Raw genomic sequence first — 57,671 nt, forward strand, 5'->3', positions numbered from 1 at the left:
AGTTGCAGGCTAAACGTGAGGCCGAGTTACAGGCTAAACGTGAGGCCGAGTTACAGGCCAAACGCGAAGCTGAGTTGCAGGCCAAACGCGAAGCTGAGTTGCAGGCCAAACGCGAGGCTGAGTTGCAGGCCAAACGGTCTATTCGTGAAGAACAACAGCCCGCAAGAGAGCTCCAGCAATCTGAACGCATTGCACGCCCTCAATCTCTTTGGGGGTCGTTACAGGAATTCACTGTTAACGCCGCCCATTTGGGTCGCAATCGAATCATTACCGCCGAGCGTGAAGACCCAGCGCATGCCGCCTTTGATGTCTTGCGGACCCGCCTATTGCAGGCCCTTGCTGACAACGGGTGGAAGCGTGTCGCAATCACGTCGCCCACCAAAGACTGCGGCAAGACTTTTACAGCCGCCAATCTTGCAATAAGTCTGTCTCGGCAGGAAAATTGCCGAACCCTTCTGTTAGATTGCGATATGCGCCGACCTAGTCTTCACCGTGTTCTTGGCGTCGAAAAGCCCGGTGCCATGGGTGAAATGCTGCGCGGCAATATTCCCCCGGAGCAGCATCTCATGCGGCTAGGTAAAAACGCGATCCACGCCGGTCGCAACATCGCATTTGGGCTCAATAGTGTGATCGAACCCTATGCTTCGGAACTGTTGCAAGACCCGCGCACAGCGGAAAGCCTGAGCAAACTAGAGGAAGAGTTGAACCCAGATGTGATGCTCTTTGATTTGCCACCTGCGCTCTATTACGACGATGTTATCGCCTTCCGCCCAATGTTTGACGGCGTTTTGCTGGTGGTTGGCGGCGGCACAACCACTGAAAAAGAAATCAAAGAAGTAGAGCGCCGATTGGGCGATTCAACACCGCTGCTCGGCATGGTTCTGAACAAGGCCGAACATACAGAAACGAGCCGCTACCAATACTGACTAGCGTCAAAAATCGAATATAGGACCCTAGCCCGCGAGATTTATCCGCGGGCTGTTCTTTGTGTGAAACGATCCAAAAGTGGCGTCATTGCGGGAATTTTGCCTCCAACGAGTGCAAATAGCCCCCAAACCGCCGCCAAGCCAGCCGCAAGCCACCCAAACAACCGCAGCCCGCGACCCGTTCGACTTTGGCGCGCTGCAACATGCGGGATCGACACGACCGGCTGTATGCCCAAGGCCCGTTCCATCTGAGCAGCACTGCGAATGGCTGGGTTCAAAAGCTCAACCACAAAGGCAATGGCCACCCCCATAATCAACGATGCGACCCCACCCATAACGGCCGTTTTCTTGCGCGAACGAGACACTGGGAATTCCGGCTCTAGTGCGGTTTCCAACACTTCAAAGCGATCAGTTTGCTGACGATCTTCCAGCATTTGGCCAAGCTCAGCCTCTGCTTTGCGGCGCGTGATGACGGAGTATTGCTCTTGCAGTTGTGTCATTTGGCGTTCGAGATTGTTCAGTTTACGTTCAACTTCCGGTGCCGCCGCGAGTTGGGCCTGAAATTGCGTAATACGTTCAACGATCAGCAGTTTTTCTTCTTGCAGCAGGTTAATTTGCTGCTCTGTGACGCCTTCCCGCTGGCGTGCCGAGTTTGTTCTCAGTGTCAGGATCTCGCGCTCAAGTTCCAGAACGGTTTCGCGCAACGTTAACAATTGACTGCGCAAATCCACCACCCCGGCAGGCAGCGCTTCGGCATTTTCGCTTTTGAATTCAGCAATTTCCGCTTCGAGCTTTTCGATCTCGGATTTCACGCGGGCTTCTTCTGTCGCGAAGAATTCCAGCGTATCACGTGCCCGTCCGACACTGCGATCGCGGGATTGATCAATCACGGAATACATCAATTCGTTTGCCAAGGCCGCCGCCTTGACCGGATCATCAAGCCTGACAGTTATGAGCAACCCTGACGGCACGTTCGCGCCAGGTGCGTAGGGCTGAGCGCTGTTCACGATTTGCTCAATTCTTGCGGCCTGACGCATCAGATGAATACGTTCATTCATGGTTATCGACAGATCATTGATGAAAAGCTTATGCTTTTCCATGATCCTAACAAGGTTGTCGCGAGACATGAGCCGCTGTTCGATCAACCGAACGCGATGCCCTGAATCCTCCGCCTGAGCAGTCGCCCCGGCCAATTGGTCTGGTACGCGGGCGTCTTCGATTTGCACAACGGCCGTGGCTTCATACACCTTCACTTGGCTGAGCGCGAAATAGAGCGACAACATGCAACCGACAAAGGTGATGGACAAAATGATCGAGGCACGACGACGTAACGCCGAAAGGATCTCGTCGAACGATTGGAACTGATTCATCTACGTACTCCCGCAAAGTTGCCCCCAATGCGTTCGCAACAGAGCATGCACAAACCGGCGCGCAGCCCTATCCACGACACATTGTAGCAAAACTGCCTAAATTTCGCCACGTCTATCCCGAGCCAGTTCGGAAACAAACCGTATCCCGATCCGGGATCGCGGCCTTTTTTTCGCCACATTTGCAATTGGATAACCCGATTTCCGCTGACAACAGACACCTGCGTTCATTGCCTTGGAATTGCACAAAGTGACAAAATCATTCCGTCGCAAATCCATTGCTGAAAACTCAAATCTCCACGATGGATTAGCGGTACAGATTGCGCCTCAGAATCCGCCGTAAAACTCGCACGGCCCGTCTTTAGATCTACGGCAAGCGCTTTAAATCCAAAGGAAATTCCAGCCTTTGCAAAATGCGCTTTGTACACGGCTTCCTTGGCGGAAAACACACGCTTTGGCAAAAACGCTTGATCCTCAACCGGCACCCCCGCGAGATCATCTTCGCTGCAAACCTCAGCGACAAGATCGGGGTCCATTGCAACGTCGGGTTCTAGATCCAGCCCCAAACCGGCATACCGCCCGGCCTCCGAGACAATTGCCATACAGATTTCGTCAGCATGTGTGATGCTGCCGGTTATGCCCTCAGGCCAAATTGGCGCGCGGTTATCCGCCATTGGAATGGCGGCGGGATGAATTCCCAATGACCACATCGCCTTGCGGGCTGCTGCGCGACCGCCGGTAAATTCAGCCCGACGGTTTGGAACAGCCTTAGCGATTGCTTTGGCTTCGTCTGGAAACAGCAGGGATGGATCATCAATGGGATCGGACATGGCCCAAGCAAGCCCAAGCGGCAAATCCGTTTGAGCGAGCATGGTCCGGATGCTTTCTGCCTCCGGGCTCATCATTGTTAGGCCCTCCGCCGTGACCGCATTTCGCGCCGCCGCGCCATAGCATCAGACCGCGATTGCGCACGATCATTGTTTTCTGGGGCGGTTTTTTCCGGGGTCGACTTGGCAATACCACCGTCCATTTTAGAGGCCACGCAAGCGACCAGATCGGACAAAACCGGGAAGCGGAAAATATCAGTGATCGACAAGCCCTTTGCGCCAAATTCATCGCGAATGGCGCGGTGCGCTTGCACCGCGAGAAGCGAATGGCCACCAAGATCAAAGAAACTGTCACGCCCGGTAAACCCTTCGACCCCAAGAATGTTGGTCCAGATCAGCGAAATCCCCTGCTCTACCGCGGCCAAATCGCTTGCCGAAGCATTCGTGGCCGAAGCATTCGTGACGGCAACCGGCTGCGGTGCAACGTCCTTTTTCACAACCGGCGCGGCTTTTGCCTGTGGTTTCGGCAGCGCCTTGCGGTCAACTTTTTTGTTGGGGGTCAGCGGGAATGCGTCCAGCTGAACAAACCGACCGGGAACCATGAAACTCGGAAGACTGCTGCCCATGGCGGTGCGCAAACCCGTCTCATCCTGCGTGGCACCGGTGTAATACCCGACCAGTCGAATGTCGCCCGGCACATCTTCACGGGCAACAACAACCGCTTGGGTCACACCGGCTTGGGCCTCGAGCAGGCTTTCGATTTCGCCAAGTTCAATTCGGAAACCACGTAGTTTTACCTGATGATCGACACGGCCAACAAAGTCGATGCGGCCATCATCGCGGCGGCGCACCAGATCACCTGTGCTATACATGCGACCATCGTGGAACGGATTTTCGACAAACTTTTCAGCGGTCAGTTCGGGACGGTTCCAATAGCCGCGTGTCACCCCGTCGCCACCGATCCAAAGCTCCCCTTCTTGACCGATTCCAACAGGTTCGCGATTGTCGTTCAGAACATAAAGCTGTTGGTTCACCAAAGGCTTACCGATGTTGACGGTCTTGTCATCGGCCTGGGCCGCTTCGACCGAAGACCAGATGGTCGTTTCCGTCGGGCCGTACATGTTGGTGATGTTCGCGGTTGTTATGTCACCAAATTCCCGGACCAACGCGCCGGGCAATGGCTCTCCGCCAAGGAACAAATGTTGCACCCGACCAAGCGCAAAACGAGCCTCGTCATTCATGGCAAACATCCGCGCCATCGACGGCGTGCATTGCAGATGCGTGACATCATGACGAACAATCTGTGCGGCGATGGAATAGTCATCTTCGGCCAGCTCAGGCGCTTTTTGAGCGGCTTTCACAACCTGCGCCAAGGGACGGAGCCCTTCCAGAACGACCTCGCGATCAATACCGTAATCAACCAGACAGGCGATTTCAGTCACCCCAATGCGTTTGAGTTGCTCGGCACGGGCCAGCGCGTCTTCAACGGTTCCAAACAATCCGCTGTCGTTGAAATACCGTTCAAAGGCAAAGTCCAAAATTGCGTCAAGATCGTCTGGCTCCAGCACATCAAGCTGCAGATCAAAGGCATTGTTCACACCTTCTGGCCGTTTGAAAGCCGGGAAAGCCCAAGCGTATTGTTTGATCAAACCGGCCGCAGAGGTCAGGTAATCACGCATCGGTTGGCGCGCGGTTTCGCGGGCTTCTTCGCGTGTTTCGGCGATATAGGTGTGCAACATCAATGAGATGTTGAAATCCTTGGGGTCATGACCGGCCTTGCGAAGCTCTTCGTGGTAAATCTTGATCTTGCCCGCAACTTCGTCGATCGACTGGCCCAGCAGGTGGGTCAGGACGTTGCACCCCAAACGCCCGGCCTCGCGCCATGTGTCAGGATTGCCGGCGATGGTCACCCAGACTGGCAGCTCTTTGGAAACCGGGCGTGGCTGGGTCACCACCTCATGCAATGATCCATCTGCACGCGGGAATGGCACAGGCTCACCGCGCCACAATTTGCGGATTTGATCAATGTTCTCGACCATCGCTTTTTTGTTGTTGGGCGGGGCGTTTTCTGGGCGCAGCACAAAATCATCCGGCTGCCAACCGCTGGCAATAGCCAGCCCAGCGCGGCCGTTGGTCAGGTTGTCGATCACCGACCATTCTTCAGCGATGCGGGCCGGATGGTGCAAAGGCGCGACCACCGATCCAGACCGGACACCAATATTGTGGGTCACGGCAGCAACGGCAGCTCCAGTTACAGATGGGTTCGGGTAAGGGCCGCCAAAGGCGTGAAAGTGACGTTCGGGCGTCCAAACGGCGCTGAACCCATTCTCATCTGCGAATTTCGCGCCTTCGAGCAGCATTTTGTATTTATCGCGGCCAACGCCATCGTCGTTGCCCCAATAATAGATCGAAAACTCCATTGCCGCGTCCGACATTGGCATCGGCCCTTTTGAGATCAGGCCGCGATCTTCGTCCGAGGTCAGAACAACCTTGAAACCACGTGCGGTGGTCCAGAACAACTCAAGCACAGAGATATCAAAGCTAAGCGATGTGACGGCCAACCAAGTGCCACCAACTGGAATAAGCGCGTCCATGCCGGCGTAGAAATTGATAACATTGCGATGTTCGATCATCACGCCCTTAGGCTTGCCAGTCGAACCGCTTGTATAAATCAAATACGCCAGATCGCTGGCATTGCTGGTGTCAGGCAAATTGTCGGCAGACGCGGCGGCAAGGCGCGGCTCTGCGTCCAACACCAAAATCTGAGCGCTATGTTTGGGAAGGTTTGGCTCAACCGCGGCTTGGGTGACGATCACCTTCGCATCGCTGTCTTCGACAAAATGTTGAAGGCGATCAGCCGGATAGCTCGGATCCATGGGAAGATACGCGCCCCCCGCCTTCAGGATCGCTAAGGCCCCTACCATAAGATCAACCGAACGCTGACAACACAGCCCAACGACTTTGCCAGAGCTCACACCCATATCGCGCAGCACATTGGCGGCGCGATTGGCGCGTGCATTCAGGTCGGCATAGGTCAGGCTTTGGCCTTCAAAGACCAAGGCCGTTGCACCGGGCGTCTTGGCAACCTGCGCTTCAAACGCGCGATGCATGGTCAGGTCGCGGTCGTAATCAACACCGGTGTTGTTCCATTGGTTCAGAACCGTTTGACGCTCAGCCTCTGGCAGAGCTTGTTGCAATTCCAAACGGGCAATCAAAAGCTCAACCATGGCGGCGGAAATTTTGCCACTGTCATAGCTGAGTTGCCCCAGTTCTGTATTGATTGTGATGGCCGTACCTTCGATATGCCCCACCGAAGACAAGCCGATGTGGGGCACGTTCGGCCAATCCAATTCGGGTGCCCGGGCAAAAAGGTCGGTGGCGACCCCGGCGTTGACCATCATGTTTTGTGCGATAGTTGATGCATCGGCGCGAAGGGGCACCCATGGCGCAACCACCCCGGAGGTCGCTTGGGCTTGTACCGTGGCATTGGTGTAGGCCAAGTCGATTTGGTCACGATCCGCCAGCATTTGAACCCACGCAATGACCTGCGCCACTCCGTCGGACAGGGTTAGAGACCGGGTTTCAATTTCGGCACTTTCAGCGGCAATACCGCCAAGTTCCAGAGGATGAAAATCGGCAAAAGCCCTGCGCCACGCGCCGTCACGACCAGCAACCTGCGAGATCGCAGTATCAACCGCTGAAAAATCCGTCGGCAGGGGCAAGACGTCGCCTTCGAGCGCGACAACAACCGGCGCAACGGGTGTTCCGCAAATACGGGTGATGTCTTCAAGCTCTAGCGCACCTGTTCCACAGGCCACCGTCAAATGATCGGAGGTTTCAAGCAAAACGGTACCGGGAGCGGCAGAGCCGTCGACCACCCGCGCGCTTTGAGCCAGCCAGATCTGGCCCTTGGCCCGGAATTTCGGCGCAGCAAGCGGGTTCCAATACCCGCCGTGATCCAGGGCGCGCACCAGGCGGGCCAGTTCTTCGGCAGGGCGCGAAAAGTCGAGCAATCCATACCCCGAAGGACGATCGGCCAAGGCGTGATAGCTTCTCTGGGACAGGTCTTGTTTGGTGCGTTTCAACGCCCCGGTTTCGAGTTGATCCAAAACGTCGCCAAAGCTGGCAATCGCCGCTTCATAGGCCTTGGTATTCAGGGTCAACGCCGTGTCCGTCGCCGCAATGTCAAAGCTTCGCGCCGCCAAAACGTCACCTTCATCGACGCCGCCTTCGATCATGTGCCACGAAATGCCATGCTGAGTTTCGCCGGCGATCATCGCCCAGACAGGCGCATTCAACCCTGCGTGACGTGGCAAGGGTCCGTCGTGAAAATTGATCGCCCCTTTGGATGGGATGGCCAAAACATCAGCAGGAATAATATCGAGATTGGCGATCGACAGAAGATAGTCAGCCTGAACATCCCCCATGCGCGCCCCAAGGTCTTTGCCCGGTGCCTCAACCCGCAGACCCAAACCCGTTGCCCATTCAGCGATACCCGCATTGCGGGTCACCACCGCTGCAACCGTGTTCCCTCGATCAAGCGCCGCCTGGGCGCATTGCACCAAGAGCGATTCATTGCCGATCACAATGCAGGAGAACTGGGTCATATTATTCACTCCGTTTAACTCTCAACAGCGGCTTGCCCGGCGACCGGGGTTGCTGCCATGCGCTTGCCCGGCAGCGGCCGGGTCATCGCTTGCAAATCATGTAGAATAAGATCGCGCAAAAATTGTGGCGGATCGGCGCGATCCTTGTTTTGGATGGCCCGACGCAGGCGCCAAAATAGCCCGCCTATGCCATGCATGACAGTCGCCAAAACCGCATAGGCGCGACCATGGTTGGTACTGAAATAGTGCCAACGGCTATCAAGCCAAAACGTGGGTATTCTGGTCCAAACCTTCATTCCGGTCGAAACAGATCCAATATGGGCAACGTGGCTTTCACGCACGTAATGCGTTTCATACCCGGCACGGGCCGCACGCAGACAGAGATCTGTCTCCTCGAAATATAGGAAAAACGTCTCATCAAAGAGGCCGATTTCGTCGAGCACGCTTTGACGCATCATGAGTGACGCACCAGCAAGCCAATCGACGCGCTGCGTTGTTTCTGGAATGCCGAGCGGCACAGATTTGTCTTTCAAGAGCCGCGAAATAGGCCCGAACCGCATGGCGCCTTCAAGCTCCGACCAGACCGACGGGAACCGGAACGCGGTGATATGCGGCACAGCATCTTCGCCATGGATATAGCTTCCGGCGAAACCCGCTTTGGGGGTCATTTCGAGATGGTTAAGCAGGTTGTGGAGCGCGTCCGGCGCCGGGAAAGCATCGGAATTGAGCAGATAGACGTAATCGGGTTTGGACCCGTCGGACCATCCGGCACGTATGCCAACGTTGTTGCCCGCACCAAAGCCACCATTGTGGCCGCTTTGGATGACGCGGATCGGAGCCCCCTGCGCCCAATCTGCCGTCGCAAGCCCCGCTTGCATAGCTTCAAAAGAACCATCGCAACTGTCGTTATCAACCAAGACCAGCTCGGCATTCAGCCCTTGCATTGCCTGCAAGGCCGCGCGAACCGACCGCAAGGTCATCTCAGGTGTTTTATAATTCAGCGAAACAACAAGAAGCTTGGACATTCTGTTACTCCGCCGCCTGTGTCGGGAAATCAAACACTTCACCGTTGCCAGCCGCCTGCGCTTCTGCCTGTTCAATGGCGGCGCGCATGTGCTCGGCCAGCACGCGAACATTGGGTTCAAGCACCATGCTGTCGTGGTCCCCGGGGACTTCCTGAACATCGACATGCGGTACAAACAAGCCCCAGTCATTGTCATGCGTCAAATACGTACGTTCCGAATTGACCATGGCACCGTCTGAGACCTGCCATTTTCCGTGCAGCGGTGGGCGGAAGAGGACAAGCCGGCCATCCCACGGTTTTAGCGTGTAGGTCGCGATTGACCGATAAAAGGCAGCTTCGATTTCCGCATTATGGAAGGCCCCGGAATGATCCGTTTCCGCGGTTTCGCGGCGCTTCTCAATTTCCCACGCGATCCGGTTTTTGGCCCAGATAAACGGGTAAAGCGGACCTTTTTCGCGGGCTTGGTGCCACTGGATGATCATGCGATCTTTGCGGCTCAAAGGCCTACGCTGCGGGAGCGGCGTGTCGAGCATCACCACAATCGAGACGTGCTCACCCATCGCCTCAAGCTGATGCGCAACCTCGTAGGCGGTGATGCCACCGCCCGAGAAACCACCAAGCATATACGGCCCATGCGGCTGAACCTGACGGATTTCGGCAATGTAATCGCGCGCGGCGTCCGAAATTGTTTCATGGGGATCTTCTCCGCCCATGAGGCCTTTGGCCTGAATGCCATAGAACGGACGATCCGCGCCCAACAGATGGGCAAGGTGGCGCAGGTTGAGCACATTGCCAAACATGCCAGCGATCAGGAAGAACGGCTGTCGCGCCCCGCCGTCCCCATCATGCATCGGAACAATATGGCGGAACCGGCGTTCTGGTGCTTTGGGGGCGTCCGATGTGCCGCTTGCGTCCGGCATTCCAACTTGATCGGCAATCAAGGCCGCGCATTTGCGGATCGTCGGAGCCTCGAACAATACAGAGATCGGGAAATCTACTCGGAAGGCTTTCTTAACTTTGGCGAACAGGCGCACCGCAATCAGGCTATGCCCGCCCAGGTCAAAGAAACTGTCTTCGACACCCACGTTTTGAACCCCCAGCAGTTCTTCCCAGAACTCGGCCAATTGGCGTTCAATTTCGTTTTCAGGAGCAACATAATCTCCCTCAAGCTGCGGGCGATCGAACTTTTGCGTCTCTCCGGCTTCCGCGGAGGAGGCCGCAGTTTGCCGAGTCAAAGCGTCGATATCCATGGAAGACACGACAACTTGCGGCGCATTCAGCGCCAGCGCCCTGTAAAAGGCATCCACACCTTCCGCAGGTAAAATCCCCTGCGACAGGTTATGGGCCAAACGCTCTTCGGCGGCGGACAGGGCATGGCCTGTTTCAGGCCCTTCGTCGAACTCAACTTCAGCGGCGGTCAAACGCGGCGCTGCCTTGAGAACATCGAGACTGTCGAGTTTGCGGATGGTAAACCCGGTCATCTCAACCACAACATTGCCGTCGACATCGCACAAGGTGACATCGAAACTGGCGGTTTCGGCCTCGGCCCTGTTTTCTGCTGCATTGCGCACCCACGAGACAATCCGATCCGGCAGCGCTTCGTGGACGCGGACACGGGCATAGCGCACAGGCACCCAGAGATGCGTGGGCTGATACCCTTCGATCAATTCCATCGCCCAACCTGTGGCAATGTCCATCAGGGCCGGATGCAACAAGCAACCGTCATTCAAAGCCAGTTCCGGCAAGGACAATTCGGCAATGCCTTCACCGCGGCCAATGGCGCGATTATCGAGCACTTTCCAACGCGGGCCAAAGGCAAGATGAACCTCTTGTGCGGCTGATAGCTTTTGATCGGGCACGCCAGATGGTGCGCCACACCGGGCATGAATCGCATTCAAGTCAACCGGCTCCGGTCGGGCCATGGGCAGCAACGCCAGAGATCCTTGGGCCGTAAGCGCATGTCCTTTACGTCCGCCAAGGGTGGCGTCCGCCAGCACGTCAAATCCGTACCCGTCATCTGTCCGGTTCAGGCGAATGCGTACATCACGGGCACCGCCATCGGCCACTCGGAGCGGGCGCAAGAAATCAAGGTCGCGAAGCTCAAACGCGCCGCTTTGATGATGCGCCTCAAGCACATGAGCGGCGAGGGTCAGATACCCCGTCCCCGGCAATAACGCATCGCCCGCTTTGGTGCGGTGTTCGTCAATAAACCAATCGTCGCTGCTATAGTTTGCATGAAACACACGGTTGCCGTGGTCATCAAAAGTCATCTCATCCAGCAAAGGCAAGGTCACCGGTTCGACAGGTGCTTGTGGAAGGTCGCCAGCACGTGCCGCAACAGCCTCGGCCGCCATACCAACTTCGTTCCAGATACCCCAATTGATGGCGACAACTTTGGTTTTGCCACTGCGCGCGCGGGCAAACGCATTAAGGAATTCATTCGCGGCGACATAGTCGATCTGGCCTGCCGGCGCAGTCACGGTGGAGGATGAACTAAACAACGCCATCCATTCGACAGCACCGTCGGGAAAGACTTGGCCCAACACTTCTGTACCGTGGATTTTCGGAGTGAACACATCTTCGACGGACGCAGGGGTTTTGGTCAACAAAGGTGCGTCATCAATCACACCAGCGCCGTGGATAATGCCTGTGATTGGGCCGAATGCATCCTCAACGGACTGGCGCACCGCCTGCATTTGATCACGATTGCAGACATCAGCGGCCTGAACCATGACGGTTGCCCCCGCCCGTTCAAGGTTTTGAACGGCACGAATACGCCGCGCAATCGCATCATTTGGTGCGTGACGAGTCAGGTAATCATCCCAATTTTGCCGTTCGGGCAATGATTTGCGTGCCAAAAGCACCAAATTGGCCCCATGGGCTGCAAAGTCTTGGGCAAGGCTTAGGCCGATCCCGCCAAATCCACCGGTAATAAGATAGGTTCCGTTTCGGACGGCTTGTGGGACAGGTTCCAAAATCACAGGTTTCATTGTAGATTCAAACCGACGGTCTGCCCGCAAGGCCGCCGCGGTGGCCGCAGGTTCGGCCATCATCTCTTCGAGAACACGGCCTGTCAGAGATTGCATCACCTGCGCATGGCCGGACATCGCCTTGGCCCGACCAAAAAACGAGGCCTTGGGCGCTTGGGGCAACTCAAGATCGCAGGTGCTAACCGTTACGCCCGGCAATTCGCGTGGGATAACGCGGGCAGGCCCGGCAATGGTTGCCTTGGCCGGGTAGGGCAGCGCTTCGTCGCGCAACTTGGCAGCACCATTTGTGAACACGGTGATATGGGGCTTTGCCGTCCCTTCATCAGCCAGAGCTTGGGCCAGAAACATCAGCGAATAGAAACCTTGCTCCTGGATACGGTGGAAGAAGGAGGAGCCGGGACGATGGCTTTCATCTTGGGTCACCAGCCAAAAATGCGCGATCCGTGTCGGAACCAACCCGCGCGCGGACATGTCCTGAAGCAGCAGATCATAACCTTCGCGGCCCCGTTCGGGCGACAGAAGATAGCGATCATCCGAAAGCCGCGCAAAGCTATCGCCAACGCGCACGTCAATCACATCATGACCCGCAGCACGCAGCTGCGACGCTGCCCCTGCGGAAAGGCCGGCGTCATCCGCAAAGATCAGCCAGGTTTGCGGCTCGGCATCGCTCAGGTCAGCCACATCCAGCTCGACCTGCGCAGAGCGCGGACGCCAGACCGGTTTCCAGCCCCAATCCGCGACGTCTTCGTTGCGCATCAGGAATTGCGGCGAGCTCTCTGTCGTTAGCTTGCCGGGTTCAATGAAATAGGAACTTCGCTGGAAAGCATAGGTTGGGAGCGGCACCCGAATGCGGCGCGCTTCGCCCCAGATTTGTTCCCAATCTATGTCAGCCCCCAACGCCCAAAGGCGGCCCATCACTTCAAACATGTGTTTGTCGTCTGGGATAATATCTTCGGGGTGGCGCAGCGAAGAAACAACCTGATTGGCAGAAACATCGCCATGCTGGCGCGCCAAAGCGCTCAGCGCTTTGCCCGGCCCAACTTCGAGAAAAATCCGATTGTCGGCTGCAAGCGTACCGACGCAGTCGGCAAAATGCACGGTGCCGCGCAGGTGTTCGACCCAGTAGTTCGGGTCGGTCGCTTGTTCGTCCGTCATCAATGTGCCGGTGCGGTTGGAGGTCAGCGGAATTTGCGGCGCGTTGAGCTGAATCCTGTTCAGGTAAGCGCGAAAGTCTTCGAGGATCGGTTCAAGCATGCGGCTGTGGGCCGCGATATCGATCTGAATTCTTTGGGCGTCAATGTCGCGCGATGCCAACTCAGCTTCGAGAGCATCCAAAGCCGCCTGTGGGCCAGAAGCCACCGACAATTCGGGCGCATTCACGGCCCCAAGATCAAGCTCAGCCCCCAACAGTGGGCGCAAATCCTGCGCGGCCATTGCCACCGACAACATGCCGCCAGCAGGCACCGTGTCAAACAGTTTGCCGCGCAGGTGAACAAGGCCAATGCAATCTTCAAAGCTCATGACACCGGCAACGCAAGCGGCGGTGTTTTCACCCATGGAATGACCGGCCAGAGCCGTCGGCTGAAGACCCCAGCTTGTCCAAAGCTGGGCCAAAGCATACTCGACGATCATAATCAGCGGCAGTTGCAAAGAGGGCGTTCGCAGCGCGTCATCGGCCTGAGCGCGATCTGCCTCAGCCGGGAGCCAAAGCGACCGCATGTCAGCGTCTGTCAGAGTGGCCAAATGGTCAAGCCCGCGATCCATCCATTCGGCAAAGACCGGTTCCGTTTCATAGAGATCACGGCCCATGCCCGCATACTGCGCGCCACCACCGGGGAACATAAAGGCGATCTCAGGGCTTTCCAGCGCGGTGTGCGAATGCACCCGGCGCGGGTTGTTTTCATCCAACAATTTGGCAGCTTCGGCGTGGGTTTCTGCCACAACCACGCGACGCTTTTCAAAAGCGCGGCGGCCGTTTTGCAACGTCCACGCAACATCGGCCAAATCCTGTTCGGGGTAGCCACGCAAATGATCCGCGAGACGCGTGGAATTGCCATCAAGCGCAGCCTTTGACTTGGCCGAAAGACTCAGGATTTGGAACGGAAAATCGCTTTCTTCGGACCCCATGCGGTCAGGTGCTTCTTCCAAAATGACATGCGCGTTTGTTCCCCCGACACCAAGCGAGTTCACACCGGCGCGACGCGGGTGACCTTGGTTTTGCCAATCACTCAGGGTGTCGTTAACGCGAAACGGAGAGTTTTCGAAATCAATCGCAGGATTTGGGGCCTCAAATCCCAAAGAAGGCGGCATTTGTTTGTGATGCAAGGCCATGGTCGCTTTGATCATGCTTGCGACACCTGCGGCCGTATCGAGATGACCAATATTTGTTTTTACCGATCCGATCCGACAATGCCCAAGCTTATCAGAGGTTTCCGAAAAGGCCTGGGTGAGCGCGGCAACTTCAATCGGATCACCCAAATATGTGCCGGTGCCGTGGCATTCGACATAATCAACGGTGTCGGCGGTCACGTCGGCAATGGCATGTGCTTCGGCCACGGCTTTGGCCTGACCATCCACAGATGGGGCCAAATAACCCGCCTTTTGCGCACCATCGTTGTTTACGGCTGTGCCTTTGATGACACCCCAAATATGATCGCCATCCGCCACCGCATCGGCCATCCGACGCAACACAACCACACCCGAGCCAGACCCAAACACTGTCCCTTGGGCGCGATGATCAAAAGCGTGACATTCGCCATCCGGGCTCAGGATTTCATTTTCCTTGTAAAGATAGCCGCGCCCTTGCGGCAACTCAATCGTCACGCCTCCGGCAAGCGCCATATCGCATTCGCCATTCAGCAATGCCTGGGCCGCGTAATGGGTCGCAACCAAGGAGGTCGAGCACGCCGTTTGGACCCCAATCGACGGGCCGTGCAAATCGAGAATATGGCTTAGGCGCGTGGTCAGAAAATCCTTGTCGTTGCCCGTGTGACGCAACAGGAACATGCCAGTATTTTCGACCAGGTCGGGGTTCGAACAAATGTTGAAATAGAAATAGCTGCCCATACCGCAGCCTGCAAACACACCAACTTGGCCGGGGAAGTTTTCCGGCACATGACCGGCGTTCTCCAACGCCTCCCACGAGGTTTCCAGAAACTGACGGTGTTGCGGATCCATGATCGCGGCTTCTTTGGGGGAAAACCCAAAGAATTCAGCGTCGAACATGTCGAAATCGTCAAGCGGTGCCGCAAAGGGCACATAGTCGCGATGGCGGATAAGGCCGGGATCTTCACCAGCGGCTTTGAGCTCGTCTTCGCTCAAACGGCGGATCGAGGACACACCATCGCGCAGATTGCGCCAATAGCTGGCAATATCATCCGCCCCCGGAAGGTGCGCGGCCATGCCGACAATGGCGATGTCGTTTTCACCAAAGTTTTGTGTGTCGCTCATCATGAATCCAATACCCCGCCACTGCGTCCCCGCCAATTTACGCGCCCTTTGCGCAGGAAATGGGGCAAATTTGAGGTTTTCGAGCCGTCGGCTGCCGCAATTAATGACGCCCGGCCCCTGCATCTTTTACGCTCGGGCGGATTGGCACATCATTTGTAGCAAGATTGTTGCCAAATTGGAAACGGGAGTGGTTAGAGGCTTTTCCCCGCAAATGACAAAATCGCGGCCCAGTTTATCCAAAGAGCCATTGCCGCAAGCCCAAGACCAACGGCCGCGAACCCCAGATCATGCAGTGGATCCCACGCCCCCATGCGCCGCGCCAGCCAAACAACAACAGGATAAGCCAACACAAATGCTGCGCCATAACCAATCAGAGCGCCAAGCAAACCAGACGCCTCTAAACCGATCAAAAGGCAGGCAATCATCAGGACAGCCCGCGCCGCCGCCAGAACAAAGAACCGCTTGGAATCACCTGCGGCAAGGGCCGCCTGATCATATGTCATGACGATCAGCATTGGCATTTGGGCAATGGCCAAAATGACGGCGATTGCCCCCGCGTCCAAATAGCGATGATCATACAGAAGATCGACAATCCAGACGCCCATCACCGCAAAGATGCCGACAAATCCCATTAGCAACAGCGACACAGCCACGCGCATCTTGCGAAGTTTGAGGAAATTTTCCCGGCTCTCGGTTGGGGGTGTTTCGCGATAAATGGGGATCAGGATTTTCTGGGTCACCATACCGCCAAGCATCATTGGAAAAGACGCCCAAAAGAAGCCGATATTGTAGATACCAAACATATCCAGCGGCACAAATTTCCCGATTAATATCTTGTCCGCTTGGCTAAAGAAGAAGCCACAAACGGTGGCCAGGAACACCCATTTTCCGAAACCGATCAATTCGCGGGCTGCTGATTTTTCCCAATGAAACTTGTTACTTGGCCCCGGTAGATAACGCCAATTGATCACCACTTCGACCAATGCGCCCACCACGCCCGCAATCACCAGTGCCCAGACAGAATGGGTCCATAAGGCGAGACCGATACCGACGGTGACTCCGACGATTTGGGTGACCATGTCCAAAAGCGTGACGCGACCTAGATTCAGGTGTCTGTTGGCCGTCACCATTTTGGTCGGCCGAAAGCCGGTGATCAGCAATGTTAGCGCCGAAACAGGTAGCATCTGTAAGAGCAGATCCTGACCGTAGACCCATGTCATCGGCCAAGCGCAGGCGCAGGCGACCAGCCATAAACCGAAACCGCGGACAACCTGAATGCTCCACGCGGTGTCCAGAAAATCACGGTCATCACCACGTTTGCTTTGCATAATGGCAGGTGTCACCCCGACATCTGAAAACTGCCCCAGCCCCATAAGGAACACCATGACAAGCGCCATAAGACCAAAGGCTTCGGGGAACAAAAGCCGGGTCAGGATCAGGTTCGACGCCAGTCGAATCATCTGGCTCATGCCAAATCCACCGATCGTCAAAACCGACGACCGCAGAACCCGCGCCCCGAGCGAAGAGCCTTGGAATTTTGCCATCACGCTCATCGGCTTCGGCTCCAACCATCGACGCGATTGCGGGTCAGTTTGCTGATCAGCGCAACGCCAGAATAAACCGCAAATCCGATAGGATCACGCAGGGCGATGCCCAATTTTCGGCTCGTCGGAAAGCTTGGCTTGTCGTCATTTTCGATAAGTTCCGGGAATTGTTCTGCGATCTGGTCCACCCCGGCATCCTGACGTCTGCGGACTTTGACCAAATTCGCGAAGCCTTCGGCAATTGGCCAATTATAAGAGGCCGGAACGCCAATCCGCTCGTCCGGTCGAAAACTGAGACGGACAAATGTGTCGTCAGAAATGATATCGGGATAGGTGTCCCACCGCTCGCGTCCGGCTTGGTTAACTGCGAAAACCCCGCATCCCGGAACGCATTCCGTCATGAAAGGCACTTGCCGCCAGATGCGTGCATAAGTGCGGCTCATCCAGCCCTGAGCGGTGATATTCACAGTCCCGGATGCATAGCGGGCCGACGCGCTATCCAAAGCATTGGACAATTGCCACAGAACGCCGCGACTGATGGTGACATCGGCATCAAGATAGACCCGAGTTGCCCCCAGAGCGGCGGCGTCACCGGCATTCAACGCACCGAGTTTACCACCTGTCGCCAAATCCAAAACATCGAGCCGCCAACCCCGCGCCACGAATTGGTCATCCATGGCCTGTGCGCGGGCCACCGTGTCATCGTGGCACCCGTTGGCAACGACGACAACCTGCACGCCAGCCCCCTCCCAATCCGACTCCAGAATCGCCGACAGGCAGCCACCAATCAGTGCCGCCTCGTTACTTGCAGGAAGGATAACAGAGAGCCGGACAGCCCCCGTCATGTTGTCTTTCATCATAACCCGTACCCGAGGAGCCACACCTTGCGAAAATACAGGCCCCTTTGCTTTACCTCATGGCAGTTAACTATGGCCAAAGAATGGAAACGGCTAGATTATTTCCAAGAGCTGCCTTTGGGAGGGCGGCGTGCTGCTCAACTTTTCAAGGCTAGATCAAAGTGACGCAAGGCTTGCGGATCGGATATATTGTTCCCCAGTTTCCGGGGCAAACGCACATTTTCTTTTGGCGCGAAATTCTGGCGCTTGAGGCGATGGGGCACGAAGTACATGTGTTTTCAACACGTAAGCCCCCCAAGGGGCTGATTGCGCATGACTGGTCGGACAAGGCCATGGCGCGCACAACCTATTTGGGAAGCGTTAACCCGGTCAGTGCCGGGGTCGCAGCAACGCGGCTATTGGGGCAAGGTCTTTTGGGGTGGATGCTCCGCGAAGGTGGGCGTTTTTCCAAGGACGCGTTGCTGACTTTTTCTGCGGCACAACAGCTTACAAAACATGCCAAAGCCCTGAAACTAGACCATATTCACGCACATTCCTGTGCGCGTGCCTCGCTTATTGCATGTTTTGCACATCATCTGGGGGCACCACGCTATTCGCATACATTGCATGGTCCGCTGTCAGACTATGGCCCAGGGCAGCGGTTAAAATGGGAACATGCGAGCTTTGCAACCGTGATCACACAGAAGCTTGTGAACGAGATCAGCAAAGAACTCGCAGGGCACCTGCCGGAACGGATCGTCATCCGCCCCATGGGTGTTGATATCGACGCCCTCAGCCGCACGAAACCCTACGCACCACCAGAACATGGCCGTCCGATCCGCGTGTTTTCCTGTGGGCGGTTGAACATTGTTAAAGGTCACCAGGATCTCATGTCCGCCACCCGGCAATTGATCGACCAAGGCGTCGATATTCGGGTTGAAATTGCCGGAGAAGACGATGACGGCGGGCACGGCTATCGGGCTGAGCTTGAGGCGCATTTAAAGAAGCTGCACCTTCAGGATCACGTCAAATTGCTTGGCGCGATCGACGCAGACCAAGTTAAGGCCAAGCTTGAAGAGTCGCATCTGTTTGTTCTTGCGTCGTGGCACGAACCACTGGGCGTTGCCTATATGGAGGCGATGTCTATGGGGGTTCCGACCATTGGCACCGATGCGGGCGGCGTGCGCGAGCTGATCGAAGACAGCGTGAACGGTTATCTCGTCGAACCCAAAGCTCCGAGCCAATTGGCGCGTGTTATCCGTACTTTGGCCGGTGATCCGGCTGCACTGCAACGCCTTTCGGACGCGGGGCGTGCCCATGTGGTTGAGAATTTTCGGGCGTCTTTGGGCGCTGATACGCTTGTGGCTGAAATCAACACCGCAATGGGGCGTTAGAGCCCGGCCACCTGCAGACTTTGGCCAGCGGCCCCTTCAAACAATAACTCTTCAACTCCAGACATGCGGATCGTCACAGTTTCGCGGTGGGCCAAGAACTGGGTGCCTGTTTGTTCAAATCGGTAGTCTGCTGGCTTGCCCGGAAGCAACGCTTTGTCTGTTCCGGGGCCGCCATGCATCACGTCACTGCCCCCCCCGCTGACCAATGTGTCATTGCCTGATCCTGCAATCAGCACATCCTCGTGGGCGGTGCCTTGCAAACGTTGGTTTCCGGTTCCAGCAATCCGCGTGATGCCATTGCCAAAGGCGGCAATGTCTCGTTGTTCCCATTCTCCCGGTGCAGCGGCGTTGAAGGCCATCAACATATCCCAACGGGGATTTTTGTCATCCAGGTGTCGAAGCGCCCCCCAACTGCCCCACTTTGTAGCCGGAGCCACATCGACAAAGGCGTTAAACATCGTGCCGCCCGCCCGAACCCAACCGCCGAGCAAAAGCTCATATAAATTGGCCATTTCAGGGGTATAATTGAATTCGGTCATAAAGGCCGTCAGCCTATCGTCATTGACTTGCGCCCCGTGCGCCGTGACATGGGTGCCGCCTTCGTACATCACCAACCGCAGGCCAGCCTTGCGCGCGACCGCCGCCTGATACGGGAAAATCTCTTCGGTCAGTTCACGCAATGACCCGTCTTCGAGCGCCAGAGTGACCGGGGCAATCGCCGCTTCAAATCGGGCCCTCTTGACGTATTCGCGCAAGGAGACCCGCCGCAGCCCTTGCGACTCGCCGGCTTTGATCGCGACCTCTTCGGACTGATCAAGCCACGCATTCATCGTCTTCGCCATCTCTGGCGACCCAAGTTCATAGCCAAAATAACCGGTCACCGCATAGGCATCAAAACTGTCCTGCGGAAATGCGCCAAGCTGAAGAAACGCCAAAGGAGCACGCAAAATATCCTCTTCCAGTCCAGGCCAACCCGTATGAGTGGTAACCACACGCACCAGCTGATCCTCGGCCGTGTCTCCATATACCTCTGACCAGATATTCATGATCTGCGCCGCCCGCATTCCATAAAACTGCATCCAGCCCGTATCGCTTTCACCCCACAATCCAGTGGCCTGATCACGCGCCCAAGCGGCCTGCGGGAAAATGTGGTTCCAAACCTCGTTAGAATACTCAACATGTACCTTAAGCCGAGGGTCGAGCCCCCTTTGAACCGTCTGCGCAAACTGGCGTACATAGTCGTCATTCGCCATATGCGGCAGCGTAAACCAAGGGTCGGCACCGATATGGTTGGCCAGACGGATCATGACCTCAAGCGGCACGCCCCATTGGGTCCAACTGGCATCAGAAAACCTCGGGCGATCATCCCATCCAATAACCGGCGACCCGTTGGTCAACATCCAATCCATAAACCGGATCGACCGCATGTCTTGAATTTTCTCGATCCAAGCCGGGTTGAACAGCGCGCCAGCCTCATACATGTCCACATGTTCTTCACGCAGGATCACGATGTTTCGGATCGGGTCGCTTGCATCAATTTCGGTGATTTGCAGGCCAACCAAACCTTCGCCGGGACTATAGGTAAACGCAATTTGCCCGTCCGAGTATTTGGCGCGTTTCGCCCGGCCGGTCAGCCGCAGTTGACCCTGTCCCTCATAGCTGACCAGGTAACGGCCAGAGAGTGATTTGGCCTCTTCGGGCTGCTCCGTCAGCAGGACAGCCTCCAGAGCTGACACCCCATCAGGTAGCGAAGTCGGCCAGCCGTTTTCGTCCAGAAATCCACCAGCACGCAATTCTTCTGTGCTGACCGCACCCCATTGGCTGCCTTTGTGGCCAACCCAACCACGTGCGCTCTTCATAAGGTCGAGAAACGGATGCTGGGTCGACCAATCAGAAATACCATTTAACCCAAGACCAAGAACCGGCACCCCAGTGGGCCGCGCTCCGCTGGGCGGCAAGGTAACGGCAAGGCGTCGTGGCAATTCAACCGTTATCGTTTCGGGTTGTTCAGCATCGGACTGCGGGGCGCTTGGAACCGGCGTTTGTTCAGAGGCCTGCACTTTTGGAATGTCCTGCCAAATGGCCTCTGCTACGGCTGCAAACTCGTCAACCAGATCTGGATGCAATGTGGTCGGGGGGCGAAACTCTGCTGGTGGCATGTCATTATAGAGTGACGCATAAGTCACCATAGCGGCCAATAAGTACAACGAGGGCGTCCCATGCGGCGCATCATCAGAATACAGCGCCTGCGCGGGCAATCCTTCCAATACCCCCCCATCTGCCAAGAGTTTGGACAAAATAGATGCGACTGGGATCAACTGAACATTCTGCGCCGGACGGGTAACTGCTAATGTGCCGATCAGCCCTTCATACCACGCGTGATAATCACCCTGATTGAAGGTGTGGTATCGTCTCAGTCCGCGCGCATTCGGTGGGAAAGAGCCTGTAATGCTCCCCATCTCGGCCCAACCTTCGTAAACAAACAACCGAGCGTTTGGGCTTTCAGCATGGACCCAATCAAACACTTTGATCATCGCCCCAAGGGGGCTTTCGTTTGACGGGTTGTCCCCCTCATAAGGTGCGTCAGGCTTTTGATATTGCACAAAGTTCGCTGGCGTAACGACAACGGCATCGAAATCCACATTGCCAAAATCCCCGCGTCCGGCCCCTTTGACACCGCTAAAGCTCCAGTTTGGCGCAGGCGGGAGGCCTTCGGAAAAATTGCGCAGAAATCCCCACTGCCCTTCCACGGCAAACTCTTTGCCCGCGGCCTTGGCCATTTCATTGAGCCAATGCGGAACGTTGGTGTGGTCATCTTCTTCGCTCAGATGATGCACCAATGAGTTGCCGAAAAAGTAGACCGAGCTGGCATCCCGCTCCTGAGCAAGGGCCGCCCCGCCAGCCAAGATTGCAATGCTGACCCATGCCGCAAGTCGTTTTATCATCTGCCCACCCGTATCGCACATATTGCCACCGCTTTTATCCTATTATGCCGTAGGTCAGGGCAAGCTCAAACAAACCGTTTGCCGTTATTTGCGCAAGCGGGTGGACATTACCAAGGCACCTGTTCGCCTGCCCAATCATAGAATTGGCCGGTTTGGTTCGGTTGCAGATTGTCAATCACCTTCAAAAGGTTGCCTGCTGCGGTTTCCGGTGCCACCGAAGGATGCCGACCAAGGTATTTTTGCGTGAAAGGCGTTGCCACGGTGCCGGGGTGCAAGGCGACACAGATATTGTGTTTGTGGCTGCGTAACAGTTCGATTGCTGCGCAGCGGATGATCTGATTGAGCGCGGCCTTGGAGGCCCGATAGCTTGTCCAACCGCCCAAACGATTGTCCCCAATCGAGCCAACCCGCGCAGATAGGGCCGCGATCACGCTGCGCCGGTCCTTTGGCAACAATCGGGCCGCATGGCGCAACACAAGGGCCGGACCAATGGCATTCAGTGCAAACTGATCTGCCATTGCCTGAGCGCTCAAGGCACGGATTGATTTTTCGGGTGGGGCCCCGGCGATTTCCAACGCCCCCGTTGCAATCAGAACGAAATCGTAAGGCCCGCTCAACGCGCTCAACTGTGCCTCCACGCAACCCTCATCTGTGACATCGAACCCGGTTTGGCTCCGTGACAGGGCGTCAAGCTTAAACCCGCGCGCCACAAGCGCTTGGGAGAGCGCGCAACCGATCCCACCACTTGCTCCTATGATCAATGCCCGCTGCATGCCATCTCCTTTGATCAAGGACATAGCGCAACAAAGCGTTTGGGCAAAAAACCTGCAAAATCCACTTTTCATTCACGCCAAGCGCGGTATAGTCCCGGCCATGTCAATGACCACACATATCGCCAAAATCGCGCGCCTTCCGGTGCCGTTTGCGCGTCGCCCGCTTTCCGGGCGCGATGGTTTGTGCATTGACCTACTCCTAACTCGCCTCTGAGCGCGGCCATTGCGGCGCGCGTGCTCAGAGGAGATGCGATCGCGCCGATAATCCCGCATATCAGTTAGGAAAACTCCATGAACAAAGTGAATCTGGCGCAAAAGCTCGCCATGTTTGACAGCCACTGGGACCCGCATGTGGTCGCCAGCTACAACAACAACGATGTGATGGTTGTGAAGTTTCAGGGTGAATACCCGTTTCACAAACATGACACGACCGATGATTTCTTTTTGGTGCTCGAAGGCGAAGTCACCATGGATTATCAAGACCATGACCCGGTGACATTTGGCGCTGGTGAGTTGGTTGTCGTGCCCGCCGGGGTGATCCACCGCCCGCGCGCCGAAAAAGAAGTCAAAGTGCTTTTGATTGAACCCAAAGGCGAACCAAATTCCGGGGATAGCGACCGCGCGCCTGCCCTCAAACCGCATATCTGATCAGGACCAAAGACCATGACAAAAGACAGAGTCGTCATTTTTGACACCACCTTGCGCGACGGCGAACAGAGCCCCGGCGCAACCATGACCCATGACGAAAAGCTCGAAATTGCTGAGCTGTTGGATGATATGGGCGTCGATATTATCGAAGCGGGTTTTCCGATCGCCTCCGAAGGCGATTTCCGCGCAGTGTCCGAGATCGCCCAGCGCTCCAAAAACTCGGTGATCTGTGGCTTGGCGCGCGCGCAACTGCCTGACATTGATCGCTGTTTTGAGGCGGTGAAACTGGCTGCTAAGCCGCGCATTCATACCTTTATCGGCACCTCGCCCTTGCACCGGGCCATTCCGAACCTGACCATGGATGAGATGGCGGATCGTATTCACGAAACCGTCACCCATGCCCGCAACCTGACCGACAATGTGCAATGGTCGCCAATGGATGCGACACGCACCGAATGGGATTACCTGTGTCGTGTTGTTGAAATCGCCATCAAGGCCGGGGCCAGCACGATCAATATCCCTGACACGGTAGGCTATACGGCCCCACGCGAAAGCGCCGATCTGATCAAGCGTTTGATCGAAACGGTTCCGGGTGCCGATGAGGTTGTCTTTGCCACCCATTGTCACAACGATCTTGGAATGGCGACGGCAAATGCGCTGGCCGCGGTCGAAGGCGGTGCCCGTCAGATTGAATGCACCATCAACGGCCTTGGAGAACGCGCCGGTAACACCGCGCTCGAAGAGGTGGTTATGGCGCTCAAGATCCGCGGTGACATCATGCCGTTTGAGACCAATATCGACACCAAGAAAATCATGCATATCTCGCGCCGTGTTGCGACTGTCGCGGGCTTTCCGGTTCAGTTCAACAAGGCGATTGTTGGCAAAAATGCCTTTGCCCACGAGAGTGGCATCCATCAGGATGGCATGCTGAAAAACGCCGAAACCTTTGAAATCATGCGCCCCGAAGATGTGGGCCTGGCGGGGACGTCCTTGCCATTGGGCAAACACTCGGGCCGCGCTGCTTTGCGCGCCAAGCTCAAAGAGCTCGGAATTGAGGTCGGTGACAACCAGCTCAAGGATATCTTTGTGCGCTTCAAAGATCTCGCGGATCGTAAGAAAGAGGTGTTTGACGATGACATCCTCGCGCTTGTGTCCACAGCCGAAGACGATGAGACACAGCTCAAGCTGGTCAATATGCGGGTGGTTTGCGGCACCGGTGGCAAGGCCGAGGCCGAGCTTGAGATGGAGATCGACGGCCAAGATGTGACCGCGACCTGCAAAGGGGACGGCCCGGTTGATGCCACCTTCCGCGCGGTGCGCGAATTGCACCCCAACACCGCACGCCTGCAGCTGTATCAGGTTCATGCCGTCACCGAGGGCACCGACGCGCAGGCGACGGTTTCCGTTCGTCTCGAAGAAGATGGTAACATCGCCACCGGCCAATCCGCCGATACCGATACGGTTGTCGCATCGGCCAAGGCCTATATCCAAGCGTTGAACCGCCTTTTGGTACGCCGCTCCAAGGTTGGCCCCGGCGCTGATACCAAGGAAATCAGCTACAAGGACGTCTAAATCCACTGAACAACCGGAGACCGTTTGATGCGGTCTCCGGATTTCCAAATGCCGTTACGAACAGTATTTGACCGAAGCTTTTTGCATTCTTTTCAACTGCTTTTTCACGCGGGCGCGACCGGGCAGTTTCTCTAAAGCGGCCATATTGTTCGTTCCATTGTACCAAGCGTCAAACAGGAGCGCCTTGATGTCTTCATCCAAGGTTTGATCAGCGACTTGGTACATACAATGGCATTGTTGCTGGGTTTTTCCGCCTGCACGTCCCTCTGAGACCATCTTTTTACATGTTTGTTGTGCGCTGGGCGCGGCCTGCACAAACGTGGCTGTAACACAGGCAATCAGGCCAATACTTATCAATAATTTCAAAATCCTACCCTTAAATCAGACTACCCGTATGATCTATAGTTGTAACATGTCCAAAGTCAAAACCCGTTTGATCTTGGCTTTCCCCCTTGCCGCTTGGGCCTCAATCATGATGATCAAACTCAAACGCATCGTACAGGCCGGACCATGACCCAATTCACCATTGCCTCTTTCAACGTCAAAAACCTGATTGGTGCAGACAAAGAATACTACAAATTCCAAACCTACACGCCCGAGGAATACGCGTGGAAACAGGATTGGTTGGCCGATCAATTGCTCACAATGAATGCCGACATTGTTGGGTTTCAAGAGATTTTCGAAGAGGAAGCGCTGCAATCCGTGATCGACGAAGCCTCGGTTCGGGCTGACGACTTAAACGCCGCCTCTGTGCCCGATCGCTCCAAACGCTATCACCGCAAGGCGATTTTCAGGAAGTTGGAGGTTGCCCCCTATCGCGATGCGCAACTGGCCTTTGCCCCCAATTCCGCAGATACGGGCGAACCGGGCCAGCGTCGTCCCGGCCTCGCGATCTTGTCACGGTTTGGGTTTTCGGAACCGCCGGAGGTGATCCAAGACTTGCCCGAACCGCTCGACATCCCGTTTTCGGCCTTGCGCGGTGTCGAAGACGACGCGGGTCATTTCCGGTTGCGCCGCGTGTCGCGCCCGATCCTCAAGGCCCGCATTCCGGTCGGAGACCAGATCATCACTGTCTTTAACTGTCATCTGAAATCGAAACTTGGCGAATTTGATGGCCCAGGCCCGGCGGACCTGACCCAATACGACCCGATGGGCCGCGCGCTTGGCGCATTGCGAGCTGGGTTGCGCCGTATGGCCGAAGCATGGGTGCTGCGTCGCGAAATCCTCAAAGAAATAGACCAAGGCCGGCCGGTGATGGTTTTGGGGGATTTTAACGATGGAGAACATGCTGTTAGCTCGGAAATTATTTCAGGCGAAACCCCATTCAAAAACTATGCATGGATGCTCCGCCACGACGCCAAAAATTCCGCGGATCGTTATAGTGACGCTGAAAACACCCAGATCACCGAAGACATCACCGCCCGGCATTTGCATTCCGCCGAGCGCTTATTTGTCCGCAAATCGGCCCGCGATATGGTGTATACCACCGCTTTTGGGGGCGTTTTTGAAAGCATCGACCAGATTTATATGTCCCGGCACTTTCATCCCGAATTTGCCGACCGGATCGGCGAAATGAGCTATTTCAGCGCCTTTAACGATCACCTAACTGACGGGAGCCATCCAGAGGCACCCTATAACAAACTTGCCTCAGATCATGGACAGATTATGGCCCATATGACACTCATGGGGGGCGCTGATTAGGGTCACGCAGCGTCGTATATCCACCGCCCGTTCTTCAGGCGCTAGCCTAGTCGGGCGGCGAAAGCGGAGGACAAGTAAAGTGCCAATCCAAATTCAGATATATCCCGAGCAACGATTGCTTCGGACTGTTTACACCGGAGTCGTGACCGTGCCTCAGGTCTCAAAGGCTTATCAGACGTTTTTGGCGACCCCGGGCGCGGAGAAGGTCAAATATGCGCTCAATGATCTACGTCCGTTAGATCAGCTTAATGCTTTTTATGACGCCGCTGCCGTCATGGCCGATCTTGTTGCTGCAGACGGTGATGACATGGCCGATCCATGGGATATCGCGATTGTGACCAACAACTTAGGCCATTATCCACTGTTGCTTGAATATGCAGCACGCATTCGCGAAACCAGCACTGTTCGCTGCCAAGTCTTACAGGACATTCCAGCCGCAATTGAATGGTTTGGGTTGGAGCAGGATGCATTTGGCCCCCTGCTGTCAGATTTCATTTTAGCGCCGCAAGACCGCTAACAGCTCAGGACTTTTTGACGAACTTGGTCAAAATGACAATCCGCTGTCCTTCGACACGGCCTGCAATGTGTTCCGCATTATCCATCTCAAGCGAGATTTTCCGCACAGCAGTGCCTTGTTTGGCGGTGAACCCGGCCCCTTTGACCGGTAGCGCCTTGATCAGCGTGACCGTGTCACCATTTTGCAAAACGGTGCCGTTGACGTCGCGATGCACAACGGCGTTTTCATCTGGCAAACCGGCCTTAGCGATCTCAAGCAGGTCAGGCTCGAGATAGGCAATGTCCAACACATCACGCGCCCATGCGGCATCAAGCTGTGACAAAAGCCGATAGGCAAGCACCTGCTCTGCGGGGTCTGTGCTCCAAATCGCTTCATTCAGACATTGCCAATGCGGCACATCTTGGGGGCCATCGCTCGCACCCTTTGTGCATGTCGTGCACAAATCAACGTCGGCGTCACATCCGGCAACCTTAAACGGCGTCGTTTCCGCCGTTTTACAAAGCGCGCAATCACCCATGGTCTTTTCCTTAAACTGCTATCAAAGCATGGATGGCAGTACTTGATCAGGCGGGCGATGACCATCGGCAAAGGTCTTAATGTTGATGATGACCTTTTCCCCCATATCAACACGCCCCTCTTGGGTGGCTGATCCCATATGCGGCAGCATCACGACATTGGGCATATTGCGCAGCTCAGGGTTTCCTTTGATGCCATGCTCATACACATCCAAGCCTGCCCCGGCGATTTCCCCAGCTTTGAGCATCCGTGTCAGGGCATTTTCGTCGATAACCTCACCGCGCGACGTGTTCACAATCACAGCGCTGGGTTTCAGCAGTTTCAAACGGCGGGCATTCAGCAAATGGTAGGTGCTGGGGGTCGAAGGGCAATTGACGCTGATGACATCCATACGCGCCGCCATCTGATCAAGACTATCCCAATAGGTCGCCTGCAAACTGTCTTCGACTTCGGGGCGCAGCCGATGACGATTGTGGTAATGGATTTGCATGCCAAACGCGGCGGCACGGCGGGCAACGGCCTGACCAATTCGGCCCATACCCAAAATTCCCAACCGGCGGCCGCCCAGGCGTCCACCAAGAAACGCCGTTGGAGCCCAACCTTGCCAGTCACCGGCTTGCATCACTGCAAGACCCTCCTGGATTCGACGGGTGACGCCCAACATCAAAGCCAGAACCATATCCGCAGTATCTTCGGTCACAACACCGGGCGTGTTGGATACCAAAATGCCACGCTGCCGGGCTGTTGCCACATCAATGCGGTCAAACCCGGCACCGAAGTTGGCAATCAACTTCAGCTGATCACCGGCCTGACCGATCAGTCCGGCATCAATGTCGTCGGTCACAGTCGGGACGAGAACATCAGCTTGTTGAACTGCTTGGACAAGCTCCTCGCGCGTCATTGGCGTATCACTGTCCCGAAGCGTTACGTCGAAAAGCTCTTTCAAACGTGTTTCCACGACCTCTGGCAAGCGTCGCGTCACGACAACACTCAAACGTTTTGATGGCATGCAGGCTCTCCCCCAACTTCCATGATTGCCCCTTGTTCCGCTAAACTGCACTCGGATCGGACGAGGCACAAGAACCTCGCCGAAATAAACCGAGCAGGAATCGAATATGTTTTGGAAGACCATGGCCATTGGCCTTGTTTTCATGCTGTTTGGCAACCTTGTCACAGCCGGGCAAGACAAAGGCCCAGTGACCAATCTCCCCTTGCCAAGATTCGTGTCGATGAAAGCGAGCGAAGGCAATGTACGGCGCGGACCGTCGCTTACCCATCGGATAGATTGGGTTTACAAGCGCCGCGATATGCCGCTCGAGATCACGGCCGAGCATGGGCACTGGCGCCGTGTTCGAGACCGGGACGGCGCGGGCGGTTGGGTGCATTATTCGCTCTTGTCGGGGGTGCGCACAGTGATTGTCGAAAAAGATTTTCTGCAATTACATCAGCGGGCTGATTCCGCCAGCCCAGTGAACGCACAGCTTGAACTCGGCGTGATAGCTCGCTTGGGTGAATGCGGGGCAACATGGTGCCGACTGACAACGGGCGGTTACAAAGGATGGGCCCCTAAATCCGCGCTTTGGGGCGTTGCCCCAGATGAGATCCGGGAATAAGGCCCTTGGCCTCACATTATGTCAGGCGCTCCGAGTGGCCCCCCATCGCGGGCCACTCGACAAGAGATCAGGCCACTTCGTGCAACAATATCGCCGCTTCAGAACTTGAGAGATTGCGACGGGCATAGGATCCGTAGACATGCGGGTTTTTAACGGCTTGTGGCACACGCTCCAGCAATCGAAACCGATCACTTTCGTGAATTGTCGACAAGGCCGTGTTCGCAGGGTGGAAGCTTTCGGTTTCAATACCGTTGGCAAAGAGCACTTCGTGGCGCGGCAACAGCATGTGGATATAGGTCACTTCGCGCAAAACTGTGTCGCGCATCACGCTTTTGCCATTGACCAGATCTCTGGCCGCGACGAGCACTTCGGGCGTGTTGAACAATGCCCGCGCGACAACACCTTTGACCAACATCCGATGTTCGGGTGACACGATGATCTCTTCGTCTGGTTCACCAATGCCAAAAGCGCCGGGAAGAATGCGGATCGGTCGCAATTTCGGCATCGCAAAGAGCCGCGCTCCGGTCATTCGGCGGCTGCCTATCCATTGAATTTGCTGCGCGCCATTGTCCTTGGTGGACACCATATCGCCTTCTTGCAACTGCTCAATCGGAACAGGCCCGTTTGGGGTCGAAATACGGGTGCCAGGGGTGAAACAAATCACACCACTTGCTTGCTCGCCCGGCATCTGGTTGCGCGTTGCTTCGAGATTATGATGCACAACCCAAAGTTCGCGGCCCTTGGGCGGCAGTTCATCCAAGAACATCAAGAGCGGACGGGCACCATCACCCACTTCAATCAGCGTCACCATGTAACTTTGACTGCCGTCGGTAACAACAAAACTGCTGTCCCTAAGAGGATGTTCGACGTCAACGTCGTCAAGCCGAGGCTGATGAGTCACAGCCGCGCCGACAAGACGTCTGACCATGCGTGCTGCACGTTTGCGAATGTCGGCTTCGCCGTCTGCCTGATCTAGCCGCAAGATTGATGTAGGACCATCAACCCGAACAGCTTCACCTTGCCAAGACCAAGTGGCCCCGACGGTTAGTGATGACGGTGGTGCGGCCTGAAGACCGTCTATTTCCGTCTGCGACCAAGAGATGACGAACGTGCCGCGAAAGCCCGTTCCCATACTTGTCTGCCTGCCTCATATTTTCTTTTACCGACAGGTTAACGAATGGTCGCAAGGCTGGGAAGCCATTGATTGCCCGCAAGAATGCTCAAACAATCGCAACTCTTGTATATGTGTTTCCCCGGCAACACCCAGTGATTCAACTTGGCGTCAAAACTTCAGTTTCAGTCGCACAGACCCAACCAACTGCCCCTCATCTTGATCGTCAAATTCTTCCGAAAGGTAAGTCACGCCGAAAAACGTCGCATTGCGTTCCCCCTGCCAATGCATTCCCGCCCGCAGGCGCGTGCGGGTTTTTTCAACCTCATAGCCACGATCTTCGGGCAGAAAGACACTATTCTCCACCCAAGCAAAATCGCCTCCGACAACGTAGGACAGACCCGACTGAAACTCGTAAATGGTGCGATATCTCTGCCCGGTTACAGGGTCACGGATGAGCAATTCTCCTTGACCAACCTGCCCAATCGTAAAGTCAGCACCGACACGCCCAAGCGTTTCTGCCCCCCAGCGCAGCTCCGAAAAAGGGCGAAGGACTCCGCGGCCCAGCGTAAATTGGCGCCCGGCTTCACCGACAAATGTGGGATGAAACCCATCTTCAATTTGGTCATCCAAGACCGAAGGCCTGGCAGGCTTTTGTCGCAAGACATCATGGATGGCGGTGTGTAAATCGCCCAACCCGGTTTGAGGACCGGTGACGACCAAATCACCGCCCATGGAAATTTCTGTTCCCCCGCGCTCAAAGTGCGTGTGCAAACCAAGCGACAATGCCCCTACAAAAGGCCGGTCACCATCACTGGGGTTTCGAAAGTCTTCGGGGGTGACGACCTGACCGCCGAGACGGAATTCCAAGAGGTCAAATGGGCGGCTGGGCAAGTTGCCGTTCCAACCAAAACCAATCACACGGCTTGATGCAACCGAGCCAGACTGCCAGCGATCCTTAAAATCGCCCAAAAGGTCATTGTTGACCAGTCGTCCATGCCCCAGCATTTCCCGGTTTTGAGCCGAAACAGGAAGGACAAAAACCAATAAAGCGGCCAGCGCCACGATCATAAAGCGGATCATAAAACCCTCAGAGTACATGCCCCCCCGAGCATCTCACGCGTAGCATGGCCTCTGATTTGGTCACAGTGGGGACAGAGACTTTGCCCCCAGCTGTTGCGTCATCCCCTCAGTCTTGGGCATAGCCTTCGCGGCCAATGCTTTCATAGCCGGTGAAACCGGCGCGCTTGGCGTCTTTGACGTTATAGACATTTCGCAAATCGGCCATTTTGGGGTCGGTCATTTTGTTTGCGATTTTCTTGAGATCCAAAGCCCGGAACTCATTCCACTCTGTCAAAATGACCAGCAAATCAGCATTTTGCGCCGCTTTGTACGGGTCTTCAATCCAATTCACGCCCGGCAACAGCGCCTCGCCTTCATGTTGGCCTTGCGGATCACAGGCCCGGACCTTGGCCCCGCCCCCCACCAAAGCCGGAACGATGGTCAAAGCAGGCGCGTCGCGCATATCATCGGTGTTGGGTTTGAAAGTCACCCCCAAGACCGCAACGGTTTTGCCATTGAACGATCCTCCGCACAGATCGAGCAGCTTGTCGATCATCCGGCGCTTGACCTCTTCATTGACCTTGATCACAGCTTCGGTGATCTGCATCGGTGACGCATGTTCCTGACCAATACGGGCCAAAGCTTTGGTATCTTTCGGGAAACAGGAGCCACCATAGCCAGGCCCCGCATGCAAGAACTTGTTACCGATGCGGCCATCCATGCCCATGCCCTTGGACACCTGCTTTACGTCTGCACCAACTTTTTCGCACAAGGCTGCGATTTCGTTGATGAAGGTGATCTTGGTCGCCAAAAAGGCATTCGCCGCATATTTTATCATTTCGGCGCTTTCGAGGTCGGTCGTCACGATCGGGAACTCACGTAAATAAAGCGGGCGATAAATCCCCGCCATCACCTCAGCAGCGCGGTCATTCTGAACACCGACCACAACACGGTCAGGTTTCATGAAGTCGTCAATTGCCGCCCCTTCCCGTAAAAATTCCGGGTTAGAGGCCACATCAAAATCCAACTCTGGGTTGGCTTTGGCGATTGTTTGCTTGACCTGACGATTGGTGCCGACCGGCACGGTGGACTTGGTCACAACCACGACGTAATCGCTTGCGGCACGTGCAATTTCTTCTGCCGCGGCCATCACATAGGTCAAGTCCGCATGCCCATCGCCGCGACGCGTTGGCGTCCCCACGGCGATAAAAACCGCTTCAGCACCGTCAATTGCTTCCTTCAGATCAAGTGTAAAACTCAGGCGGCCCGCCTCAACATTTTTCGCCAAGAGAGAGTCGAGGCCTGGCTCGTAAATCGGGACTTCTCCGCGCTCAAGCATCTCAATTTTCTTAGGATCTTTATCAACGCAAACAACTTCATGTCCAAAATCCGAAAAACAGACACCTGAAACGAGGCCAACATAGCCAGTACCGATCATTGCAATTTTCATGAGAGCTGTCCTTTGCCCTAAAAACTTTTGGGCCACATGGCGCGCAAAGACACATTTTGTCAACGCAACAGCGACAACGCCCAAGCGGCCCTTTGACCACGTATTTGGGGTCTTTCATCTGTCTGACGCCCCTAAAATGCGGGGCAAGATGCGGCGTTGTCGTTTGATTGCTGTGATGGCGGATGACTAAAACCTTCGGTCGCCTTTTCCAATCGACCTAAAAGGCGACTCTTTTGTCCTTTAACAATTTGTCCGCAGTGATCCCAGCTAAGTTCGATGCTGAGAGACGCGCAGTCTTAGCCAGTTGGGGAGGCAAAAACTGGCCTTCCCACATTGCCATCTTTAGGTATCTGATTTGATCCGCACATATGCCTCGAAACTCGGTAACACGGTGAACATGGCATTTTTCGAAAACAACACTTTTTGCCTTGTAATCTCCGTGTTTGCTTCGCTATACGCGTCGGTGGAGACGTGGCCGAGTGGTCGAAGGCGCTCCCCTGCTAAGGGAGTAGGCGGGAAACCGTCTCGAGGGTTCGAATCCCTTCGTCTCCGCCAGAGACACCCTCAAGTCGTTGTTATTAGTTCGAATTTCACGACTTGAGCGTATTTCTTCATGATCTATCAGCCGCTCAGGAGCTGATTAGACCCTGTTTTTCCTTACGAACCGTCTAAGCTTCGTTAAAGAATCCTTGTTCTAAGTACGACGCCATAGCCGGGCTGCGCAGCGGGCGGCCTCCTTTGATTGGAAGCCGCCCTTCGACCGCTGGGTCAGGCGGTCTTGGACATCCGACACGATAAACCTCGGCCGCGTTGGTGTGCCCTCACGGATCGCTGGTGCCGGCTCATCAGATAGCTCTGCAAGACAAACGCCGTCGCGTTTTAGCTGCTAGGCGATGTCCAAAAATTCCGAAAAAACGGTCAAGTCATCAGTCCCGGAGACAAAGTCAAATACATCCGACTTGTCCGCCTCAGGCCCGGTATCTTGGGCGTGATAGCTCTCTTTCGACTGATCTGATTTGATCCAAAACGCGCTACTCTCGGCCATGTCAGTTTCGGGAATTTCGTTGAAAATGAAACTGTCTTCGTTTTCAGCAAAAAATGCGCCCTCTGCCTTGTCGTTACTCAGAAGAATTTCTTCTCCATCGCCCAGCTCAATTGGGTCATCATAAACCGTGATTGTTGTCGAACCGTCCTTCTTGTTGCTTGAAACGCTGACATCGGCGCGGGTGATGTTTTCAAGGACAAGATCAACGTCTGCCTTGCCATCACCGTCTGTGTCGATCTGCAGAGTGAGCTCTTTCTTTTTCACGTCAATCGACGCATCGACGCTGCTGGAATCGAGCAAGATACCGTCAATTTTAATGTCTTCGCCGTATTCGTAACTGCTGATGATATCACCGGTATTGAGCGTATCATCCTTGGGGTTATTGTTGTTCGTATAATTATAGTAAAAGGTGTCCACGAACTTCGTTCCGTTCAAAATGTCGAAACCTGTTTGGGCAACGATTGGAACTGTAAGGGGCGGGATGTACTTGTCTGGCATCTTTGATCTCCGTTGTGTCGATGTTGATGCTGGAAGTCACGATCACAGCCGCCCGAAAGTTTCACCGGTTACGCAAAAAATCCAAAAAAATTACATCCAACGCATTTATCGCGGCGTGCTGGCGATCTCTGTGTGACGAAAAGTTTTGAAATTCAGAGATCTAAAGGCGGATGACAGGGGCAGTTGCATGCACTTGCCCCGTCGGGGCCCCCGTCGGAGAACCTCCGGGAGGTTCGTCTGAAATTGCCAATGTACCGTTCGGTAGGGCCGCAACCAATTCTGGCGACACTTGGATACGTGTTGCGCCATCCGGCCTCAAAACGCCAAGCGACCGTGGGGCAGACGCATCCGCTGCGATCACCCACAACTCAAAGACACGTTCGGCAGGTGGCCCACCAAGCGTTTGCTCAACGAGCATTTCTGTTGCGTCGGCATTAAACGTCGCCGTCAAGACAACCGTGCCATCGTCGCCGGCAAGAGTGGCTTGGTACACAGGAACAAACGGGGTGTCGCCTATGAAGCCCCCGTTGAAGAATGCGATCACAAAGACAGCGCTTGCCGCAAAAAGCGCTCCGAACAGACCGTTCCAAAGTCGCGCTTTTGTCTTTGGTACGGGGTCAACCGCGCGCATTACGGCAACTTTTGCTGACTTGGGCGGTGTGATCTCCTCCACATCCAGCAAGAGGGTGGCAAAATCTGCTTCCCAAGAATGAACCAATTGCCGCAACTTTGGGTCGCTTTGCAAGCGCGCATCAAAGACCTTCCTGTCCGCCGCATCCATAAGATTGAGTGCGTACTCAGCTGCCAAAGCCGCGTCGTCTGATATGTCGTCTCGTTCGGTCATTGGCTTAGACAGGCTTTCAGGTCCAACAAGCTGCGGCGCAGCCAGGTTCGCATCGTGTTCAGCGGCACATCAAATCGCGCGGCAAGGTCTTTGTACGTCTCCCCATCAAGATACGCCCGTCTTACGGCTTCGGCGCGATTGGGCTTCAACTCGTCCAGACAGGCATGAATCGCCCTGCTTTCCGACCGCGCGATCGCTGCGGTTTCTGGGCCCGGACGCGTATCAGCAATTTGACTGGCCTCTTCCACGCCAACAGAGGTTGTCTTTCTGGTTCTGAGCCGATCAATCGAAAGGTTCCGCGCAATCGTGATAAGCCACGTCATAGGGCTATGCCCCGTCACGGCGTAACGATCAGATTTTTGCCAGATACGTGAATAGGCCTCTTGTAGGACGTCTTCCGCTTCGGAGCGATTGTTCAAGACACGCAGGCAAACCCCGAAAAGTTTCGCGCTGGTCGCATCGTACAGTTTCGAAAACGCGACCCGGTCACGCAAGGCAATGCGCGCGATGTAATCCTCAAGATCGGCCTTGCTGGTCATGTCTATATTTGAAACACGGCACCGAATATGAGTCAATTTCGCTGCACAAAGGGGGGCGTTCACGCCTATTTGGCTCAAAACACGCCAAAATCCCCGGATTTTCTGCCCCGGCGGTCGACTTGAAGGCCATTGGCTGCTCTCAGGTTTGGATTACGCCCCGTTTATTTCCCCCTGACTGCGTGTTTCACAGGTTGAAAACCGGGCGATGAATTTGTCTGATCTGTGCGACCATGGTCTATCCAGAAACGCGCAAATCGGTGCGGTTTTGCCGCGTGACAAGGCCCACGCGCAAACGGCGGATCAGGGCATTGCCAAAGGCCACGCTTGATTACTCCCTCAGTTGCGGCAACACTCAGGCCTGAGCCTTACTCACAGGGAGACACCCATGACGCATTTTCGCAAAGCGCTTTTGGCTGCTACGTTTTTGGCCGGAGCCGCCCAAGCGCAGCAAACCGATCTGACGATTGCCATTCAGCTCGAACCACCTCATCTGGACCCAACGTCGGCTGCGGCAGGGGCAATCGACAGTGTGCTGTACTCCAACGTTTTCGAAGGGCTCACCCGCTTTACTGAAACCGGCGCAGTCATCCCTGGCCTCGCCGAAAGTTGGACCATTAGCGACGACGGTTTGAGCTACACTTTCACTTTGCGTGGCGGGGTGACCTTCCATGACGGCACCGACATGAACGCCGAAGACGTGAAATTCAGCCTGGATCGCGCCCGCGCCGAGGATAGCGCCAACGCGCAAAAGGCCCTTTTTGCCGGAATTTCCGAAGTGAACGTGGTCGATCCTCTGACAGTCGAAGTGATCTTGTCAAAACCTGACGGGAATTTCCTCTTCAACATGGCTTGGGGTGATGCCGTTATTGTGGCTGAGGAATCCATTGACGGCGTTAAACAAACTCCGATCGGGACCGGCCCATTCAAATTCGTCGATTGGAAACAGGGCGACAGCATTATGCTGGCGCAGAACGCGGCGTATTGGGGTGAAAAACCCGCCCTTACAGAGGCGACCTTTAAGTTCATCTCAGACCCGACGGCGGCCTTTGCGGCAATGATGGCTCAGGATATCGACGCTTTTGCAGGCTACCCTGCCCCGGAAAACCTTCCACAGTTCGAGGCAGATCCTCGTTTTCAGGTTCTCGTTGGATCGACCGAAGGCGAAACGATTTTGTCGACCAACAATTTGATGCCACCGTTGGACAATGTCCTAGTTCGGCAAGCTATTGCCCATGCGATCAATCGCCAAGATATCATTGATGGGGCGATGTTTGGGCTTGGCACTCCAATCGGAACCCACTTTGCCCCGCATAACCCGGCCTATGTCGATCTGACCGGAAATTCGTCGTTCGATCCTGAAAAAGCCAAGTCGCTGCTCGCTGAGGCGGGTTTCCCAGATGGGTTCACGACAACGCTCAAATTGCCGCCACCATCCTATGCGCGCCGAGGCGGAGAGATCATCGCGGCGCAATTGCGTGAGGTCGGAATTCAGACTGAAATCAGCAACCTGGAATGGGCCCAATGGCTCGAAGAAGTGTTTCGTGGCAAGGACTTTGGGCTAACTATCGTTAGTCACACCGAACCTTTTGACATCGGTATTTACGCACGTCCGGAATACTATTTCCAATATGACAATGCCGATTTTCAGGGTCTGATGTCAGAACTGACCAGCACAACGGATGAAGCGGCGCGCATGGAATTGATGGCCAAAGCACAAACCATCATTTCTGAAGATTACGTCAACGGATACCTGTTCCAGCTGGCTTACCCAACGGTGGCTGACGCCCGACTGAATGGACTCTGGCTCAATCAGCCAACCCAGGCCACTGACCTGACCGGAGTGAGCTGGTCGAACTAACCTATGAATTTGGCGGCGGAACCTGTGTTGTCCGCCGCCTTTTTTGTATTCACGGCAATCGCAAGCGAAGCCATTTCCCGCATGAAGATACACCGCCCAAGCCACGCATTGGTGACCCGAAAAGCGATGGCAAAGCATGCGGTGATCTCACGTCCGACAGAGATGATGAGCCTGCCGCTGCACGCGCAAAAGGTGCGTGTGGTGCCCCGGCTTTCAATGAAGCCGTTTCTGATCGCCGCTAGAAACAGCACCCACGATGGTTCAAAGTCGCCTTAGCAAAGGCGCTACCCTCATGTACTTCAAGAAAAAACCCCGGTGAGCACCGGGGTTTCACCAAGGCTCGTTAGCATACAAAGAACTTTGGCCGCTGGCGGGTGATCATCCCTTCTTCAAACAAAACCCCAGCCAAGCGATTGGCCGCCTGCAGTTCATCGCGTGATTTGGCCGCTGACGCTTGATCATCACAATATTGCTCTAACATCCCTTGCGTATCCAAGGTAGCGATAGGCCGTGCAGATCGGATTGCGTCCATCAAACTCGGATCAAACTCGGGGGCAACCGGATCGGCCAACGCTTCGGCCTGCTCGGCATCAATAAAAACGTCACCACTGATTCCGGCAAAACCACGAATTTTTGAAATGCGCTCATCGCTACAGTCAAGCAAGGCCGCCATTGCCGGCACTTTACCCATCGGTGTCGTTTTGCCGACGTAGCCGTAGGGCGCACAATCTGACCGCTTCAAAACCCGATCCATAATCGGATCAATCACAGTCACAATATCCGAAATCCCAGACTCTTGCGCATACTCAAGCGACGCCGCCATCAATTCACATGTGGCATAGGCCACCGAGTTACGCGACTTGCCGCGATCCAAACGTTCCGTATCAACGCAAAACCGAGTGGATTCCCAAAGCGTTGGGCTTCGGAGCGGCTGTTCTCCGTCAAGAATAGCCGAAAACACATCGGACAACATGTGCGGCCCGGTGGTCTGCAATGCCCGCACACAAGAAACCACGCGCCCATCGTCGTTCAATCCAATGACATACGCCGGATCCAAGGCATCGAACTGATCGATCTCCTTGCCGTCCTTGATATCCACTTCCCACCCCAGGCGTTTACCAAACACCCGCGCTCTGAGCTCAAACATCTCATCTAGCAGCCGCGTATAGCGATCTCTATTCAGGCCATCTACTACAATGATCATGGTTCTTCTCCGCTACCCTATCGAGAGAAGATGACCATGGTTTACGATTCGTCCGCTATTGGGGAAATCCCGTAGTATGGTTAATTTGGGTGAATTATCCCCATTCCGATAGCGCGGCCAACGGCCTGCGACGTCGTCAAAGCGCCAAGCTTTGCTCGACCGGAACGTAAATGCACTTCTACAGTGCGATTTGAAATACTCAAGATATCAGCAATGTCTTGCTGTGTTTTGCCCGCGGCAGTCCATTGAAGGATTTCCGTTTCGCGCGAAGAGAGTGATGGATGGGTCAATGTCCGGGTCAAAGCGTGAGAGTGAACAACATTATCGTGCAAATGCACCGCTGCGTGTTGAAGATCGCCGAGGATCTTTTTCTTGAGAAGTTTCCATTCAGCGTCAGGGCAATCTCTTGTCACACTAAAGAGCCCAACATCGCCAAACGGGCCACGCACGGGGATGGTAAGACCTTGCTCTGAAATGCCAAAATCATGTGCCGCCCGAAATACAGATCGGAAACTTTCCTCTTGCCGCAACCTGTTCCAGTCCACCGGAGCGATGCTCCGCGTCGCCATCATCAGGGTCGGATCTTTGTATTGAAAGCCCTTGTCGACATACAGTCTTTGCCATTCATCGGGGTAATTCACAAACCCATGCACGGATTGCGCAATCGGATTGATCCCGGCGTAAGCGGCAAAATCGAGTTCATGGGTTTCGCACACAGAATCCAGATAGTCCCGAAGGTTATCTTCAGGCTGCGCCAGTTTGCTGAGGTCGATTATGGACAAGGATTTCCTCTTTGCAGAGTGCTGCGGCCGATATTCCAATTCCGATTAACCGGAATAATTCACTCATACACCTTTTGAGGCAACAAAAAACGCATACATTGCTGACCTATGACTGGACGACAAAGAGTTGTAATGCGCCTGTAAGGCCTGAAGTTCTTCGCTCAGCGGGAGGTTTATGTTGCCTCCCGAAAACGCTTCATCTTGGTAACCGTCAAAGAACCCCGAAATTCTGACGTCTAAAATCTCAGCGATTTCAAAAAGTTGCTTCGAATTTGCCCGCCTTAACCCATCTTCATACGCCGCAATGGTCGCGACCGAGAGCCCCAGTTTTTGTGCAAGCTCTTCGCGCGTTATGCCGGAACGTATGCGCTGGCTCGCGATGCTTTTGCCTAAAAGAGAATCTATTTCGTTCATGTTCATCGCGTTCTTTTTGGGCGCCTGACAACGTTAACGCGAACGTTAACCTCAAACATCGCGCAAACCAAGAACGTTTTTAACAACTCAATGGGCCTTGCTATCCCTTTGCTGCGTTTACGCGCACCGACAAAGCCGCCCGGCTTTCGACCCGCTCTGAATACCGATCAACCAGATGCTCCCGAATATCGCGTGTCAGAATGGTAAATTTCACCAGCTCCTGCATGACGTCGACGATGCGATTGTAATAGGGCGAGGCTTTCATCCGACCCTGGCTGTCAAACTCATCCCACGCTTTGGCAACCGAAGATTGGTTCGGGATGGTCAAAAGACGCATCCACCGACCAAGAATGCGCAGCTGATTGACCGTATTGAAGCTCTGGCTCCCCCCGCAGACCTGCATAACAGCCAAGGTTTTACCTTGTGTCGGGCGCACTCCGCCTAGCGACAAAGGGATCCAATCAATCTGGGTTTTCATCAGGCCAGTCATGGCACCGTGCCGTTCGGGAGATGACCAAACCATACCCTCGCACCAAGTGACCAAATCGCGCAATTGGGCCACTTTGGGATGGTCTGGCTCACAGCTATCAACCTGCGGTAGGCCCTCAGGGTTAAACATGCGGACTTCGGCTCCGAATTTGGTCAATATCCGCCCCGCCTCCTCGGCACAGAACCGGGAAAAACTGCGATCTCGCAAAGACCCATATAAGATCAAAATGCGCACCGGGTGGGTGCTTGGAGTCTGCGGGAAAAGCTGATCACCCGAAATTGCCTCAAAGCTCTCGTCTTGAATATGTGGAGTATCTGACACGCGTGTCTCCCATAGTTACGTGCGCCAACAGATTGGGTTTTTACTTGGCTGCCGGGGTGGAATTTGTCGAAATTTAGCTCTGGTTACATCACGAATGCTGTGCCGAAAAACGGGTGCGGGTTTTGTTGGCAAAGGCAACCAGCGAAAGCATCACTGGGACTTCGACCAAAACACCAACAACAGTCGCCAGCGCCGCACCAGAATGCAGGCCAAACAGGCTGATTGCGACCGCAACAGCCAGCTCAAAGAAGTTAGACGTGCCTATCATCGCGCAAGGAGCCGCGATTTTGTGAGGGACTTTCAAGGCATAGGCCGCCCCGTATGCAATCGCGAAAATTCCATAGCTTTGAATGATGATTGGGATGGCGATCAGGGCAATCACAAAGGGATTGGCCAAAATGGCCTGTCCCTGAAGCCCAAAAAGAATGGCAACTGTCGCAATGAGTCCGATGACAGACCACGGTTTTACCCGCGCGGTAAAGGCGTCGATCGCCTGTTGTGAACCTAGCATCCAACGCGTGATCAGACCGGCGATTAAAGGGAGCACAACATACAAGACAGTTGCGATAACCAACGTATCCCAAGGCACTGAAATTTCAGTCACGCCCAACAGAAAAGCCACGATTGGGGCAAAGGCAACAACCATTATCAGGTCGTTCACCGAGACTTGCACCAAGGTGTATGTGGCGTCGCCGCGCGTCAGCTGCGACCAAACGAACACCATTGCCGTGCAGGGCGCAGCACCCAGCAAAATAAGCCCCGCAACGTATTGTGCGGCATCTTCTGGCGCGATCCAGGGGGCAAATACAAAGTCAAAGAACAGGACCGCCAACAACGCCATGCTAAACGGTTTCACCAACCAATTTACCACCAGTGTGATCAAGAGCCCCCTGGGTTGGCGGGCGACTCCTGCGACCGCACCGAGGTCGACACCAACCATCATCGGGTAAACCATGGCCCAAATGAGCACGGCCACAACAAGATTGATGGAGGCCACTTGCGCCCCTGCGATAGACGATACCAACCCAGGAGCGAAGAACCCAATTGCAATGCCACCGATGGCCGCCAGTGCGACCCAAACCGTCAAATACCGTTCAAAAGCGCCAAGCCCACCGACGTCGCTTTTATCTGTGGTGTTTTGGGGTCTGTCAGTCATCGTTTTGACGTCCTGTAATTCGGGCCGAAGCCGCTTGAAGATATTGTGAAAAACTCGGCCTTTGGGGCCTCACCTGCATCCTATTTTGTCGAGCATTGGCTGGCATAAGTCCGGTTGCCCGCCGCAACAATCTTCGAGCAAGAAGGTCAGCAGATCTTTCATTGCCTCCATTTGCGCAAAGTAACGAATTGATCGGCCTTCTCTTTGTGATCTCACGAGGCCTGCAGATGTTAACGTGTTCAAATTATTGGACAGCGTGTTCGGCCTGACATCTAACTTTGTGGCGATTTCACCTGCCGTGACCCCTTGTGACCCTGCCTTGATCAGCAGACGAAAAATCTCAATGCGCGTTTCGTGCGCAAGCGACGCGAGGCTGGCTATGGCGCGATTCTTTTCCATATTTCATGAATAATGGAAATAAAAAGGGGGATCAATCCTTCAAACGCCCCCTAAGACCCAGTCCGCCAATCTTCAATGCCCTCCATTGCTGCGATTAAGCAATCCGCCATGGCACGAACGCGTTTGGGCTGGGCGCGACCGGGTGGGAACATCATGTGTAGTGGGTTGGGCGGAGCGGCGTGATCCTCAAGCAAAGCAACCAATTCCCCTGATCGCAAGTCGCTTGCCACATCAAGTTCCGACTTCAGGATAATGCCATGCCCCGCCATCGCCCAAGCCCGGACGAGCGACCCATCATTCACGACCTTGTTTCCACGCACCGGAACGAGCCGTTGATTTGCCCCAACGCCGAACCGCCACATATTATCCAACGTGTTTCCAAATCGCATTACGAGACAATTATGAGCCGACAGATCTTCGGGCACTTGCGGCACCGGCCGGGTGGTTAGATATGACGGGGAGGCGCAGACAATGCGTCGAAACTCTCCCAGCTTTTTGGCGCGCAATGTGCTGTCAGATACGGCGCCAAACCGCAGAGCAAGGTCAAACCCGGCCCCAACAATATCAACATATCCATCAGATAGCGAAAGTTCGACTGAAATGGCGGGGTGTTGCTGGGTGAAATCGGCAATCGCCTTGGACACTACACTCCGCCCGAGATCGACAGGGGCGCTGATCCGAATAAGCCCTGAAAGGGTTTGAGCCCCATGCCGGATGCGCGTGTCCAGGTTTTCGACCTCGGCCAAAACCAGCTTGGCCCCATCTAAAAGCGTGCGACCTTCGTCTGTTAGGCTGATTGAGCGCGTAGTGCGATTGAGCAAAACCACGCCGTAATGCGCTTCCAACGCGGCAAGGCGTTCTGACACTGTCGTTGCGGACAGCCCAAGTTCTCGGCCAGCCGCCACAAGGCTACCCTTCTCAGAAATCTTTAGAAACACACGGATGTTGTCGATCAACATTGATTGGATTTTCCGGATTACCAATTCGAATGAAGCCCGTTTATCCGGAAATAACAAGCCTATAATTTGGCCTCGACACCGCACTCGATCAAAGGTTCAAGACCATGTCGCAACTGACCATTGTCGCAAATATCACAGCCAAGCCAGAGCAGATTGATCTGGTCAAAACCGAATTGCTAAAGCTGATTGACATCACCCGTTTGGAACAAGGTTGTGTTACCTACGACCTTCACCAAGACAACCAAGACCCGGCCCATTTCATGTTTTACGAAAACTGGGAAAGCCGGGAGCTCTGGCAGACCCACATGAATGCCCTGCATCTGGCTGTATACATGAAGGCCACCGACGGTGCCGTCGCCGAGTTCACACTCCATGAAATGACGAAAGTCGCGTGAAACTGCGGGGTCTGTCCGCCGGCCTCCGGGCGGGTGGCACTTTGCAAATCGCCAGGCTTCACAGGCACTTCCTGAGTATCGAGGCATGGCTAAAGACTTGAGCTTCGCCGGTTTGCGACGCCGATCCAACCAACACACAAGACCTGACACCGTTGAACAAGGATATGATGATGAAAGCAGTTGGCTATACGAGTATTGGCCCGATTGACCGGCCAGAGTCACTTATTGATTTTGAGGCAGACACCCCCACTGCAACCGGGCATGATTTGCTGGTGCGCGTGCAGGCCATTTCGGTAAATCCGGTGGATACCAAAATTCGCCGACGCCGCGCCCCTGAGACGGACAAACCGGCGGTTTTGGGGTGGGATGCGGTTGGCGAGGTCGTCGCAACCGGCGGCCAAGCCACTGCGTTCAAACCCGGAGATATCGTTTGGTACGCTGGGGCAATCAATCGCGCCGGCACGAACTCCGAATTCCATTTGGTTGATGAGCGTATCGTTGGCCATGCGCCAAAATCCGTTGATATCGCCGCCGCGGCGGCTTTGCCCCTGACGACGTTGACGGCTTACGAAATGCTCTTTGATCGGATCGACGTGACGCGCCCGGTGCCCGGTGCCGCCAACGCCATCGTAATCATTGGCGGGGCCGGAGGGGTCGGCTCTATCACCATCCAATTGCTGCGCGCGCTCACCGATCTTACGGTCATTGCCACTGCATCGCGGCCTGAAACACGCGATTGGGTGACCGAATTGGGGGCGCATCACGTCGTTGACCATTCCCAACCACTTGCCGAGCAAATCGAAGCACTTGGAATTGGGGCCCCGGCATTTGTGTTTTCGACCAATTTCTCCGACACCTACGTGCCTCAAATCGCAGAGTTTATCGCGCCCCAAGGTCGCTTCGGCCTTATTGATGATCCCAAAAATATCGACATCATGCCGTTCAAAAGCAAATCCGTGTCGATCCATTGGGAAATGATGTACACCCGTTCGACCTACACCACGCCGGACATGGCCCGACAGCGTGACATCTTGAATGAAACCGCTCAGTTGATTGACGCCGGAAAAATCCGCTCCACGGCCACCCAAACCTCTGGCAAAATCAACGCACAGAACCTGATACATGCGCATGCCTTGCTGGAAAGCGGCAAGGCCAAGGGTAAAATTGTTCTCGAAGGTTTTTAACCTGAGACCTGCAGGCAGACGGCCCCAACACCAAAGCCTGCAGGTGTCGCAATGGGCCGATTATTCTTTTTCTTCCAGAACCTTGCGAGCCACGCGAAAGCATTCAAGCGCCTGCGGAACACCGCAATAAATCCCGACAACATGGATGATTGCCCGAATTTCATCCTGACTTACACCATTGGAGATTGCCCCACGGCAATGGATTTCCCATTCCGTCATTTTCCCCAACGCGCCAATCATGGCAAGGTTCATCATCGACCGTGTTTTGGCGTCAATTACGTCATCGCCCCAGCCAAACCCCCAACACCACGCAGTCATTGCTTCTTGGAAAGGGCGGGTGAAATCATCGGCAGCGGCTAGATTTTTTTCAACATATTCAGCGCCCAACGTGGCTTTGCGTTGCTCTAAACCTTTTAAGAATAAGTCCTCATCAAAGCTCATCTATGGCCCCTTTCTTGAGAGTGATATGCGTCACTACACCTAATATCACCCTGCCTCACAGCCCATTTTACGGCCATGCCTAAATATGTAACAGGCTCATGACCGGGATAGGCACTCATCGGGTTGCCCCAGCGGCGAGGCCATTAATCTTGCCGATTTTCACCGCTTTTGAGGAGGCTACCAACGCGCGGACCCACAGGCAGGCCGACGCGTGTGCGGGTGCGCAACACAGGCCGATTGCTCGAAACATCTTCACCCGCTTCTCGCCTCAGAATATAGAGTCCGCTCAGAATAATGATCCCGGCACCAAGATACGTGCCGCCGTCCGGGTATTCATCAAACAACAAAACGCCAAAGAAAACCGCCCACAAGATTTGTGAATATTGCATCGGGGCGACGATCACGGCCGGGCCGCTTTGATAGGCTCTGATCAACAACGCCATAGCGACCAAAACCATCGCCGCGACAATGGCCATCAATCCCAGCTCAGGCAGCGGCACGGGCTTGTAAACAAACGGCAACGCCAACCCCATCAGCACGAAATTAGTCATCATTGGATATAAGATCATGACAACCGTGCGTTCGTTTGCGCCGATTTTGCGCACAACAATAGAGTTCAACGCGCCGGTGATCGCAGACAACAGAGCCGCAGCATGGCCCAAGCCAAATTCGGCCCCTCCGGGCCTGAGCACGACCATGACGCCGCAAAGACCAGCCAAGACCGCCAATCCCCGCCGCATGCCCACGCGTTCGCCCAAAATCGGAATGGCGAGCAAAGTAATGAGCAACGGAGCGGCGAACAAAATCGCATAGACTTGCGCAAGTGGCAGTACCGAAAACGCGTAAAACGCACCAAGTGCCGCAATTGATCCTGAAAGGCTTCTCAGGGCAATCCAACCCGGATGATTGGGCCGAAGCGTGCCCGGTTCGGCATCTCGCATCAAGATGACCGAGATGATCGGAAAGCTAAACAAAGCCCCGAAAAACAGAATTTGGATTGCTGAAAATGTACCGCCCAGCATTTTGATAAACACATCATGCGACGCAAACACCGCAAAGGCACCTAAGCCAAATAACGATGCCTTTAAATGCGACTGCGGAACCGAAGTAGCGTCGGACATGGGAAAACCTGCGGTGTTGGTGTTAACGCTACCGCGATACAGCCACTTGGGGTGCCCACGCAAGGGGGTAGGTCGCCGCGGATCACCGCCGCGACCTTCGTTTCTTAGAGGGATGCATCCAATGCAGCCACGATGATGTCACCCATTTCGGTGGTTGAAACCGGGGTAACACCTTCTTCGCCAAGAAGATCAGCAGTGCGAACACCGTCGCCAAGAACCTTTTCAATCGCGGCTTCAAGACGGTCCGCCTCAGCACCTTGGTCAAAGCTATAGCGCAACGCCATAGCAAAGCTGAGGATACAAGCAATCGGGTTGGCTTTACCCTGACCTGCAATATCTGGAGCCGAGCCATGAACCGGTTCGTACATCGCTTTGGGGCGGCCATTGGCCATCGGAGCGCCCAAGCTGGCAGACGGCAACATGCCAAGCGACCCCGTCAACATCGCCGCACAATCCGACAAGATATCGCCAAATAGGTTGTCGGTCACAATCACGTCGAACTGCTTTGGCGCACGCACCAACTGCATTGCGCCGTTATCGGCATACATATGGCTGAGCTCAACTTCTGGATAGTCGGCACCGACACGGGTCACAACATCGCGCCACAAAATGCCCGATTCCATGACGTTGGCTTTCTCCATTGAGCAAAGCTTTTTGTTCCGGCGCATCGCCAGTTCAAACGCGCTCCGTGCGGCACGTTCAATTTCGCTTTCTGTGTAACGCTGTGTGTTGATGCCGACGCGTTCATTGCCTTCTTCGAAAATGCCGCGTGGCTCCCCGAAATAGACACCCGACGTCAGCTCGCGCACGATCATGATATCCAGACCGGCCACAATATCCTTTTTCAGCGAAGAGAAATCCGCAAGCGCGTCGAAACACTGGGCCGGGCGCAGGTTGGAGTACAGATCCATTTCCTTGCGCAGCCGCAGCAGACCGCGCTCTGGCTTCACGCTGAAATCCAAATCGTCGTATTTCGGACCACCAACAGCGCCAAGCAAAACCGCGTCCGCTTCTAAGGCTTTGGCCATTGTGTCATCATGCAGCGGCACGCCATGCGCGTCATATGCGGCACCACCAACCAGGTCTTCGCTGACATCAAATGCGAGATCACGCTTGGCACCGAACCAATCGATGATTTTGCGCACTTCGGCCATAACTTCGGGGCCAATCCCGTCACCGGGAAGAATAAGAAGCGAAGGGTTGGTCATGAGAGCTGTCCTTTGTCCTTTGAGTTGCCAAGGGCCTAGCCCGCAGCGCTTCCAGCGTCAAGAAACGCTGGGCAAAAGCCCACTCGCAAGGGCATCCCAGACACGTTTTATCCGCGGGGTTGAGCGCACAGCTTCGTGCGCCGCAAGCCAGAGCGGCAGATGAGGCAATGGGAATTCAGGAATCAAGCGCTCGACCTCGGGATGAGCGTCGCCAATACAGACCTGCGCAAAGCCAATGCCACAGCCCGCACGCACCAATTCCCAATAGGCGGCGTGGTGATCGCAACGGGTGGTAAACCAATCGCGTTGGGCTGCGACCCCAGTATCCCGCATCCCGCGCAGAATGTCGTCATTTTGATCATAGCCGACCAAATCAAACTGAAACAAATCGTCAAATCCGCTGGGCCGCCCAACACGGTCAAGAAAGCTCGTAGCGGCGTAAATCCCCAGTTCGAGATTCCCTAAATGGCGGGTGATGATATCCAATTGCGTGGGTTCATACATGCGAACGGCAATATCTGCCTCGCGGTACAGAAGGTTTTCGCTCCGGTCCGAGGCGACAAGATCAATGGTGATTTCCGGCTCCTCTGCCCGCAATTGCGCAAGAATCGGTGGAAGTTGGTACTGAGCCGTAAATACACTGGCCGTGATACGAACCGGCCCGCTAAGTTTTTGGGAATGCCCGGCGGCAGTCAGGCTCAGCGCGCGCAGCCCATCCGCCATAATCCGCGCATGAGGCAGCAGAGCCGAACCCGTATCAGTCAGAGATAACCCTCTGGGTTGCCTAGAAAAAAGCGAGACGTCGAGATCCCCTTCGATCTGTCGGATTTGACGGCCCACGGTTGGCTGAGAGACACCCAATTGCTGTGCCGCCCTGGAAAGCGAGCCTGTTTCGGCGACCGCTAGAAAGGATTGAATCAAAGACCAATCAAGTTTTGAGAGTGCTGCATCCATTCATCCATGAATACATGACGTGCAAATTTTGGCAATTCCCCTTTTATTTTGAATAGGTACTTTTGGGAGCATCAGAAGGATAATGAGGGCTACCATGACCAGAACAGCTTTGATTTTAGGGGCCAATGGCCGTTTTGGGCGAAACGCTGCAGAGGCGTTTTGGAATGCCGGTTGGCGCGTCCAGCTGTTTGATCGCTCGTCCGGTGATCTGATGCTTGCGGCGGCGGGTATGGACGTTATCGTAAATGCGTGGAACCCGCCCTACACCGAATGGGCCTCCCGGATGCCTGATCTGACACAGCAGGTCATAGATGCTGCAAAGTCGAACAACGCCACAGTGGTTTTACCCGGCAATCTATATGTTTTTGGGCCCTCTTCCCCGGCGGTTTTGGGCGCACACACGCCCCATGCGGCGACCAACCCCTTGGGCCTAGTGCGCCGGGACATGGAGGAGGCGTACAAATCGTCCGGCGTCAAAACCATACTTCTGAGAGCAGGCGATTTCTTGGACACAGAGGCGTCAGGAAACTGGTTCGACAAAATCATGGCACCCAGCCTCAAAAAGGGCGTTTTGACCTATCCCGGTAAAACCGACGTGCCGCATGCTTGGGCCTATCTGCCTGACATGGCGCGCGCGGCCGTGGCGCTTTGTGACAAACGCGCTGAGCTTTCTGATTTTGCCGACATACCCTTTCCCGGATACACGTTGACCGCCCAAGATCTTGCACAGCATTGCGCCAAGACGCTGGACCGTGACGTGAAGGTTCGAAAAATGACATGGCTCCCCATACAGGTTGCCAAGATCGTTTGGCCAATGGCCAAGCATCTGTTGGAAATGCGGTATTTGTGGAAGATGCCCCATCGTATGGATGGCGGTCTTTTTAATTCTCTGTTGCCAGACTTTACCCCAACACCGCCAGAGACAGCCCTGCGCCATGCACTTGCGCCGTTTAATGCAACTCCAAATCCACCCAAACGAGGCGGTGAGGCCCTGCATTCGGCTCCGGCGGCATAACACCCGCATCGGTTACAGACAAAGATCGATCCGGTAGCACATAGGATACCCGCATCTCGCCGACGCGCTCCCATTTCACGGTCGGCGCATTTGGCAGAGGGTCTTGCAGCCTAGGATGCCCCAAGACATGTTTGGCGGCCGCGCGAAGGCCATCCCCACGTGCCGGGTCGAGATTAAAGTTCCCCAAAATGACAACCGGGTCCTTATAGACCTCAGGTTTGGCATCCAGTTCATGGGCCCATAACAACACTTCGTCGCGGTTGCGCCGACCATTGCGATCTTCTGGCCCGTCAAAAACAGGTGGCGTCGCCGCGAGTGTCATCAAAGTGATTGGCCCAGAACCCAAAGCAGCGGATACCGCCCAATGCGCGGTGGAAGACAGCCGCTGTTCGTCCCCGACCGGATCATCCTTGGCAATCAAACTGTCCGGGGTATCCCGCCAAAGCAGTTCGGTTTTTGTGTCCAATAAAACAAGCGGGTAGCGAGACAAAATCGCCTGCCCGCCTTGGCCCGTATAATACCCAAACCCTTGTGCATCCCGAGGGCCGCCCCTGCGCCCATCACCGTCAACATCAACCCCTGTGGGCATGCCCGTATTCGGTTTGAGCGCAAACAAGTGGTTTAACGTCAGCCCCTTGCTTGCCAAGCGCGTTTTTAGCGCCGCGAGCGCCACATGTTCCGCGTCGTAATCGAAATTTGTGAGCAATAGGACGTCAGGCTTGGCGTCCAGAATGGTGGCAATGCCGGGAACGGGTTTTTCACCCAACAAATCGCGCAACATCAGGCCTGGGCCCTTGCGGCTGAAATCACCATGCCACGTTGCAATGCGTGCTGGTTCAGCAAAGGCTGCAGCGGCGACCAACAGATAGCTGGCCAGCAGGATCAGGCCACTTGCAAATCTGCTTGGGCGTAAGCGCGTCTGCGCTTTTCTTCGATCAGGTCGGCGATGCGCATCAAAGCCACCCCCCGCATGATCAAGCTTATTGGCAAAAATGCCCATGCGCTCATTGTCCAGATCAACGTTTGTGGATCGGTCAACGATAATGAAACCGCGAAAACCGAAGCGGTTTTCAACACCGCCGGGATCAGGAATGGCAGAAGAAAGCCTAAGGCGACGTTAACATGGCTGTCCCTCTTTAACCTTCTTAGGACATCGCCACCGGCCGTAGGGTCAAAAAGTGGCAAATTTACCCAGAAATTAAAGGCACCATGGCTAAGCGGCCAATCCATCAATCGCACCAGAACGACAAACACCATCAGCATAAACAGCGAGATCAGATAGGAAAAACCGGCATGCATGCGCACTTGGTCAAGTTCAGGGGGCGTCGCAGCATCAGGCGCCAGTAGAACCATCAAACGCACAGGCGAAAATGGAAAATCCATGGCATTTCCGACGGCAGACCCAATCATTGTCAACGTCTCAACGGCCGGTGTCGGCGCGACTTCCCCGCGGGAAATCAGCGTCAATAGCAGTACAGTCGCGAACAACGCTAGGAACCGGATGCGGTTAAACGGTGGCGCGTTGCGAAATTCGATCAAGCTTGGATATTCGGAACTGTATTCGACAAAGACCAACAGTGCCGCCACGAGGGACAACAACACGACCATTTGGATCGTGTCGGCCGATGTGCCGGGCAACAAAATTGCAGGCATCGAGAAAACCGATGCCACGAGAGTCGCCCGAACGGCTGCGCCGAACATACGTTTGATCACTTAATCTGCCCTTTCAGTCCGGACGAAAACGATACGATGCCGTCTTCTTGTTCCATCCCGATGCCGCCATTTATGGCGAACTGCCTCATTGTTGCCTTAGTTTTGCCCCAGTTCGGATTCGGCGACAACCTGCCGATCCCCAAGTCGCGATTTTTGCAGTCAATTCATCACATGACTGGTGCGGGAATACATCAACTTGGTGCCCGAACATCAACCGAAGAGCACATCTAGCGGTTGGTCGCCCGACGACCACTAAGGCACAATGCCAGCTAAAAATTTAAGATGTGTGAACGGCTTATGAAACTGACCAAGATCAACGTCACCTGCTGTGGCGCCATTTAGAAATGCATCACAATTCAAAAGCTCGAAAGATGATAAATGGCCAAGTTCCAAGCGACCCTCATGCATGGCAACCGAGAAGCGGTAGGCGAATATAGTTTTGAAGGCCCAATAGATTTGATGTCGCAACCGCCTGAACAGGTCATGCAGACGTTTATGGCTGCGATGGATAAAATCGCGCATCTTGGGCATATTGATTATGCCCTTGAAAGTGTTGAGAAAATGCATGACGGCACCGTTGTCAGCGCCGTCGGAACCATGACTTTGCACGGCACCCCCGAAGGGTTTCGCTGTTTGGTGAAATCCGCATAGAAAAAGCCCGGCGCTTTTTCAGGGCCGGGCTTTGTCGTGTGTCTCTAGGGCATTAGACCCAAGGGCGCGCCTGAGAGGCTTTTTCTTCGAACGCATCGATTGAGCTGACTTTCTCAAGCGACAGACCAATGTCATCCAGCCCGTTCAACAAACAATGCTTTTTGAAGGCATCCACCTCAAAAGCAATGCTTTCGCCATCCGACGTGGTAACGGTCTGCGCCTCAAGATCGACAGTCATACGGGCGTTTTGCCCCTTTTCCGCGTCCTTCATCAGCAGATCAATCTGCTCTTGCGGCAGAACAATCGGCAAGATGCCATTCTTGAAGCAGTTGTTGAAAAAGATGTCGGCAAAGGAGGTCGAGATCACACATTTGATGCCGAAATCCTTGATCGCCCACGGCGCATGTTCACGCGACGACCCACAGCCAAAGTTATCGCCAGCCACCAAAATCTCGGTCTCACGATATTGCGGTTTGTTGAGCACGAAATCAGCAATCTCTGTGCCGTCACGGTTGTAGCGCATCTCGTCAAACAGGTTCACACCAAAACCCGAACGCTGGATCGATTTCAAGAACACCTTGGGAATGATCATATCAGTGTCGATATTAACAAGCGGCATCGGGGCCGCGACGCCTGTGATTGTTTCGAACTTATCCATTACATCATCTCCCGAACGTCGGTGAGTTTGCCGGTCAGTGCAGCGGCGGCTGCCATTCCGGGCGATACAAGATGGGTGCGGCCTTTGTAGCCCTGACGCCCTTCAAAGTTACGGTTTGAGGTTGCGGCACAACGCTCACCCTCAGACAGCTGATCAGGGTTCATCGCCAGACACATGGAACAGCCTGCAAGGCGCCATTCAAAGCCAGCTTCACGGAAGATATCAGCAAGGCCTTCTTCTTCGGCCTGCGCCCGAACCAATCCAGAACCCGGCACGATCATCGCCCGCATGCCTTCTTTGATTTTCTTGCCTTTGACCACTTCGGCCACAGCGCGGAAATCTTCGATACGGCCATTGGTGCAGGATCCGATAAACACGGTGTCGATCTCAATGTCGGTCAGTTTCTGGCCGGGTGTCAGGCCCATATATTCGATCGAACGGCGTGCGGCTTCGACCTTGCCACCCTCGAAATCTTCGGGGTTGGGGACAACACCAGTGATGGGCAGAACGTCTTCGGGCGATGTGCCCCAGGTCACAACCGGCTGAATGTCTTCACCTTTGAGCGTGACAACCTTGTCGAAATGCGCGCCTTCGTCGGTGAACAGGGTCTTCCACCATGCCAACGCAGCCTCGTATTGCGCGCCCTTGGGGGCGTGCGGACGGCCTTGAACATAGGCGTATGTCTTCTCATCCGGTGCAATCAAACCTGCACGGGCGCCACCTTCGATGGCCATGTTGCAGACGGTCATACGACCTTCCATCGACAGATCGCGGATCGCTTCGCCACAATATTCGATAACATAGCCAGTACCGCCAGCGGTGCCGGTTTCGCCGATCACGGCCAGCGTGATGTCCTTGGCGGTCACACCCGGCATCAACTTGCCAGTGATCTCAACCTTCATATTAAGCGATTTCTTCTGGATAAGCGTCTGCGTCGCCAGAACATGCTCAACCTCAGACGTGCCGATCCCGTGTGCCAAAGCGCCAAAAGCGCCATGTGTCGCGGTGTGGCTGTCGCCGCAAACAACGGTCATGCCGGGTAGTGTCCACCCCTGTTCCGGGCCAACAATATGCACGATCCCCTGACGCACATCTGTCACCGGATAATAGTGAATGCCGAACTCTTTGGCATTTGTATCCAGCGCAGCCACCTGCACGCGGCTGTCTTCGGTCATGGTTGCCGGGTCTTCCCGACCTTCGGTTGTCGGAACGTTGTGATCCGGAACCGCGATGGTTTTGTCAGGCGCGCGCACCGTGCGCCCCGCCATACGCAGACCTTCGAAAGCTTGCGGCGAGGTCACTTCGTGAACGAGGTGACGGTCAATATAAAGCAGGCTGGTGCCATCGTCGTCTTCATGTACGACATGGGCATCCCAGATTTTATCATAGAGCGTTTTGGGGGACATGCGGTCCTCTCCCGTGTTGTTTGCTAATGGATTGGCTGTCTCGGGAAGGCGTTTTCACGCCGCACGATTATAGTCGGGCCAGCACAGTAAATGTGGCACCGTAAAAACGTTCACGAAGGCGCGCGCGGTCGCCGAAGTCGAAAAGCGGAAACATGTGACGCGTGTAACTGGCGCAGCAGTCGAAATCAAGTGAGTCGCCATTCTCGCGCCCGCAAGGCAGAAAGATCCAATCGGCGCGATACCCAGCTCAATTTTTGATCAGTCTTCCAACCCGAGAGACCGTCGCGCGGGACAATTATGATCAAAAGTACAATTCAAATGAATCAATTTGTTGATTTCAGGCATTTTTATACGCAAGCTGCGCCAAATTTCGGTTTTTTGCGCTTTTGTCGCATTGAACAAGAGCTGCAAAATCCCTTGATAGGGTCTTTGCAGTAAACTGGGACCCCGTTGGGTGCCTTGTCGAATTAGGGTAAGTGAACGATGCAAAGCGGCTTAAACATTTTGAACCTTGGCCTCATGGCGGTGCTTTTGGTGGCCGCAATGTCAGTTCATGCACGCGGCCTGTCGCCCGCTCAACCAAATGCTGGCTTGGACATTCCATCTATATCGTTTTCGGATTTGAATTAAGTTCTTAACACTAAAGTAAGCACTATTGCAGCATGCTGCCGGCATGTCTCGATTTGACCAAAAACACTCCTCGGACAACTGGCGTGATGTCGCCCGGCGTCCCTATCAGCCCGACCCAGGTCCGCAAGTTCCCCAGCGTGGTAATCCGTCACGATCCAAGACCTCAATTTGGCGAGGGCTTCTTCACTTTTTTGGTGCCAAAAAGGGCACGAATTCAGCTCAGATTGGCAATGCCTTGAACCGTGACAAATACGGTGGTTCTCGCTAACCGCATTTTTTGGTGTTTATGAACACACCTGCCCGATAAGCATCTGCGGCTCAGCATTGGTAAAGTTCGGAATATCCGCCAATACCGGTCCGGACACAGACAATGCCGCGTCCATACCCGCCTGATCGGCAAAGGTCATTGTGGCGATTGCATGATATCCCGGCGCGAGATCGGGGCCCCCTGCCAGCCCTTTGGTCACCAAAGTCTCATTAATATGGGCCCCCATATGCTCCGCGACCAAGGCCATGTGGGTCGAAAGGTAGTATTCATAATCAAAACTTGAACCATCTGACGTCGGATACAGCACCTGAAGTGAAACGCTCATAGTATCTTCCTCTCTAAATGAAATCACAGCCTAGCCGAGTTCGGCCGCGGAACCTACAACCATTGTCACTGGCGTTGTGACGGGACGTAGCGGCTGACATGCCGCGTCGCAGCACCCATAGTCTGTCCAAACCTGTGAGGAGGACAGACATGAGCGATGAAATCGTCATCCTAAGCGGTGTGCGTACCGCGATCGGCACCTTTGGTGGGAGCCTAGCCGGAACACCCCCGATCGACCTGGGCACAACCGTCGCCAAAGCCGCTCTTGAGCGGGCAGGCGTCGAAGGTGGTCAAATTGGGCAGACCATTTTTGGCCATATCATCAACACGGAACCCCGTGACATGTACCTGTCTCGCGTCGCAGCAATGCAGGCCGGCGTGCCCGATGTTGTGCCCGCGATGAACGTCAACCGCCTGTGCGGGTCGGGCGTTCAGGCGATTATTTCCGGCGCGCAATCATTGATGCTCGGCGATGCGGAATTCGCCCTTGTGGGCGGGGCCGAAAACATGTCGCGCAGCCCCTATATCGTGCAAAGCCAACGCTGGGGCGCGAAAATGGGGGATATCAAAACGCTTGATATGATGCTCGGCGCGCTAAACTGCCCCTTTGGGACCGGCCATATGGGGGTGACTGCGGAAAACGTCGCGGCAGAACATGACATCTCGCGCGATGATCAAGACGCCTTCGCATTGGAGAGCCAGAACCGCGCGGCGGCTGCGATTGACGCGGGTCATTTCAAGGACCAGATTGTTCCCGTCGAGGTGAAACGCAAACGCGAGATGGTCGCTTTTGACACGGACGAACACCCAAAGGCCACAACATTGGAGACGCTGCGCGGTCTGCGCACTGTTTTCCAAAAGGACGGGACCGTCACGGCGGGCAATGCCTCGGGCATCAATGACGGTGCCGCCGCACTCGTTTTGGCCCGCGCCAGCGCCGCAGAGGCCGCAGGCCTGAAACCTCGGGCGCGGATCATCGGTTATGCACATGCCGGTGTGCGCCCCGACGTCATGGGCATTGGCCCTATCCCGGCGGTTGAAAACCTGCTCAAACGCACCGGGCTGACCGCCTCAGACTTTGATCTGATTGAATCGAACGAGGCGTTTGCCAGCCAGGCCTTGGCTGTGAACAAAGGCCTCGGGCTTGATCCTGCCAAAGTGAACCCCAATGGCGGGGCCATCGCCCTGGGCCATCCCGTCGGCGCAACCGGAGCCATCATCACGGTCAAAGCTCTGTACGAACTCGAACGTATTGGCGGTTCAAAAGCCTTGATCACCATGTGTATTGGCGGCGGGCAAGGCATCGCATTGGCGATCGAACGTATCTAATCCTGTATGGGACGGAGGGTGGGGCGATGCTCGCCTGCGAGCAAGCGACACCCCCGTCCCTCACCCTTTGCGCGCCCTTGCCTGCCAGCAATTGTTGCTCGCGGAACGTATGTCGACAAAGGCAATGTGCGGCATGTTCAATCGCTCGGAAACGCTGTTTTCCAAATCGCTCTGCGCTACGATCGCCCCTGTGCCATACGAAATTCGCTCGTCCACAGTGTAACCTTTGATCAAATACTGCGGCGAGCGCATCAACACTGGTGGCAGCACGTCACTCTCAAACCGGTCACACGCCTCCGCACACAGGAAAATCGGGCCGGTCTCTGCATAGGGCTGCAAACTGCCAAAGGGCCGATGTGCCAGGATAAGCATTTCGTCACCGTCTGGCACAGTCTTCAAACAGTGCCGACACGGGTTTCCGGCCCCTTCTGAAATCACTCTTTCCGGTGCCAGATCATAGGCATCTGCGCCGCCAGCCTGATAGTGCCGCGCGACGTCCAGGCTTAGACCTCTATATAAAACCATCGCATATCTCCTTTGATCCAAGGAGTAGAACAGCTCCGCCAACCTCCGCGACCCGAAGCTTGCGCATTTAACGCAATTCGATTGACACCCGTCCCGCATTTCCCATCGCATCAATCACCGACAGCGTTGTAAAACCCACACCTGAAACCGGTGCCATAAATTCTGCCCTTTGCAAGTCGGTCGCCCGCAATGCCCCGTCGACGAGAAGTGAAAACGGCGGCACACCACCACTCAGTTTCACCGGAACCCCCGCGCCATCAATCGCCAATCGCGCGCCATCGGGTGGGAAGGTCAATTGCAACTCAGGGGCCTTTTCCCGCGGGCCAAACCTCTGCAAATTTGCGGGCAATTGTGCCCGGCTCACCAACAACGTTTCCGGCGGCGGCGGCGGCAAGGGCACAGGTTTGATCCGCGCCCGTTCCAACGCTTGAAACAAGACAGGCGCAGCGTCTGAGCCCCCAAACGCC

49 protein-coding genes and 1 tRNA gene (1 of these 50 running past the window's edge) are annotated in these 57,671 nt (G+C 55.1%); 14 read left to right on the top strand and 36 right to left on the bottom strand.

The window, feature by feature from the left end:
- A partial coding sequence (locus tag ACRBB0_RS02295) for a CpsD/CapB family tyrosine-protein kinase (RefSeq protein WP_431372778.1) occupies positions 1 to 926 on the top strand: 926 nt, incomplete at its 5' end.
- Positions 927 to 967: 41 nt separating this feature from the next.
- Here the strand turns inward: ACRBB0_RS02295 and ACRBB0_RS02300 are convergent.
- The 7 genes from ACRBB0_RS02300 to ACRBB0_RS02330 form a co-directional block, all read right to left on the bottom strand.
- Positions 968 to 2,296 carry a GumC family protein gene (locus ACRBB0_RS02300; protein WP_431372779.1) on the bottom strand — a complete coding sequence of 443 codons (1,329 nt, stop codon included), beginning with the start codon at positions 2,294 to 2,296 and terminating at the stop codon, positions 968 to 970.
- 224 nt (positions 2,297 to 2,520) lie between these two features.
- Positions 2,521 to 3,198, bottom strand: a complete 678-nt coding sequence (locus tag ACRBB0_RS02305; protein WP_431372780.1) for a 4'-phosphopantetheinyl transferase family protein — start codon at positions 3,196 to 3,198, stop codon at positions 2,521 to 2,523.
- Positions 3,199 to 3,200: 2 nt separating this feature from the next.
- Entirely contained in the window at positions 3,201 to 7,727 is a 4,527-nt protein-coding gene (locus ACRBB0_RS02310; protein WP_431372781.1) for a MupA/Atu3671 family FMN-dependent luciferase-like monooxygenase, read from the bottom strand.
- Between the two features lie 14 nt (positions 7,728 to 7,741).
- Positions 7,742 to 8,752: a glycosyltransferase family 2 protein gene (locus ACRBB0_RS02315; RefSeq protein WP_431372782.1), complete on the bottom strand. Its 1,011-nt coding sequence runs from the start codon at positions 8,750 to 8,752 to the stop codon at positions 7,742 to 7,744.
- A 4-nt stretch (positions 8,753 to 8,756) separates the two neighbouring features.
- Positions 8,757 to 15,194 (bottom strand): type I polyketide synthase, encoded by a 6,438-nt coding sequence (locus ACRBB0_RS02320; RefSeq protein ID WP_431372783.1) that lies wholly within the window; start codon positions 15,192 to 15,194, stop codon positions 8,757 to 8,759.
- A 188-nt stretch (positions 15,195 to 15,382) separates the two neighbouring features.
- Positions 15,383 to 16,744, bottom strand: coding sequence for an oligosaccharide flippase family protein (locus ACRBB0_RS02325; protein WP_431372784.1), 1,362 nt, complete (start codon positions 16,742 to 16,744; stop codon positions 15,383 to 15,385).
- On the bottom strand, positions 16,741 to 17,595 hold the full coding sequence (locus ACRBB0_RS02330) for a glycosyltransferase (RefSeq protein WP_431372785.1): 855 nt from the start codon (positions 17,593 to 17,595) through the stop codon (positions 16,741 to 16,743). The genes ACRBB0_RS02325 and ACRBB0_RS02330 overlap by 4 nt, the downstream gene beginning before the upstream one ends.
- A 158-nt stretch (positions 17,596 to 17,753) precedes the next feature.
- Between ACRBB0_RS02330 and epsE the strand changes: the two genes are divergently transcribed.
- Positions 17,754 to 18,965 carry an exopolysaccharide biosynthesis GT4 family glycosyltransferase EpsE gene (gene epsE / locus ACRBB0_RS02335; protein WP_431372786.1) on the top strand — a complete coding sequence of 404 codons (1,212 nt, stop codon included), beginning with the start codon at positions 17,754 to 17,756 and terminating at the stop codon, positions 18,963 to 18,965.
- Here the strand turns inward: epsE and ACRBB0_RS02340 are convergent.
- Positions 18,962 to 21,910, bottom strand: a complete 2,949-nt coding sequence (locus ACRBB0_RS02340) for a calcium-binding protein (protein WP_431372787.1) — start codon at positions 21,908 to 21,910, stop codon at positions 18,962 to 18,964. The two genes, epsE and ACRBB0_RS02340, sit on opposite strands and share 4 nt — an antisense overlap.
- A gap of 107 nt (positions 21,911 to 22,017) precedes the next feature.
- The gene (locus tag ACRBB0_RS02345) at positions 22,018 to 22,683 is read right to left on the bottom strand and encodes an SDR family NAD(P)-dependent oxidoreductase (RefSeq protein ID WP_431372788.1); all 666 of its coding nucleotides are present in this window, start codon (positions 22,681 to 22,683) and stop codon (positions 22,018 to 22,020) included.
- A gap of 291 nt (positions 22,684 to 22,974) precedes the next feature.
- On the opposite strand from ACRBB0_RS02345, the gene ACRBB0_RS02350 reads away from it, so the two are divergent.
- Entirely contained in the window at positions 22,975 to 23,331 is a 357-nt protein-coding gene (locus tag ACRBB0_RS02350) for a cupin domain-containing protein (protein WP_431372789.1), read from the top strand.
- 15 nt (positions 23,332 to 23,346) lie between these two features.
- Positions 23,347 to 24,903: a 2-isopropylmalate synthase gene (locus ACRBB0_RS02355; protein ID WP_431372790.1), complete on the top strand. Its 1,557-nt coding sequence runs from the start codon at positions 23,347 to 23,349 to the stop codon at positions 24,901 to 24,903.
- Positions 24,904 to 24,957: 54 nt separating this feature from the next.
- On the opposite strand, the gene ACRBB0_RS02360 is transcribed toward ACRBB0_RS02355, so the two are convergent.
- Entirely contained in the window at positions 24,958 to 25,104 is a 147-nt protein-coding gene (locus ACRBB0_RS02360) for a hypothetical protein (RefSeq protein ID WP_431372791.1), read from the bottom strand.
- Between the two features lie 309 nt (positions 25,105 to 25,413).
- On the opposite strand from ACRBB0_RS02360, the gene ACRBB0_RS02365 reads away from it, so the two are divergent.
- Together ACRBB0_RS02365 and ACRBB0_RS02370 are read left to right on the top strand one after the other, a co-directional pair.
- On the top strand, positions 25,414 to 26,604 hold the full coding sequence (locus ACRBB0_RS02365; RefSeq protein ID WP_431372792.1) for an endonuclease/exonuclease/phosphatase family protein: 1,191 nt from the start codon (positions 25,414 to 25,416) through the stop codon (positions 26,602 to 26,604).
- Positions 26,605 to 26,683: 79 nt separating this feature from the next.
- On the top strand, positions 26,684 to 27,121 hold the full coding sequence (locus tag ACRBB0_RS02370) for a hypothetical protein (protein ID WP_431372793.1): 438 nt from the start codon (positions 26,684 to 26,686) through the stop codon (positions 27,119 to 27,121).
- A 4-nt stretch (positions 27,122 to 27,125) separates the two neighbouring features.
- Here ACRBB0_RS02370 and ACRBB0_RS02375 read toward each other — a convergent pair whose 3' ends face one another.
- Together ACRBB0_RS02375 and ACRBB0_RS02380 are read right to left on the bottom strand one after the other, a co-directional pair.
- Positions 27,126 to 27,638, bottom strand: a complete 513-nt coding sequence (locus tag ACRBB0_RS02375; RefSeq protein WP_431372794.1) for an alkylphosphonate utilization protein — start codon at positions 27,636 to 27,638, stop codon at positions 27,126 to 27,128.
- 21 nt (positions 27,639 to 27,659) lie between these two features.
- Positions 27,660 to 28,646, bottom strand: a complete 987-nt coding sequence (locus tag ACRBB0_RS02380; protein WP_431372795.1) for a 2-hydroxyacid dehydrogenase — start codon at positions 28,644 to 28,646, stop codon at positions 27,660 to 27,662.
- A gap of 121 nt (positions 28,647 to 28,767) precedes the next feature.
- On the opposite strand from ACRBB0_RS02380, the gene ACRBB0_RS02385 reads away from it, so the two are divergent.
- Positions 28,768 to 29,250 (top strand): SH3 domain-containing protein, encoded by a 483-nt coding sequence (locus ACRBB0_RS02385; protein ID WP_431373224.1) that lies wholly within the window; start codon positions 28,768 to 28,770, stop codon positions 29,248 to 29,250.
- A 67-nt stretch (positions 29,251 to 29,317) separates the two neighbouring features.
- Here ACRBB0_RS02385 and ACRBB0_RS02390 read toward each other — a convergent pair whose 3' ends face one another.
- The 3 genes from ACRBB0_RS02390 to ACRBB0_RS02400 form a co-directional block, all read right to left on the bottom strand.
- Complete coding sequence (locus ACRBB0_RS02390) at positions 29,318 to 30,382, bottom strand: Hint domain-containing protein (RefSeq protein WP_431372796.1); 1,065 nt, start codon at positions 30,380 to 30,382, stop codon at positions 29,318 to 29,320.
- 150 nt (positions 30,383 to 30,532) lie between these two features.
- Positions 30,533 to 31,444 carry a lipid A-modifier LpxR family protein gene (locus ACRBB0_RS02395; protein WP_431372797.1) on the bottom strand — a complete coding sequence of 304 codons (912 nt, stop codon included), beginning with the start codon at positions 31,442 to 31,444 and terminating at the stop codon, positions 30,533 to 30,535.
- Between the two features lie 106 nt (positions 31,445 to 31,550).
- Entirely contained in the window at positions 31,551 to 32,873 is a 1,323-nt protein-coding gene (locus ACRBB0_RS02400; RefSeq protein ID WP_431372798.1) for a UDP-glucose dehydrogenase family protein, read from the bottom strand.
- 465 nt (positions 32,874 to 33,338) lie between these two features.
- On the opposite strand from ACRBB0_RS02400, the gene ACRBB0_RS02405 reads away from it, so the two are divergent.
- A tRNA-Ser gene (locus ACRBB0_RS02405) sits at positions 33,339 to 33,428 on the top strand.
- 331 nt (positions 33,429 to 33,759) lie between these two features.
- Here ACRBB0_RS02405 and ACRBB0_RS02410 read toward each other — a convergent pair.
- The 3 genes from ACRBB0_RS02410 to ACRBB0_RS02420 form a co-directional block, all read right to left on the bottom strand.
- On the bottom strand, positions 33,760 to 34,416 hold the full coding sequence (locus tag ACRBB0_RS02410; protein WP_431372799.1) for a hypothetical protein: 657 nt from the start codon (positions 34,414 to 34,416) through the stop codon (positions 33,760 to 33,762).
- Between the two features lie 160 nt (positions 34,417 to 34,576).
- The gene (locus tag ACRBB0_RS02415) at positions 34,577 to 35,260 is read right to left on the bottom strand and encodes an anti-sigma factor (protein WP_431372800.1); all 684 of its coding nucleotides are present in this window, start codon (positions 35,258 to 35,260) and stop codon (positions 34,577 to 34,579) included.
- A complete protein-coding gene (locus tag ACRBB0_RS02420) occupies positions 35,257 to 35,799 on the bottom strand; it encodes a sigma-70 family RNA polymerase sigma factor (RefSeq protein WP_431372801.1) in 543 nt (180 codons plus the stop codon). The genes ACRBB0_RS02415 and ACRBB0_RS02420 overlap by 4 nt, the downstream gene beginning before the upstream one ends.
- A gap of 385 nt (positions 35,800 to 36,184) precedes the next feature.
- Here ACRBB0_RS02420 and ACRBB0_RS02425 point away from each other — a divergent pair, with 385 nt between their 5' ends.
- Positions 36,185 to 37,657, top strand: coding sequence for an ABC transporter substrate-binding protein (locus tag ACRBB0_RS02425; RefSeq protein WP_431372802.1), 1,473 nt, complete (start codon positions 36,185 to 36,187; stop codon positions 37,655 to 37,657).
- Positions 37,658 to 38,000: 343 nt separating this feature from the next.
- Here ACRBB0_RS02425 and ACRBB0_RS02430 read toward each other — a convergent pair whose 3' ends face one another.
- From ACRBB0_RS02430 to ACRBB0_RS02460, 7 genes are all read right to left on the bottom strand, one after another.
- Positions 38,001 to 38,861, bottom strand: coding sequence for an acyl-homoserine-lactone synthase (locus ACRBB0_RS02430; protein WP_431372803.1), 861 nt, complete (start codon positions 38,859 to 38,861; stop codon positions 38,001 to 38,003).
- 80 nt (positions 38,862 to 38,941) lie between these two features.
- Entirely contained in the window at positions 38,942 to 39,643 is a 702-nt protein-coding gene (locus ACRBB0_RS02435) for a LuxR family transcriptional regulator (RefSeq protein ID WP_431372804.1), read from the bottom strand.
- A gap of 63 nt (positions 39,644 to 39,706) precedes the next feature.
- Positions 39,707 to 40,063, bottom strand: a complete 357-nt coding sequence (locus tag ACRBB0_RS02440) for a helix-turn-helix domain-containing protein (protein WP_431372805.1) — start codon at positions 40,061 to 40,063, stop codon at positions 39,707 to 39,709.
- A 94-nt stretch (positions 40,064 to 40,157) separates the two neighbouring features.
- Positions 40,158 to 40,868: an arsenical resistance protein ArsH gene (gene arsH, locus ACRBB0_RS02445; RefSeq protein ID WP_431372806.1), complete on the bottom strand. Its 711-nt coding sequence runs from the start codon at positions 40,866 to 40,868 to the stop codon at positions 40,158 to 40,160.
- Between the two features lie 88 nt (positions 40,869 to 40,956).
- Entirely contained in the window at positions 40,957 to 42,024 is a 1,068-nt protein-coding gene (gene arsB / locus ACRBB0_RS02450) for an ACR3 family arsenite efflux transporter (protein ID WP_431372807.1), read from the bottom strand.
- 69 nt (positions 42,025 to 42,093) lie between these two features.
- Positions 42,094 to 42,423 carry an ArsR/SmtB family transcription factor gene (locus tag ACRBB0_RS02455; RefSeq protein ID WP_431372808.1) on the bottom strand — a complete coding sequence of 110 codons (330 nt, stop codon included), beginning with the start codon at positions 42,421 to 42,423 and terminating at the stop codon, positions 42,094 to 42,096.
- Positions 42,424 to 42,473: 50 nt separating this feature from the next.
- Positions 42,474 to 43,382 carry a LysR family transcriptional regulator gene (locus ACRBB0_RS02460; protein ID WP_431372809.1) on the bottom strand — a complete coding sequence of 303 codons (909 nt, stop codon included), beginning with the start codon at positions 43,380 to 43,382 and terminating at the stop codon, positions 42,474 to 42,476.
- A 104-nt stretch (positions 43,383 to 43,486) separates the two neighbouring features.
- On the opposite strand from ACRBB0_RS02460, the gene ACRBB0_RS02465 reads away from it, so the two are divergent.
- Together ACRBB0_RS02465 and ACRBB0_RS02470 are read left to right on the top strand one after the other, a co-directional pair.
- A complete protein-coding gene (locus ACRBB0_RS02465) occupies positions 43,487 to 43,777 on the top strand; it encodes a putative quinol monooxygenase (protein WP_431372810.1) in 291 nt (96 codons plus the stop codon).
- A 164-nt stretch (positions 43,778 to 43,941) separates the two neighbouring features.
- Positions 43,942 to 44,961, top strand: coding sequence for a zinc-binding alcohol dehydrogenase family protein (locus ACRBB0_RS02470; protein WP_431372811.1), 1,020 nt, complete (start codon positions 43,942 to 43,944; stop codon positions 44,959 to 44,961).
- Between the two features lie 60 nt (positions 44,962 to 45,021).
- Here the strand turns inward: ACRBB0_RS02470 and ACRBB0_RS02475 are convergent, their stop codons facing one another.
- From ACRBB0_RS02475 to ACRBB0_RS02490, 4 genes are all read right to left on the bottom strand, one after another.
- Positions 45,022 to 45,402, bottom strand: a complete 381-nt coding sequence (locus ACRBB0_RS02475; RefSeq protein ID WP_431372812.1) for a carboxymuconolactone decarboxylase family protein — start codon at positions 45,400 to 45,402, stop codon at positions 45,022 to 45,024.
- Positions 45,403 to 45,545: 143 nt separating this feature from the next.
- Positions 45,546 to 46,523, bottom strand: a complete 978-nt coding sequence (locus ACRBB0_RS02480) for a DMT family transporter (protein WP_431372813.1) — start codon at positions 46,521 to 46,523, stop codon at positions 45,546 to 45,548.
- Between the two features lie 104 nt (positions 46,524 to 46,627).
- Positions 46,628 to 47,731, bottom strand: a complete 1,104-nt coding sequence (gene leuB, locus ACRBB0_RS02485; RefSeq protein ID WP_431372814.1) for a 3-isopropylmalate dehydrogenase — start codon at positions 47,729 to 47,731, stop codon at positions 46,628 to 46,630.
- 57 nt (positions 47,732 to 47,788) lie between these two features.
- The gene (locus ACRBB0_RS02490; RefSeq protein WP_431372815.1) at positions 47,789 to 48,685 is read right to left on the bottom strand and encodes a LysR family transcriptional regulator; all 897 of its coding nucleotides are present in this window, start codon (positions 48,683 to 48,685) and stop codon (positions 47,789 to 47,791) included.
- 94 nt (positions 48,686 to 48,779) lie between these two features.
- On the opposite strand from ACRBB0_RS02490, the gene ACRBB0_RS02495 reads away from it, so the two are divergent.
- Entirely contained in the window at positions 48,780 to 49,700 is a 921-nt protein-coding gene (locus ACRBB0_RS02495; RefSeq protein WP_431372816.1) for an epimerase, read from the top strand.
- On the opposite strand, the gene ACRBB0_RS02500 is transcribed toward ACRBB0_RS02495, so the two are convergent.
- Together ACRBB0_RS02500 and ACRBB0_RS02505 are read right to left on the bottom strand one after the other, a co-directional pair.
- Positions 49,636 to 50,700, bottom strand: coding sequence for an endonuclease/exonuclease/phosphatase family protein (locus tag ACRBB0_RS02500; RefSeq protein WP_431372817.1), 1,065 nt, complete (start codon positions 50,698 to 50,700; stop codon positions 49,636 to 49,638). The genes ACRBB0_RS02495 and ACRBB0_RS02500 overlap by 65 nt on opposite strands.
- Entirely contained in the window at positions 50,583 to 51,413 is an 831-nt protein-coding gene (locus ACRBB0_RS02505) for a hypothetical protein (protein WP_431372818.1), read from the bottom strand. The genes ACRBB0_RS02500 and ACRBB0_RS02505 overlap by 118 nt, the downstream gene beginning before the upstream one ends.
- Positions 51,414 to 51,791: 378 nt before the next feature.
- Here ACRBB0_RS02505 and ACRBB0_RS02510 point away from each other — a divergent pair, with 378 nt between their 5' ends.
- On the top strand, positions 51,792 to 52,064 hold the full coding sequence (locus ACRBB0_RS02510; protein ID WP_431372819.1) for a hypothetical protein: 273 nt from the start codon (positions 51,792 to 51,794) through the stop codon (positions 52,062 to 52,064).
- A 52-nt stretch (positions 52,065 to 52,116) separates the two neighbouring features.
- Here ACRBB0_RS02510 and leuD read toward each other — a convergent pair whose 3' ends face one another.
- The 3 genes from leuD to ACRBB0_RS02525 form a co-directional block, all read right to left on the bottom strand.
- Positions 52,117 to 52,722 (bottom strand): 3-isopropylmalate dehydratase small subunit, encoded by a 606-nt coding sequence (gene leuD / locus ACRBB0_RS02515; protein WP_431372820.1) that lies wholly within the window; start codon positions 52,720 to 52,722, stop codon positions 52,117 to 52,119.
- Complete coding sequence (leuC, locus tag ACRBB0_RS02520; RefSeq protein WP_431372821.1) at positions 52,722 to 54,128, bottom strand: 3-isopropylmalate dehydratase large subunit; 1,407 nt, start codon at positions 54,126 to 54,128, stop codon at positions 52,722 to 52,724. Before leuC ends, leuD begins: the two co-directional genes overlap by 1 nt.
- A 914-nt stretch (positions 54,129 to 55,042) precedes the next feature.
- Positions 55,043 to 55,351: an EthD family reductase gene (locus ACRBB0_RS02525; RefSeq protein ID WP_431372822.1), complete on the bottom strand. Its 309-nt coding sequence runs from the start codon at positions 55,349 to 55,351 to the stop codon at positions 55,043 to 55,045.
- A gap of 149 nt (positions 55,352 to 55,500) precedes the next feature.
- Between ACRBB0_RS02525 and ACRBB0_RS02530 the strand changes: the two genes are divergently transcribed.
- Complete coding sequence (locus ACRBB0_RS02530) at positions 55,501 to 56,679, top strand: acetyl-CoA C-acyltransferase family protein (RefSeq protein WP_431372823.1); 1,179 nt, start codon at positions 55,501 to 55,503, stop codon at positions 56,677 to 56,679.
- 60 nt (positions 56,680 to 56,739) lie between these two features.
- Here the strand turns inward: ACRBB0_RS02530 and ACRBB0_RS02535 are convergent, their stop codons facing one another.
- Positions 56,740 to 57,204: a DUF1203 domain-containing protein gene (locus ACRBB0_RS02535; protein WP_431372824.1), complete on the bottom strand. Its 465-nt coding sequence runs from the start codon at positions 57,202 to 57,204 to the stop codon at positions 56,740 to 56,742.
- A gap of 67 nt (positions 57,205 to 57,271) precedes the next feature.
- Positions 57,272 to 57,671, bottom strand: the end of a protein-coding gene (gene pbpC, locus ACRBB0_RS02540) for a penicillin-binding protein 1C (RefSeq protein ID WP_431372825.1). 1,616 nt of this gene lie beyond the right edge of the window; 400 of the gene's 2,016 nt are visible here — the last part of the coding sequence; its start codon lies off the right edge, out of view — the gene reads right to left on this strand; it ends in the stop codon at positions 57,272 to 57,274.

Source organism: Pelagimonas sp., assembly GCF_050633425.1.
GTDB lineage: Bacteria > Pseudomonadota > Alphaproteobacteria > Rhodobacterales > Rhodobacteraceae > Pelagimonas.

Bases quoted from the DNA above. Each gene is read 5' to 3' on its own strand.
- ACRBB0_RS02530 (WP_431372823.1), top strand. From the start codon at position 55,501: ATGAGCGATGAAATCGTCATCCTAAGCGGTGTGCGTACCGCGATCGGC.
- ACRBB0_RS02425 (WP_431372802.1), top strand. From the start codon at position 36,185: ATGACGCATTTTCGCAAAGCGCTTTTGGCTGCTACGTTTTTGGCCGGA.
- ACRBB0_RS02440 (WP_431372805.1), bottom strand. From the start codon at position 40,063: ATGAACATGAACGAAATAGATTCTCTTTTAGGCAAAAGCATCGCGAGC.
- ACRBB0_RS02355 (WP_431372790.1), top strand. From the start codon at position 23,347: ATGACAAAAGACAGAGTCGTCATTTTTGACACCACCTTGCGCGACGGC.
- ACRBB0_RS02305 (WP_431372780.1), bottom strand. From the start codon at position 3,198: ATGATGAGCCCGGAGGCAGAAAGCATCCGGACCATGCTCGCTCAAACG.
- leuB (WP_431372814.1), bottom strand. From the start codon at position 47,731: ATGACCAACCCTTCGCTTCTTATTCTTCCCGGTGACGGGATTGGCCCC.
- ACRBB0_RS02480 (WP_431372813.1), bottom strand. From the start codon at position 46,523: ATGTCCGACGCTACTTCGGTTCCGCAGTCGCATTTAAAGGCATCGTTA.
- ACRBB0_RS02400 (WP_431372798.1), bottom strand. From the start codon at position 32,873: ATGAAAATTGCAATGATCGGTACTGGCTATGTTGGCCTCGTTTCAGGT.
- ACRBB0_RS02395 (WP_431372797.1), bottom strand. From the start codon at position 31,444: ATGATCCGCTTTATGATCGTGGCGCTGGCCGCTTTATTGGTTTTTGTC.
- ACRBB0_RS02410 (WP_431372799.1), bottom strand. From the start codon at position 34,416: ATGCCAGACAAGTACATCCCGCCCCTTACAGTTCCAATCGTTGCCCAA.
- ACRBB0_RS02460 (WP_431372809.1), bottom strand. From the start codon at position 43,382: ATGTTGATCGACAACATCCGTGTGTTTCTAAAGATTTCTGAGAAGGGT.
- ACRBB0_RS02375 (WP_431372794.1), bottom strand. From the start codon at position 27,638: ATGGGTGATTGCGCGCTTTGTAAAACGGCGGAAACGACGCCGTTTAAG.
- ACRBB0_RS02490 (WP_431372815.1), bottom strand. From the start codon at position 48,685: ATGGATGCAGCACTCTCAAAACTTGATTGGTCTTTGATTCAATCCTTT.
- ACRBB0_RS02525 (WP_431372822.1), bottom strand. From the start codon at position 55,351: ATGAGCGTTTCACTTCAGGTGCTGTATCCGACGTCAGATGGTTCAAGT.
- ACRBB0_RS02420 (WP_431372801.1), bottom strand. From the start codon at position 35,799: ATGACCAGCAAGGCCGATCTTGAGGATTACATCGCGCGCATTGCCTTG.
- ACRBB0_RS02500 (WP_431372817.1), bottom strand. From the start codon at position 50,700: ATGGGCATTTTTGCCAATAAGCTTGATCATGCGGGGGGTGGCTTTGAT.
- ACRBB0_RS02350 (WP_431372789.1), top strand. From the start codon at position 22,975: ATGAACAAAGTGAATCTGGCGCAAAAGCTCGCCATGTTTGACAGCCAC.
- ACRBB0_RS02345 (WP_431372788.1), bottom strand. From the start codon at position 22,683: ATGCAGCGGGCATTGATCATAGGAGCAAGTGGTGGGATCGGTTGCGCG.
- ACRBB0_RS02390 (WP_431372796.1), bottom strand. From the start codon at position 30,382: ATGGGAACGGGCTTTCGCGGCACGTTCGTCATCTCTTGGTCGCAGACG.
- arsB (WP_431372807.1), bottom strand. From the start codon at position 42,024: ATGACTGACAGACCCCAAAACACCACAGATAAAAGCGACGTCGGTGGG.
- ACRBB0_RS02300 (WP_431372779.1), bottom strand. From the start codon at position 2,296: ATGAATCAGTTCCAATCGTTCGACGAGATCCTTTCGGCGTTACGTCGT.
- ACRBB0_RS02495 (WP_431372816.1), top strand. From the start codon at position 48,780: ATGACCAGAACAGCTTTGATTTTAGGGGCCAATGGCCGTTTTGGGCGA.
- ACRBB0_RS02330 (WP_431372785.1), bottom strand. From the start codon at position 17,595: ATGATGAAAGACAACATGACGGGGGCTGTCCGGCTCTCTGTTATCCTT.
- ACRBB0_RS02470 (WP_431372811.1), top strand. From the start codon at position 43,942: ATGATGATGAAAGCAGTTGGCTATACGAGTATTGGCCCGATTGACCGG.
- ACRBB0_RS02475 (WP_431372812.1), bottom strand. From the start codon at position 45,402: ATGAGCTTTGATGAGGACTTATTCTTAAAAGGTTTAGAGCAACGCAAA.
- ACRBB0_RS02365 (WP_431372792.1), top strand. From the start codon at position 25,414: ATGACCCAATTCACCATTGCCTCTTTCAACGTCAAAAACCTGATTGGT.
- ACRBB0_RS02465 (WP_431372810.1), top strand. From the start codon at position 43,487: ATGTCGCAACTGACCATTGTCGCAAATATCACAGCCAAGCCAGAGCAG.
- ACRBB0_RS02340 (WP_431372787.1), bottom strand. From the start codon at position 21,910: ATGATAAAACGACTTGCGGCATGGGTCAGCATTGCAATCTTGGCTGGC.
- leuD (WP_431372820.1), bottom strand. From the start codon at position 52,722: ATGGATAAGTTCGAAACAATCACAGGCGTCGCGGCCCCGATGCCGCTT.
- ACRBB0_RS02310 (WP_431372781.1), bottom strand. From the start codon at position 7,727: ATGACCCAGTTCTCCTGCATTGTGATCGGCAATGAATCGCTCTTGGTG.
- ACRBB0_RS02510 (WP_431372819.1), top strand. From the start codon at position 51,792: ATGGCCAAGTTCCAAGCGACCCTCATGCATGGCAACCGAGAAGCGGTA.
- ACRBB0_RS02535 (WP_431372824.1), bottom strand. From the start codon at position 57,204: ATGGTTTTATATAGAGGTCTAAGCCTGGACGTCGCGCGGCACTATCAG.
- ACRBB0_RS02415 (WP_431372800.1), bottom strand. From the start codon at position 35,260: ATGACCGAACGAGACGACATATCAGACGACGCGGCTTTGGCAGCTGAG.
- ACRBB0_RS02380 (WP_431372795.1), bottom strand. From the start codon at position 28,646: ATGCCATCAAAACGTTTGAGTGTTGTCGTGACGCGACGCTTGCCAGAG.
- ACRBB0_RS02385 (WP_431373224.1), top strand. From the start codon at position 28,768: ATGGCCATTGGCCTTGTTTTCATGCTGTTTGGCAACCTTGTCACAGCC.
- ACRBB0_RS02320 (WP_431372783.1), bottom strand. From the start codon at position 15,194: ATGATGAGCGACACACAAAACTTTGGTGAAAACGACATCGCCATTGTC.
- ACRBB0_RS02455 (WP_431372808.1), bottom strand. From the start codon at position 42,423: ATGGAAAAGAATCGCGCCATAGCCAGCCTCGCGTCGCTTGCGCACGAA.
- ACRBB0_RS02325 (WP_431372784.1), bottom strand. From the start codon at position 16,744: ATGAGCGTGATGGCAAAATTCCAAGGCTCTTCGCTCGGGGCGCGGGTT.
- leuC (WP_431372821.1), bottom strand. From the start codon at position 54,128: ATGTCCCCCAAAACGCTCTATGATAAAATCTGGGATGCCCATGTCGTA.
- ACRBB0_RS02430 (WP_431372803.1), bottom strand. From the start codon at position 38,861: ATGATCATTGTAGTAGATGGCCTGAATAGAGATCGCTATACGCGGCTG.
- ACRBB0_RS02315 (WP_431372782.1), bottom strand. From the start codon at position 8,752: ATGTCCAAGCTTCTTGTTGTTTCGCTGAATTATAAAACACCTGAGATG.